This window comes from Planctomonas sp. JC2975, assembly GCF_012985205.1.
In the GTDB taxonomy this organism is placed as follows: Bacteria; Actinomycetota; Actinomycetes; order Actinomycetales; family Microbacteriaceae; genus Humibacter.
On record NZ_JABEKS010000001.1, the window covers coordinates 2,122,581 to 2,179,442 of the forward strand.

At 67.3% G+C, this 56,862-nt stretch carries 55 protein-coding genes and 1 pseudogene (1 of these 56 cut by a window edge); 21 read left to right on the top strand and 35 right to left on the bottom strand.

Features of this window, described 5'->3' with window-relative positions; genetic code table 11:
- Nucleotides 1–22 precede the first annotated feature (22 nt).
- From HII28_RS09530 to HII28_RS09570, 9 genes are all read right to left on the bottom strand, one after another.
- Entirely contained in the window at nt 23–3,109 is a 3,087-nt protein-coding gene (locus tag HII28_RS09530) for a type I restriction endonuclease (protein ID WP_170025187.1), read from the bottom strand.
- Entirely contained in the window at nt 3,109–4,326 is a 1,218-nt protein-coding gene (locus HII28_RS09535) for a restriction endonuclease subunit S (RefSeq protein WP_170025188.1), read from the bottom strand. The genes HII28_RS09530 and HII28_RS09535 overlap by 1 nt, the downstream gene beginning before the upstream one ends.
- A complete protein-coding gene (locus tag HII28_RS09540; protein WP_170025189.1) occupies nt 4,323–6,125 on the bottom strand; it encodes a class I SAM-dependent DNA methyltransferase in 1,803 nt (600 codons plus the stop codon). The genes HII28_RS09535 and HII28_RS09540 overlap by 4 nt, the downstream gene beginning before the upstream one ends.
- 83 nt (nt 6,126–6,208) lie before the next feature.
- A complete protein-coding gene (locus HII28_RS09545) occupies nt 6,209–8,257 on the bottom strand; it encodes an N-6 DNA methylase (RefSeq protein WP_170025190.1) in 2,049 nt (682 codons plus the stop codon).
- Entirely contained in the window at nt 8,254–8,601 is a 348-nt protein-coding gene (locus HII28_RS09550) for an NYN domain-containing protein (RefSeq protein WP_170025191.1), read from the bottom strand. Before HII28_RS09550 ends, HII28_RS09545 begins: the two co-directional genes overlap by 4 nt.
- A gap of 394 nt (nt 8,602–8,995) precedes the next feature.
- Nucleotides 8,996–9,238 (bottom strand): hypothetical protein, encoded by a 243-nt coding sequence (locus HII28_RS09555; RefSeq protein WP_170025192.1) that lies wholly within the window; start codon nt 9,236–9,238, stop codon nt 8,996–8,998.
- A gap of 170 nt (nt 9,239–9,408) precedes the next feature.
- On the bottom strand, nt 9,409–10,803 hold the full coding sequence (locus HII28_RS09560) for an XRE family transcriptional regulator (RefSeq protein WP_170025193.1): 1,395 nt from the start codon (nt 10,801–10,803) through the stop codon (nt 9,409–9,411).
- Complete coding sequence (locus HII28_RS09565) at nt 10,803–11,558, bottom strand: hypothetical protein (RefSeq protein ID WP_170025194.1); 756 nt, start codon at nt 11,556–11,558, stop codon at nt 10,803–10,805. The genes HII28_RS09560 and HII28_RS09565 overlap by 1 nt, the downstream gene beginning before the upstream one ends.
- 218 nt (nt 11,559–11,776) lie before the next feature.
- A complete protein-coding gene (locus HII28_RS09570; protein WP_170025195.1) occupies nt 11,777–12,001 on the bottom strand; it encodes a hypothetical protein in 225 nt (74 codons plus the stop codon).
- Between the two features lie 115 nt (nt 12,002–12,116).
- Between HII28_RS09570 and HII28_RS09575 the strand changes: the two are divergent.
- From HII28_RS09575 to HII28_RS09585, 3 genes and pseudogenes are all read left to right on the top strand, one after another.
- Nucleotides 12,117–12,674 (top strand): annotated as a pseudogene (locus HII28_RS09575) (integrase core domain-containing protein); the annotation flags it as partial.
- A gap of 688 nt (nt 12,675–13,362) precedes the next feature.
- Nucleotides 13,363–13,887, top strand: a complete 525-nt coding sequence (locus tag HII28_RS09580) for a nitroreductase family deazaflavin-dependent oxidoreductase (RefSeq protein ID WP_170025196.1) — start codon at nt 13,363–13,365, stop codon at nt 13,885–13,887.
- Between the two features lie 125 nt (nt 13,888–14,012).
- Nucleotides 14,013–14,894, top strand: a complete 882-nt coding sequence (locus HII28_RS09585) for a 2-dehydropantoate 2-reductase (protein WP_205864614.1) — start codon at nt 14,013–14,015, stop codon at nt 14,892–14,894.
- 57 nt (nt 14,895–14,951) lie between these two features.
- On the opposite strand, the gene HII28_RS09590 is transcribed toward HII28_RS09585, so the two are convergent.
- Nucleotides 14,952–15,344, bottom strand: coding sequence for a PPOX class F420-dependent oxidoreductase (locus HII28_RS09590; RefSeq protein ID WP_170025197.1), 393 nt, complete (start codon nt 15,342–15,344; stop codon nt 14,952–14,954).
- A gap of 178 nt (nt 15,345–15,522) precedes the next feature.
- Between HII28_RS09590 and HII28_RS09595 the strand changes: the two genes are divergently transcribed.
- The 4 genes from HII28_RS09595 to HII28_RS09610 all read left to right on the top strand — a co-directional run bounded on the left by HII28_RS09595 (nt 15,523) and on the right by HII28_RS09610 (nt 20,600).
- Nucleotides 15,523–16,101, top strand: a complete 579-nt coding sequence (locus HII28_RS09595; RefSeq protein ID WP_170025198.1) for a PadR family transcriptional regulator — start codon at nt 15,523–15,525, stop codon at nt 16,099–16,101.
- A gap of 4 nt (nt 16,102–16,105) precedes the next feature.
- Entirely contained in the window at nt 16,106–17,878 is a 1,773-nt protein-coding gene (locus tag HII28_RS09600) for an AarF/UbiB family protein (RefSeq protein WP_170025199.1), read from the top strand.
- Between the two features lie 134 nt (nt 17,879–18,012).
- Entirely contained in the window at nt 18,013–18,813 is an 801-nt protein-coding gene (locus HII28_RS09605) for an alpha/beta fold hydrolase (protein WP_170025200.1), read from the top strand.
- Nucleotides 18,814–19,151: 338 nt separating this feature from the next.
- Complete coding sequence (locus tag HII28_RS09610) at nt 19,152–20,600, top strand: MFS transporter (protein ID WP_170025201.1); 1,449 nt, start codon at nt 19,152–19,154, stop codon at nt 20,598–20,600.
- 25 nt (nt 20,601–20,625) lie between these two features.
- Here HII28_RS09610 and HII28_RS09615 read toward each other — a convergent pair whose 3' ends face one another.
- The 7 genes from HII28_RS09615 to HII28_RS09645 form a co-directional block, all read right to left on the bottom strand.
- Complete coding sequence (locus tag HII28_RS09615; protein WP_170025202.1) at nt 20,626–20,886, bottom strand: Rho termination factor; 261 nt, start codon at nt 20,884–20,886, stop codon at nt 20,626–20,628.
- A gap of 157 nt (nt 20,887–21,043) precedes the next feature.
- On the bottom strand, nt 21,044–22,168 hold the full coding sequence (locus tag HII28_RS09620; protein ID WP_170025203.1) for an enolase C-terminal domain-like protein: 1,125 nt from the start codon (nt 22,166–22,168) through the stop codon (nt 21,044–21,046).
- A gap of 64 nt (nt 22,169–22,232) precedes the next feature.
- A complete protein-coding gene (locus HII28_RS09625; protein ID WP_170025204.1) occupies nt 22,233–24,086 on the bottom strand; it encodes a thiamine pyrophosphate-requiring protein in 1,854 nt (617 codons plus the stop codon).
- Nucleotides 24,087–24,128: 42 nt separating this feature from the next.
- Nucleotides 24,129–25,748 (bottom strand): GMC family oxidoreductase, encoded by a 1,620-nt coding sequence (locus HII28_RS09630; protein ID WP_170025205.1) that lies wholly within the window; start codon nt 25,746–25,748, stop codon nt 24,129–24,131.
- Entirely contained in the window at nt 25,745–26,476 is a 732-nt protein-coding gene (locus HII28_RS09635) for a gluconate 2-dehydrogenase subunit 3 family protein (protein WP_170025206.1), read from the bottom strand. Before HII28_RS09635 ends, HII28_RS09630 begins: the two co-directional genes overlap by 4 nt.
- Before the next feature lie 77 nt (nt 26,477–26,553).
- A complete protein-coding gene (locus HII28_RS09640; RefSeq protein WP_240977302.1) occupies nt 26,554–27,105 on the bottom strand; it encodes a hypothetical protein in 552 nt (183 codons plus the stop codon).
- Nucleotides 27,106–27,187: 82 nt separating this feature from the next.
- Nucleotides 27,188–27,370, bottom strand: coding sequence for a hypothetical protein (locus tag HII28_RS09645; protein WP_170025207.1), 183 nt, complete (start codon nt 27,368–27,370; stop codon nt 27,188–27,190).
- Nucleotides 27,371–27,681: 311 nt separating this feature from the next.
- Between HII28_RS09645 and HII28_RS20500 the strand changes: the two genes are divergently transcribed.
- On the top strand, nt 27,682–27,813 hold the full coding sequence (locus tag HII28_RS20500; protein WP_277348481.1) for a hypothetical protein: 132 nt from the start codon (nt 27,682–27,684) through the stop codon (nt 27,811–27,813).
- A gap of 265 nt (nt 27,814–28,078) precedes the next feature.
- Here HII28_RS20500 and HII28_RS09650 read toward each other — a convergent pair whose 3' ends face one another.
- From HII28_RS09650 to HII28_RS09665, 4 genes are all read right to left on the bottom strand, one after another.
- On the bottom strand, nt 28,079–28,453 hold the full coding sequence (locus HII28_RS09650; protein ID WP_240977303.1) for a hypothetical protein: 375 nt from the start codon (nt 28,451–28,453) through the stop codon (nt 28,079–28,081).
- Nucleotides 28,454–28,497: 44 nt separating this feature from the next.
- Entirely contained in the window at nt 28,498–28,863 is a 366-nt protein-coding gene (locus tag HII28_RS09655) for an ATP-dependent DNA ligase (RefSeq protein ID WP_170025208.1), read from the bottom strand.
- 194 nt (nt 28,864–29,057) lie between these two features.
- Nucleotides 29,058–29,894, bottom strand: coding sequence for an SDR family oxidoreductase (locus HII28_RS09660; protein WP_170025209.1), 837 nt, complete (start codon nt 29,892–29,894; stop codon nt 29,058–29,060).
- 153 nt (nt 29,895–30,047) lie between these two features.
- Nucleotides 30,048–30,626, bottom strand: coding sequence for a hypothetical protein (locus tag HII28_RS09665; protein ID WP_170025210.1), 579 nt, complete (start codon nt 30,624–30,626; stop codon nt 30,048–30,050).
- Between the two features lie 140 nt (nt 30,627–30,766).
- On the opposite strand from HII28_RS09665, the gene HII28_RS09670 reads away from it, so the two are divergent.
- The gene (locus HII28_RS09670) at nt 30,767–30,997 is read left to right on the top strand and encodes a hypothetical protein (protein WP_170025211.1); all 231 of its coding nucleotides are present in this window, start codon (nt 30,767–30,769) and stop codon (nt 30,995–30,997) included.
- A gap of 43 nt (nt 30,998–31,040) precedes the next feature.
- Here the strand turns inward: HII28_RS09670 and HII28_RS09675 are convergent, their stop codons facing one another.
- The 5 genes from HII28_RS09675 to HII28_RS09695 form a co-directional block, all read right to left on the bottom strand.
- Nucleotides 31,041–31,808 carry an SCO1664 family protein gene (locus tag HII28_RS09675; protein ID WP_170025212.1) on the bottom strand — a complete coding sequence of 256 codons (768 nt, stop codon included), beginning with the start codon at nt 31,806–31,808 and terminating at the stop codon, nt 31,041–31,043.
- A gap of 67 nt (nt 31,809–31,875) precedes the next feature.
- Nucleotides 31,876–32,427 (bottom strand): DUF3090 domain-containing protein, encoded by a 552-nt coding sequence (locus HII28_RS09680; protein WP_170025213.1) that lies wholly within the window; start codon nt 32,425–32,427, stop codon nt 31,876–31,878.
- A 44-nt stretch (nt 32,428–32,471) separates the two neighbouring features.
- Nucleotides 32,472–33,155 carry an MSMEG_4193 family putative phosphomutase gene (locus tag HII28_RS09685; RefSeq protein WP_170025214.1) on the bottom strand — a complete coding sequence of 228 codons (684 nt, stop codon included), beginning with the start codon at nt 33,153–33,155 and terminating at the stop codon, nt 32,472–32,474.
- 93 nt (nt 33,156–33,248) lie between these two features.
- Nucleotides 33,249–33,701, bottom strand: a complete 453-nt coding sequence (locus HII28_RS09690) for a universal stress protein (RefSeq protein ID WP_170025215.1) — start codon at nt 33,699–33,701, stop codon at nt 33,249–33,251.
- 72 nt (nt 33,702–33,773) lie between these two features.
- Entirely contained in the window at nt 33,774–34,445 is a 672-nt protein-coding gene (locus HII28_RS09695; RefSeq protein WP_170025216.1) for a VOC family protein, read from the bottom strand.
- A 172-nt stretch (nt 34,446–34,617) separates the two neighbouring features.
- Here HII28_RS09695 and HII28_RS09700 point away from each other — a divergent pair, with 172 nt between their 5' ends.
- The 4 genes from HII28_RS09700 (at nt 34,618) to HII28_RS09715 (ending at nt 37,928) form a co-directional block, all read left to right on the top strand.
- Entirely contained in the window at nt 34,618–35,241 is a 624-nt protein-coding gene (locus HII28_RS09700; RefSeq protein WP_170025217.1) for an HhH-GPD-type base excision DNA repair protein, read from the top strand.
- On the top strand, nt 35,238–35,510 hold the full coding sequence (locus tag HII28_RS09705; RefSeq protein ID WP_170025218.1) for a LapA family protein: 273 nt from the start codon (nt 35,238–35,240) through the stop codon (nt 35,508–35,510). Before HII28_RS09700 ends, HII28_RS09705 begins: the two co-directional genes overlap by 4 nt.
- Before the next feature lie 92 nt (nt 35,511–35,602).
- Nucleotides 35,603–36,652 carry an L-glyceraldehyde 3-phosphate reductase gene (gene mgrA / locus HII28_RS09710; RefSeq protein ID WP_170025219.1) on the top strand — a complete coding sequence of 350 codons (1,050 nt, stop codon included), beginning with the start codon at nt 35,603–35,605 and terminating at the stop codon, nt 36,650–36,652.
- Nucleotides 36,653–36,908: 256 nt separating this feature from the next.
- Nucleotides 36,909–37,928, top strand: coding sequence for a malate dehydrogenase (locus HII28_RS09715; RefSeq protein WP_170025220.1), 1,020 nt, complete (start codon nt 36,909–36,911; stop codon nt 37,926–37,928).
- Between the two features lie 40 nt (nt 37,929–37,968).
- Here HII28_RS09715 and HII28_RS09720 read toward each other — a convergent pair whose 3' ends face one another.
- Nucleotides 37,969–39,060 carry an SDR family NAD(P)-dependent oxidoreductase gene (locus HII28_RS09720; protein ID WP_240977305.1) on the bottom strand — a complete coding sequence of 364 codons (1,092 nt, stop codon included), beginning with the start codon at nt 39,058–39,060 and terminating at the stop codon, nt 37,969–37,971.
- Nucleotides 39,061–39,244: 184 nt separating this feature from the next.
- Here HII28_RS09720 and HII28_RS09725 point away from each other — a divergent pair, with 184 nt between their 5' ends.
- Nucleotides 39,245–40,096 carry a helix-turn-helix transcriptional regulator gene (locus tag HII28_RS09725; protein WP_170025221.1) on the top strand — a complete coding sequence of 284 codons (852 nt, stop codon included), beginning with the start codon at nt 39,245–39,247 and terminating at the stop codon, nt 40,094–40,096.
- A gap of 22 nt (nt 40,097–40,118) precedes the next feature.
- Here HII28_RS09725 and HII28_RS09730 read toward each other — a convergent pair whose 3' ends face one another.
- Together HII28_RS09730 and HII28_RS09735 are read right to left on the bottom strand one after the other, a co-directional pair.
- The gene (locus HII28_RS09730; protein WP_170025222.1) at nt 40,119–41,687 is read right to left on the bottom strand and encodes a transporter; all 1,569 of its coding nucleotides are present in this window, start codon (nt 41,685–41,687) and stop codon (nt 40,119–40,121) included.
- Nucleotides 41,669–42,607, bottom strand: coding sequence for an ATP-binding cassette domain-containing protein (locus HII28_RS09735; protein ID WP_240977307.1), 939 nt, complete (start codon nt 42,605–42,607; stop codon nt 41,669–41,671). Before HII28_RS09735 ends, HII28_RS09730 begins: the two co-directional genes overlap by 19 nt.
- A 343-nt stretch (nt 42,608–42,950) precedes the next feature.
- Between HII28_RS09735 and HII28_RS09740 the strand changes: the two genes are divergently transcribed.
- Nucleotides 42,951–44,258 (top strand): ion channel protein, encoded by a 1,308-nt coding sequence (locus HII28_RS09740; RefSeq protein ID WP_170025223.1) that lies wholly within the window; start codon nt 42,951–42,953, stop codon nt 44,256–44,258.
- 14 nt (nt 44,259–44,272) lie between these two features.
- On the opposite strand, the gene HII28_RS09745 is transcribed toward HII28_RS09740, so the two are convergent.
- Both HII28_RS09745 and HII28_RS09750 read right to left on the bottom strand, forming a co-directional pair.
- Nucleotides 44,273–46,387: an acyl-CoA dehydrogenase gene (locus HII28_RS09745; protein WP_170025224.1), complete on the bottom strand. Its 2,115-nt coding sequence runs from the start codon at nt 46,385–46,387 to the stop codon at nt 44,273–44,275.
- 428 nt (nt 46,388–46,815) lie between these two features.
- Nucleotides 46,816–47,796, bottom strand: coding sequence for a DUF4436 family protein (locus HII28_RS09750; protein WP_170025225.1), 981 nt, complete (start codon nt 47,794–47,796; stop codon nt 46,816–46,818).
- Nucleotides 47,797–47,895: 99 nt separating this feature from the next.
- Here HII28_RS09750 and HII28_RS09755 point away from each other — a divergent pair, with 99 nt between their 5' ends.
- The 3 genes from HII28_RS09755 to HII28_RS09765 all read left to right on the top strand — a co-directional run bounded on the left by HII28_RS09755 (nt 47,896) and on the right by HII28_RS09765 (nt 50,012).
- Complete coding sequence (locus HII28_RS09755; protein WP_170025226.1) at nt 47,896–48,462, top strand: DUF1697 domain-containing protein; 567 nt, start codon at nt 47,896–47,898, stop codon at nt 48,460–48,462.
- A gap of 41 nt (nt 48,463–48,503) precedes the next feature.
- Nucleotides 48,504–49,070 carry a YdeI/OmpD-associated family protein gene (locus HII28_RS09760; protein WP_170026054.1) on the top strand — a complete coding sequence of 189 codons (567 nt, stop codon included), beginning with the start codon at nt 48,504–48,506 and terminating at the stop codon, nt 49,068–49,070.
- A gap of 117 nt (nt 49,071–49,187) precedes the next feature.
- Nucleotides 49,188–50,012, top strand: coding sequence for an MBL fold metallo-hydrolase (locus HII28_RS09765; RefSeq protein WP_170025227.1), 825 nt, complete (start codon nt 49,188–49,190; stop codon nt 50,010–50,012).
- Between the two features lie 33 nt (nt 50,013–50,045).
- Here the strand turns inward: HII28_RS09765 and HII28_RS09770 are convergent, their stop codons facing one another.
- The 3 genes from HII28_RS09770 to HII28_RS09780 all read right to left on the bottom strand — a co-directional run bounded on the left by HII28_RS09770 (nt 50,046) and on the right by HII28_RS09780 (nt 52,414).
- The gene (locus HII28_RS09770) at nt 50,046–50,879 is read right to left on the bottom strand and encodes a class I SAM-dependent methyltransferase (protein ID WP_170025228.1); all 834 of its coding nucleotides are present in this window, start codon (nt 50,877–50,879) and stop codon (nt 50,046–50,048) included.
- A gap of 2 nt (nt 50,880–50,881) precedes the next feature.
- On the bottom strand, nt 50,882–51,703 hold the full coding sequence (locus HII28_RS09775) for a helix-turn-helix domain-containing protein (protein ID WP_170025229.1): 822 nt from the start codon (nt 51,701–51,703) through the stop codon (nt 50,882–50,884).
- 147 nt (nt 51,704–51,850) lie between these two features.
- Complete coding sequence (locus HII28_RS09780; RefSeq protein ID WP_170025230.1) at nt 51,851–52,414, bottom strand: dihydrofolate reductase family protein; 564 nt, start codon at nt 52,412–52,414, stop codon at nt 51,851–51,853.
- 321 nt (nt 52,415–52,735) lie between these two features.
- On the opposite strand from HII28_RS09780, the gene HII28_RS09785 reads away from it, so the two are divergent.
- On the top strand, nt 52,736–53,305 hold the full coding sequence (locus HII28_RS09785) for a shikimate kinase (RefSeq protein ID WP_170025231.1): 570 nt from the start codon (nt 52,736–52,738) through the stop codon (nt 53,303–53,305).
- A gap of 227 nt (nt 53,306–53,532) precedes the next feature.
- Here the strand turns inward: HII28_RS09785 and recQ are convergent, their stop codons facing one another.
- Entirely contained in the window at nt 53,533–55,371 is a 1,839-nt protein-coding gene (gene recQ / locus HII28_RS09790; RefSeq protein ID WP_240977791.1) for a DNA helicase RecQ, read from the bottom strand.
- Nucleotides 55,372–55,830: 459 nt separating this feature from the next.
- Between recQ and HII28_RS09795 the strand changes: the two genes are divergently transcribed.
- Nucleotides 55,831–56,439, top strand: coding sequence for a hypothetical protein (locus HII28_RS09795; RefSeq protein WP_170025232.1), 609 nt, complete (start codon nt 55,831–55,833; stop codon nt 56,437–56,439).
- 159 nt (nt 56,440–56,598) lie between these two features.
- Nucleotides 56,599–56,862, top strand: the beginning of a protein-coding gene (locus HII28_RS09800; protein WP_170025233.1) for a YcnI family protein. It continues 507 nt past the right edge of the window; only the first 264 of its 771 coding nucleotides appear in the window; the start codon lies at nt 56,599–56,601; the stop codon falls past the right edge of the window.

Consider the following 56,862-nt stretch of genomic DNA (forward strand, 5'->3'; position numbering starts at 1 on the left):
ACTTTGCCCTCGAGGAGGAGCATCAGCTCACGTCGTCGAGTTCGTCGCGGATGGCAGTGTAGAGGCTTTTGGCGAAGAGCTTGGAAAAGGCGGCTTTGGTCTGTTCGTTCTTGAAGACCTGAGTGAGGAACGTCTCGTTGTCGCCGTGCTTCTCGATCGCTTTGTCCGAGGCGCGGTTGCCGTAGGCGAGCGAGAAGTTCTCCAGCGTGTTGTTCAGCGCCATCTCGCGCACGGAGTCGTCGCGCTTCTCCGAGTCCACGAGGCCGCGGATCAGGTCGCTGTCGGTCCAGTCAGTGCCGAAGGCGTCGTTGAATTCTTTGAGGATGACTTCCCAGGTCGCCAACACGGGCGGGACCTGGGGGCCGGTTCCGTCGCTGACAGCAGCGGCGAGCACCACGTCGCCGTCCGAGTCGCCGAGCGACAGATCATGCTCACCCGATTGCGTGATCCGCAGGTGAGTCATCGCGACGTCGCCGAGGTCGATTCCGGGACTGGGGGCGTCCTCCAGCAGTGCCTTGAGTTCGCGTAGCAGGAACTTCCCGAACAGGTACAGCTTCTCGAGCTCGGCATCCGGGTAGGCGATGATCTGGCCGAGGAAGGCGTACTGCCGCTCGAAGGAGTCCAGCAGTTTCACGAACTCCCGCGCCCGGTCGGAGTCGGCGGCCAGCAGTGACGCGAACCGCCCGCGGGCCAGCCCGAGCAGCACGTACAACTTCGCGTGCGCTCGCGCCTCGATCTCTGCCGCCGTGTTCTTGATCGATAGGAACGCGATCGCGTACGCATCGATCTCATCGTCGCGCAGGATTTGGTACCCAAGAAGCCGCGTCTGCAGCTGATACAGCGTGTTCGGCTCGGCCGGCTCGCCGACGGTCGTGGCGAAGAACGGTTTGAACGCGTCCCGGATGTCGTCGGCCTGGTTCGCGAAGTCGAGGACGAACACGTCGTCCTGCGACTTCAGCGGGTGCGTGCGGTTCAGCCGCGACAGGGTCTGCACGGCGGCGACCCCGGTGAGCTTCTTGTCGACATACATCGCCGACAGCAGCGGCTGGTCGAAGCCCGTCTGGTATTTGTCCGCGACCACGAGGATCGAGTACACCGGCTGCCCCGCCGCCGACCGGTCGTCCGCTCGCGTGTATGCGAACTTGGCCGGCAGCTGGGATTCGGGGAATCCGTTCACGCTCGACTCTGTGAAGGCGACGTTGTCGACGTTCAGCGAACCGGAGAACGCCACGAGCGCGCGCACCTGCCCTTCCATCCCCTGCTCGCGGATGGAGGCGTCGATCGCCTGGTACAGCCGCAGCGCGTGCAGCCGGGAACGGGTCACGACAATCGCCTTTGCGCGCCCGCCGATGCGGTGCGCGACGTGCGCAGTGAAGTGATTCACGATCACCTCGGCCCGCTGCGCGAGGTTCGTCGGGTGCAACGAGGCGTACCGGGCCAGGGCGCCAGCAGCTTTCTTCTTGTCCACGTCATCCGTGGCATCTGCGGCACCCCTAACCAGCTTGTAATAGGTGCCGTACGTCACGTAGTTCGCCAGCACGTCGAGGATGAAACCCTCCTGGATCGCCTGCCGCATCGAGTACACGTGGAACGGGTAATTCTTCGGGTCGCCGTTGGCATCCACACCCGGCGTACCGAACAGTTCGAGGGTCTTGCTCTTCGGAGTGGCCGTGAACGCGAAGAACGACAAGTTCCCGTGCCGGCCCCGGGCTGCGGCCGCGAAGTACGCATCGTCTGCCGCATCCGCCTTGACCTCTGCGGCGCGATCGGATGCCTCGGCCGCCGCCAACGCGTCCGGCAGACTCCCGCCGACGGTCAGCACCTTCTTCAGCTGCGCCTGCCCCTCGCCGGACGCCGAGGAGTGAGCCTCGTCGATGATCACCGCATACCTGCGGCCCGCAAGCGGGCCGAGCTTGTTCACGACGTACGGGAACTTCTGCAGCGTGGTGATGATGACCTGCGCGGTCTGCCCCTCCAGCGCCGCAGCCAACTGGGCGGAGTCCTCTTCGATCTTCTGCACCACTCCGGGCACGTGCTCGAACTGGTAGATCGTCTGCTGCAACTGGGCGTCCAGCACGCGCCGGTCGGTGATCACTACGACCTTGTCGAACACCTTCGCCTCTGGCCCCAGCACGGCCGCGTCATCGGACAGACCGGACGGGGCGGTATGCAGTTTGGACAGCCGATGCGCCAGCCACGCGATCGTGTTCGACTTACCCGACCCGGCGGAGTGCTGCACGAGATAGTTCCGGCCCGCACCCCGCGCTGCGACGTCCGCGGCAATCGTCGTGACCGCATGGAACTGGTGGAAGCGCGGGAAGATCGTCGACTTGTCCTCGACGTGGACGAACCGTTGCAGGAGATCCAGCCACACCGGCTTCGCCCACACCTGCCGCCACAGGTAATCCGTGTCATACCCGGCAGGGTTCGTCGGGTTACCCTTCCCGCCGTCCACGCCAGGGCCATTCGTGCCCAGGTTGAACGGCAGGAACCTCGTGTCCGCCCCGGCGAGCCGGGTCGTCACGAACACCAGGTGCGGATCGACCGCGAAGTGCACCAGCGCGCGCTTCGCGAAGATCAGCGCCCTCGGGTCGCGGTCAGTGCGGTACTGCGCGATCGCGTGGTTCACGTTCTGGCCCGACAGTGGATTCTTCAGCTCCACCGTCGCGGTCGGGATGCCGTTCACGAACAGCACCACATCCAGCTCCTTGCCGCCGCCCGGCTCGTACGCGACCTGCCTGATTACCGACAAGACGTTGCCCGCGAACCGCTCCACCAGCACCGGGTTCACGGACGTCGGCGGCTCGAAGAACGCCAACCGCAACGCGACACCCGAATCCTTCACTCCATGGCGCAGCACATCGAGCGTGCCGCGGACATCGAGCTGGTTCGCGATCCGCGCGGCGACCTTCGCCTCCACCTGCGGGCCGTAGTGCTTCTCGAGCATCGCGAACTCGTCCGGCTGCGTCCCACGCAGAAACTCGAATAGCTTCGGCAGGTCCAGGCCCAGAGTTCGGTCGTAATCCGGCGGCGTGCCCTTCACCCACCCCGCCGCCAGCAGATCCGCCTCGATCGCCGCCTCGAAGGCGGCCTCATCATGTACCGCCATCACGCCACCCTCCGCGCGGTCGTCACGTCGAAGGCTCCTGAAACCGCCGCGTTAATCATGGCATTCCGATGCTCGTCGAGCAGTTCGAGCTGCCGGGAGATCGCGGCAGCCAGTCGATCGTCGGCAGTCTGCAGCGCCGAGACCTCGTCGATTGCGCGCTGTTGGGCAGAGGTTGGCATCGTCGGGACCGGCATTTCCCGAAGCATCGCCACATTGAAGTGGGCCTGTAAAGACCCGACGGAGAATTCCGCCACGAACTTCCGAGCCCGCTCAGAGTTGATGAGCAGTTCAAGGAACTTCGGGAGAAGGTCTGGCCCTGGTCGCACAATCAGGATGTCGATCGCGTTCGCACAGTTGAGTTCTGAAGGCACAACTGCAGCAGCGCCGGCCTGGCCTGTCCGCACCACCACGACATCGCCCGCGTGGAGCTCCGACTTGAGGTTCGCCTCGTGTCCCTCCCGCGAGATCGACACGAGATTATCCATCGCGATATGTCCTGGGGAAATATCAGTACCGCGGACTGCCGGAATGCCGCTTTCGTCGGTGTACCAGCGGGCCGGTTGAATCACGATTCCGACTTCAACGCGCACCCCGAACCGCTTCAAGGGCTTCCATTCGCAGTTGGCAACGCTCATGCCGAAGTGCTGGGCCAACTTCTCGTCAAGTAGCGTCAACTGCCTCGCGCGACGCAGTCGAACCGAATCAATCAGTTGAAGTTGGTCGTCGAGGTAGTCAGCGATTCGCCGCTGCTCGTCCAGCGAGGGCATTGGCACTGGCAGAGCCGCCACCTTTTCGGCGGTGAAGTGAGGAATGGTTGCGGTGGATACAAAGTTGGCAATCTGTCCGGATCGCAGTGCGGCCTGTAGGGCGTAGTTGATAAAGCCTCCGTCAGCAAGGCCGGTTTTCGGACGCAGTCGTACGATCGAGTTCTGAAAGCCCCATCCCGGACGGTCGCCCGCGAGGACCGCCGAACGGCCGTAGCCAGCTCCGCCCTCGACAACGACGATATCGCCGGCGCGAAGGTCATTTGCCTCTGCTTCGGTGGCTGAGAACCACATTCGCTTTTCTTCGGCCTCGATGAGAACGCCTCTTGGCTGGACGTGAGCCGCGCGCAGATATGGCAGCTGAATGTCTGAGATCGAGGTGGGTTCGGTCCGCAGCATCTTGCCGAGGGTGACACCGCAGACTCTGCGTAGCTGAACCTCGGGACAGCTCACTTGGTCACCTTCGAGAGAAGTACCTGGATTTCGGCCTCGATCTCACGAAGTTCCGCGTCGATTTCTTCGAGCGGCCGTGGCGGGACGTACTTGTAAAAGTACCGGGTGAAGGGGATCTCGTAGCCAACCTTGGTCTTCTTCTCGTCGATCCAAGCATCCGGAACATACGGCAGGACTTCGCGGGCGAAGTAGGCGTGAATGTCTTCCGCCAGGGGGACGTTCTCGTAGTCAGTGAGGGACTTGTCAGGGACGCGCTTGTGGCTTCGAGACGGGCGCTTCGCGTCCTCCTCAGCCACCGGGGCCCTCTTTACCGGCTGTTCGATCTGGATGCGGTGGTACCCGAAGTCGGTGGGGGCGAAGACGCGGATGCGGTCGTGGTGTTCGTGTGAGGCATCCGCTGCGATCTCGAACGCGTCGGCGTAGATGCGCGTGACCAGCGCGATCTGCTGGTCGCTGACGTATTTGCGCTTGTCGCCGAGGGACTTGCGCATCTTCTCGTACTGGTCGCGGGCGTCCAGCAGGATGACCTTGCCAGTGTGGGCGGGGTCTTTGCGGTTGGAGACGATCCAGAAGTAGGTGGAGATGCCGGTGTTGTAGAACAACTGGTCGGGCAGGGCGACGATGCCTTCCAGCCAGTCGTTCTCCAGGATCCATCGCCTGATCTCGGACTCGCCAGACCCTGCCGCTCCGGTGAACAAGGGCGAGCCGTTGAAGACGATCGCGATGCGCGACCCGCCCTGATCGACGGGCTTCATCTTCGAGATCATGTGCTGCAGGAACAGGAAGGATCCGTCGTTGATGCGCGGCAGGCCCGCGTCGAACCGGCCGCCGCCTTTGGCTGCTTCGTCTTTGACGATCCTTTCGACCTTCTTCCACTCGACGCCGAACGGCGGATTCGCGAGCAGGTAGTCGAAGTGCTGCCCTTTGAACCGGTCTTCGGAGAAGGAGTTGCCGAGCCGGATGTTCTCGGCCTCGTTGCCGGTTTCGGACTTGATGAGCAGGTCGGAGCGGCACATCGCGAACGTCTCGGCGTTGAGCTCTTGCCCGAAGGTGATGAACTGCGCGTCGGGGTTTAGCTGCCGCAGCCAGTCCTGCGCGACCGAGAGCATGCCGCCGGTGCCGCACGCCGGATCGAACACGGTCTTGGCGATGCCCTTCGCGGTGAGGATGTCGTCGTCTTCGCCAAGCAGCAGGTTCACCATCAGCCGGATCACCTCGCGCGGCGTGAAATGCTCGCCCGCGGTCTCATTCGACTGCTCGGAGAAGCGGCGAATCAGCTCCTCGAACAGGTACCCCATCTGCATCTGGCCGATGGATGCCGGCCCAAGTCTGGCTTCGGCGAACTTCGCGACCACTTGGTAGAGCACGCCCGCGTTCGCCAGGCGCGTGATCTGCGGGAGGAAGTCGTAGGCCTCGATGACCTCGCGGGCGCCTTGGGAGAAGTGGGTGACGTACTGGCGCAGGTTGTCGGCCAGGTTGTCGGGGTCATCCGTCAGCTCGGTGAACGTCAGCGGGTAAGTGTTCCAGAACGCGAGCCCGCCTGCGGCTTTGCGTAGGAACTGCTCGACAAGCGTTTCGGGCTGGCCCTGACGCTTTTCGGCTTCCGCGACGACCTGCTTCTTCGTGCGCTCGAGCACGGCGTCGAGGCGTCGGATGACCGTCAACGGCAGGATCACCCTGCCGTATTCGGATTGTTTGTAGTCGCCTCGCAGCAGATCGGCGATGGACCAGATGAAGTTGGCGAGTTCACCGACGCGCGGCGCCGGGGAGGTGGCATGGGTGGCCGAGAAGTTGGTCAAGCGAGTGAGCTTTCTGTGATCGGTAAGGGTCGAACGTAGCTGTGTCGGGTAACATTCGGCAGTCGCCCGCAGTGGGGGTATTGCTAGCGGAGTTGGTCTCCGACGTCTGATCCGCGGGAGATTGGAACGTTGAATCGAATGGCGTCGAGCGCGGCATCCTGCGCGCGGCGGGCTTGTTCGGCGAGCTGTACTGCCATCGTGCGCAGGCGTTCGGAAGCCAATTGCTGTGCAACCACCCTGTCCTGATCCGCGCGAGGGAGGAGAGGGATCTCCAGCTCGCGAATGGGCGCGCGCTGGATTGTCGTGCCTTGTTGCAGTCGAGCGTTCCACGGCCCGACGATCACGGCCGCGAGGTACTCCGGCGATATGACCGAGCGATCGCGGATGCGGAGCCGTTCGACGCCGGTCGAGGGAAGGTGCCCTCCCGTGGGGTCGACGAGGGCCCGCACCTCGTGCATCGTTGTCACGAGCACGTCACCGGCCTGGGTGAGGTCGGCGTGGCTGAAGGCGGGCACACCTGCAAGATCGGCGAGCGTCCGATTCCTGATGTCGGATGCCCTGACGACCCTGGGCTCTGCATCCTCTTCAAGGTCGCGAGACCGGTCGGGGCGGCCGAGCCTTACTTCAACGACCCCGGCCCTGACGAGTTCGCCCACGGTAATCAGCCGCGACTGCGGCAGATCGGCGACCAGGTCGTACGACAGCGAGGACCCCGCGATCTGGTCGACTGCGGTTCCCGCGCCCTCCACGGCATCGGACAGCCGCGAAAGGATGGCATCGGCATCAATCGGACCCACATCCACCCACCTGGCCGGGGTGAGCACGGATTCGGCGGCGAGAAGATCGGCAACCGGCACGACTGCATTCGGTGCGTCATTCACCACGGGATGATCATTGCCGCGCCCGACCCACTGCGAGAGCACGGTTTCAATTCCATCAACGTCGCCAGCGTCGATGAGCATGACGTCCGCCAGCTCGCCGCGGGAGCGCAACACCCACAGAGCCAATCCGATAGACGTGTGGGGAAGCATCTTTGGGGGAAGCGTCACGATCGCCTCAACACAGCCTGCCGAAAGCAGGTTCGCCCGGATCTTCCGCTCCGCCCCGCCGCGCGAGAGCGCACCAGGCGAAGTAAGTACGTACCCGTTTCCGCGCGGCGCGAGATGGGCGATCACGTGCTGGATCCAGGCGAGTTCAGAGGAACTGGCTGGCGGCAAGCCGAAGGCGTAGCGAGGATCAACAACTCCGGGCTTGGGGTCCCACCTCAGTCCGAGTGGTGGCTCTGCGAGGACGACGTCGGCCCGCAGTTCCGGATCAGGATCTTCCCTCAGGACATCTCGCGCCGGGTAGAACTGTATGGCCGCGTTGTGCAGAAGTGAGCGCTGGGCGGCAATGCCCAACGCCTCCTGGTTGATGTCCGAACCTATGAGTCTGCGTGCAACGTTTTGTTTGGCCACCTGAACCAGGAGGTTCGCGATCCCGCATGCGGGGTCATAGACAACACCGTCAGAGGTTCCAATCAGTGATGCGAGCAGCGAGGAAGTACGCGACCCGACGAACCCGTACTCTGCCCCGACCTTGACCTGTGACCGAGATGATCGCGCGAGCACATCGTCGACACCTTCAGCTAGCTCTTGATCGGCGATGGAGGAAAGGGCTTCGACAACGACGGAGACGCCTGGCTGAGACTGGAGAATCCTCTCGATGCGAGCGTCAGTGATCTGAGCACCCAAGCGAGGCTCAATTTCCCTTGCAGCGTGGCGGATCAACTCGCACTGACTTGCAGGTTGTGCCTCGGAAATCGCTGCGAAAGTCGACGGCATAGAGCTCTTGATAGTCGCGAGAAGCAATACGACCTGGGCGGCGTCATCCATCGATACCAGCCCGCGGAGTGCGTTGAGCGCCGACCAGATCCGAGCTCCGGCCGACTGGCCGACGTTGTCGTGGCCGCGCAGGCGGAGCCACGCGACAACCTGATCTCGGGAAAACAACGGCTTCGCGTCACTGCCGGCGATCGGCTCGGGAAACGTCACCGAGCGCTTGCGCCAGTTGCTGACGACGGACCTGCTGACGTGGGCCAGGTCGGCAATATCGCTCGGGGCAAGAAGCGCGTCCGGGATCGGCGTGGTCATGCCGCCTCCTTGTTGTAGTGATGGTTGTCGTCGTCGAGGTAAGTGACATCGTCTGCCGCGAGACGCAGGCGTGCGGAGAGGGAGGACGACCATGAGGCCACGGTGGCCTTGGTGCCCAGCCCGGAAAGTCGGGCGACCGCGTCAGCGAAGATGCCATCCCCAGATACGAGGACGACCTCATCGAAGCGGTCTTCGAGGTGCTCGGTGAGGAGAACGTCGAGGAGCTCCAGATCGGCACCGTTGTCTCCGGATCGGACACGCACGCGGGCGCTGGGCCACGCATCCTTGGAGTTGAAGAGGCCGATGTGGCTTGTGCCGATCACGACCTGCTCGGTGTCGGTCACGTGAAGTACCGTGGCCGCTCTCTGCAGCGACCATTCAGCCATTCCCGGAATAGACACTGCGCCACCGGAGACATTCTCGATGTCAACAACGATGATGCGACGCCCGTGCCGGATCGCCTGCTTTCGTGCAAGAGCCAACGAATCAGAAGTGAACAACGTGTCTCCTCGTTTGGTCTGTGAATACGGTTGTCAGTGCGACGAATTCACGATAAGTCCTCACCGTGCGCGTTGTCAAGTGTGAATTCAATTTTCATCGGCAGGCGCCACGATTCAGTTCACGCTGAACGACGAAGTCCACGCATGGTCGCCGCGAAGCTCACGCGTGCCGATATAGCGATCAGCCTGACGCGCCGCCGAGTCGATGCGGGCGAAGGCGTCTATCCAGCCGCCTTCCTCACACCGTCATGGAGCTGCCGGGCGTTGCTTTGGTGCCCTCGTGAAGTCGCGCGCAGCAACCGAGCGTGGAGGGAGAAAAGAAGATGTTGACGAGCTGGTTATCGGCCATCCAATGGATGTCGTTCCCGCTGGGCGCAGACGCGGTGATCTCCGCGACGAGCTCGTCGTACGTGAGTTCATGATCGAAGGACTCGAGGTGCTGCACGACTGCCTTCACGTCACGCTGAAGAGTCGTTTCCACGAAACGAAATCGTAGGCACGCCCACCGACACGCACATGTAGGAAACCTCCCTAGTGGAGCTCGCAGACGGCACAGCAGGGGTGGCCGACTTCCGTGCCGCTACAGTGACACGAGAAGCGGGTGTTCGATCTCACTTGACCTGAGATCGAACGCCCGCTCCCGTTTCGGTGCTACTTGCCGTTCTCCGTCACGCTCGTGTTGGGGTGACGGGCGGCGGCAGCGCCCGAGATGTACCGGCCGGAGATCGCCGAGCGGTGGTGCGTACCGCTCGACTTGTTCCCTCCGGACTCGGTGACGCTCGTCCTCGGGTGACGAGCGGCAGCGGCATTCGAGATGTAGCGGCCTGTGATTGCGGAACGGTGAGCCATCTCGGCTCCTTCCTCTTCGGAGTTCGCCTCGACGTCGTCGAAGGGCGCCGCCGTGGTCCGGCGGTCGTCTGAGGTCTTGACCAGCGAGAGCTTCGGCTGGGGGTCTTCGATGCTGGCGAGCTGCCGGATGCGCTTGGGCGTCATCTGTAGGCCGTTCGCGATGTCGACCAAACTCACCCCCACGCCATCGAGTAGGTCGATAGCGTTCTTGAGGAGTTCCGGTTGCTCGCCGTCGAACTCGCGGATTGAGAGCGGTCGACGCGGCAGGCTGTTGAGCGTGATGTAGGCCCGGCGCGCCGTCGACTCGGAAACCATGTCGAGCTCGCGGAGCCGATAGAGCAGCGAGTGCAACGAGACGCCCCACCACTGCCCCAGCTCCTCGAGGCGGTTGAAGTTCATCCGGGTCGGCAACTGGTCGCGGATGACGTCGCGCGGCGTGAGGAACTCGGCAGCGAACTCGTTGGCTTGGCGCTCCAGTTGGCTGTCGGTGCCTTGCCTGCCGTGGTGGAGCACGATGTGACCCAGCTCGTGGGCGGCCGAGAACCGGTGACGCATGACATCGTCTGCCTTGTCCGGTGTGAGCACGATCATGGGACGCGGCAGCGCGGTCGTAGAGAAGGCGTCGATGCGGCTCTTCTCGTCGAGAGAGGGGTCCTCCTTCATCGAGAAGAACACGGTGAGGATGCCGTGCTGCTCGAGTTGGTAAACGAGGTGTTTGATGGGCTCGAGGCCAAGATCCCAGTGTGTCCGCATGCTGCGTGCCGCTGTGATTGGGTCGGGCACGTCCAGCGAGTCGGGCATCGCCCAGGCTGGAAGATCGACTTCGGGGAACTCGACGCTCTCCTCGAGGTAGCAGCTGAGCTCCCACGCCTGTTCGACGTAGGCGGTGGCTTGCTGCTGCTGACCGACGGTGGTGGCGCGCAACCTACGGAACGAGGCCTCCGCAATCTCGACCTGGGCACGAGGACGTCCGTGCGCGAAGAATCCGGGCGGCACGTTGAGCGCATTGGCGAGCGCGGCGATGGTTTCCGCCCGCGGCTTGACCTCGCCGCGCTCGTACTGACCGATCGCGGCGGCAGACACCCCGACCAGCTGATGTAGCTCGGACTTGGTGAGCTTGCAGATGCGGCGGGCCTGGGTGAGGCGGGCTGGGTCGAATAGTCGGGCAACGTCCATGAGGGTTGGCTGCTCGGCCATCAGTTGCTGCCCCTCTCCCCTTCGGGCCGCGGTCGGAGTCGAGTGGAGGTGCGAGGGCGCTCACCGTCGGCGAAGCCGCCCGTCGCGCGCGGCTTCTGCTTCTTCTCTTGCGCCGAGGCGGCCTGCTTCTGGTAGATCAGCCGCTCCGGGTCGGTGAACTCGAGGTAGCGACCGTTGAGTCGGGCCGGCGCCCAGTAGATCGTGCCGACACTGAACGGCGTGCTGCTGTAGTACGGCACGATGAGGGTGACGCGGCTCGACGCATCACCGACGATCTCGAGGACGTCGGAGAGCCGGGCGAACTCCTCGCCGTCCTGGGTGTCCTCACGGGGGAGCTCGAACAGCCCACCCGGCTCGGTGTACTTGATGTTGCTCGTCTCGAGGAATACCTCACGGCGCTGCTCCGGCAGGTAGCTCAGGCGGTAGCGGCGATGGTTGCGAGGCATCTGCTTGCCGACACGCTGGAGGAAAAGCAGAGTGTCGCCGACGTAGGGCAAGATGCGGCGACTCCCCGACACACGCTGCTCCCGGTAGCGATCCATGCCCTTAATGAGCGCCTGCAGTTCCTTCTGCGCACCTCGAGCCATCCCGACGCCGTACACGTCCTGGTCGCCGTCCGGGTCCTGGTACTCGGTGTGCGCCCTTGCCGAGCGATCCTGGCTCTTGTGGATCGCCGACGAGATTGACGAGCGCAGCGTTGCGAGCTCATCGTCGGTGAACTCAGACCGCCAGTCCAGCGGTTCGGCGTCGTTCATGCTGTCTCCCATCGGGTTCTAGGCGAGAGAGTAGCACGCTCCTTTAGCCAATATCAGAAAACCGTCATATCCATCGGTGGCGTGTCGCGTCTATCCCGCAGATTGACGGAGGCGGAACTCCAATCAGCGTGCAGTTCGTCACCTCTCGGAGCTTCCGTCAGTGTCACAAGTAGAACAGACACCACCGACACCAGCAGCGAGCAGACACTGCTCGACCGTCAGGCGAGGTCTGGCCCTTGAGACGACCCGCCCGGCTCTGCGCCGGGATAGCCGTCGAGGTAGCGGCGGTACATCACGCGCCCGCCAAAGACATCGCGGATATGGGTGCCGATGACGTGCGCCAGCTCTGGTGCGGATGCGCCTTTGAATCCCCAACGATCCTTACCCTGATCCCAGGGTTGCTCGGACGGAAACCAGTCATCGATCCGGTATGCTCCGCGCACGACTCCGTCGGCGACGCCGAGGCAGTACTGAGCCCGGTCGCGTACCCATGGGGCGATTCGCCAGTGTCCGCGTGTCTGGTCGTAGACGTCTTGCTATGTCGAGTCGGGACGCCAGCCGGCCTGGAAGAAGCCGCGGGCGGCGTTCCGCCGGTTCGCCTATCCGGCGCCGAACGCGTGCTGGCAGTTGGACGCGACCGAGTATGTGCTCACCGGGTGCGTCAAATGCGTGATCTTCCAGCTCATCGACGACTACTCCCGGCTTGCCATCGCCTCCCATGCCTCCTGGGGTGAGACGTCCGAGGGCGCGATCGCCGTGGTCAGCAAAGGCATCGCAGCTCACGGTGTTCCGCAACTGCTGCTGTCGGATAACCGGTTGGCATTGAACCCGTCCCGGCGGGGGATTCTGGGGCAGCTGGTCGCCTATCTGCGTTCGCTCGGGGTCGAGCCGATTACCGGGAAGGCATATAGGCCGACCACGCAGGGCAAGAATGAGCGATTCCATCAGACGTTGTTCCGGTGGCTGGATAAGCAGCCGTTGGCGGAAACGCTCCAGCAGCTCCAGGGCCAGGTCGACACGTTCGATCTGATCTATAACACCGAACGCCCACACCAAGCCCTGCCGGGTTGGGTGACTCAGGCGTTGGCGTGGGCGGCAACACCGCTGGTCGAACCTCCCTGTCCGCCCACTCAACCTGCGGCGCCGATCGGGGAGAAAGAGGGTCCGTGGCAGACGCGGATCCGGACCAACGGCGCCGTCTATGCTCGCGGCACCAAGTTCCAAGTCAGCCGCACCCTCGCCGGCCAAATCGCCCACCGGGTCGAGGAAGACGATCGGCTGTTGATCTTCGACGCCAACGGCACCCTGTTGGCCGAATACGTTTGGTCCTAGCTAGGGACCAAATACGTCGGCAGCGGCAACCCTCGAGGGTCCCGTGGCCCACGCACAACCCGCTAACTGTTACCGATGTCCTGAGACATGAACTGTTACCGATGTCCTGAGGTAGAACTGTTACCGATGTCTTGAGATACATCACACTGGCGTGACTACGTTTTGACTACACTTTGACTACATCTGAGGCGAATTCAAGCGCATCGACGTCATCCAGCAGCATCCAAAAACCGCGGAATTACGCGGATTTTGGGGTGGATGGTTGAGTTCTCGGGACCCCTGACTGCGACTGAAAATCGAACGGTCACCGGATCGATGCCGGTCGGAGCCACCACTGAAGGCCCCGGAACACGCCGGGGGTTTTCTTGTTTCCGGGGTTTCTCGAACCAGGCACGGCCTCTCTGCTCGCGGCTCCGGACGTACCCTGGTGGGGAGCGTGCTCCTGGTCGTTTCAGCGAGAAGGTGATCGCCGATGGGTGATGCTCGATCGCAGGGTCCGAAGCCCGAGTTGCGCATTCGGTCTGCGCTCCGCATGTTCCGGATGGTCGATCCGCTTGCCAGGCGGATGATCCCCGTCGGGATGCCCACCGGCGCACCCAACGTGCTTCTGCTCGTTCGGGGTCGCCGGACGGGCATCGAGAGATCGGTGCCCGTCACGCTGCTCGACCTCGACGGCACTTGGTACGTGCAGGCCACCTACGGTGCGGACGGCTGGGGCAGGAATCTACGGGCGGCCGGCGAGGCGGTGATCGTTCAGCCTGGCGGTCGTCGCACCGCCGTCAGCGCTAAGGAGGTACCGATCGATGATGCTGCCGAACTGCTTCATCGGGTGCTCGAGCCGTACCGGTCGCCGCGCTTGCTGCGCAGACTGCTCGGGCCGAACATGAGGCCGCCGGTCGGTCTTCTACGCCGCTATCGCATCCGCATCGACGTGACACCCGAGGAGTACCGCACGGAGGCGGCACGTCATCCGCTCTTCGAGCTCCGACCCGGCTAGAGCAATCGGCCGGGCGTGACCACGGAAGGTCATGGCAGCGCTCGTGACACGTGCGACGCGGTGTCGTCGGGCTCGTCTCATGACGCTCTGTGGCCATCGCGGCGGTGATCCGGTCATGATGGGGTGTGATCTCGATCGTCGTGGTCGGCCCGGGCGCCGTCGGTGGCACGCTCGCTGCCCATCTCGCGCAGGTGCATGACTCGTTGACTGTGGCAGTGCGAACTCCGTTCGCGGTGCTCGAGGTGACCACCGCCTCGGGAGCTCTCAGCGCCTCACCGATGGTCCTCACGGATCCGGATGTCGCTGCGCACTCGGATTGGGTCCTCGTCGCCACGAAAACGTATGACGTGGAGGCCGCGCAGGTGTGGCTGAGACGACTGGTCGGCCCCAAGACCGTGGTGGCTATCCTGCAGAACGGGGTGGAACACGTCGAGCGGTTCGCTCCCTTCGTTCCCTCCCGACAGCTCCTCCCGGTGATCGTCAACGTGCCCGCAGATCGATCCGGTCCAGGACGCATCACTCAGCACGGGACCGCCGAGCTCACGGTCGAGGCGACCGACGATGGTCGACGCTTCGCGGACATCTTCACCGGCACCGATGTGCAGGTGAAGACGACGACCGATTTCGCGACCGCCGCGTGGGAGAAGCTCATGATCAACGCGGCCGGCGGGATCAACGCCGCCACTCTCGCGCCCGACCTTGACATGCGAAGCGCCAGCGGGAGCCGGCTGGTGCGTGAGGTGGTGAACGAGGTCGCCCTCGTCGGCAATGCGGAGGGCGCTCGACTCTCCGAGAGCCTCGTCGAGCACACCCTGGCGGCGTTGGCGGCGCCGACGGCCGGTCATCTCAACTCGATGCACGCCGACCGGCTGGCAGGCCGGCCCATGGAAGTCGATGCGCGCAACGGGGCGGTCGTCCGGATCGGACGTCGGCACGGCATCCCGACGCCGGCCAACGAATTCCTCGTCGAGCTCCTCGACCTGGTGGCGCCGCCGGCCATCAGGTGAAGTCCGCCGGTTGTCCGTGGAGTGGGGGCCGCACGGATCGACGCCGCAAGGAGGAGGTCAGCGACCGAACTCGCTCACGCTCGTCGCGTCGATGGTGAGGCGGACACGCACCTGGTCCCGCCCGCCGTACCAGGGGTAAGGGCGTCCCGTGTACTTCAGCGACAGCGCCTCGATGTGCTCGGCCGCCCCTTCGTAGCTCAGCACGGCGGTACCCCGGATCTGGAAGAAGTGGGCGGGGCTCTCCGGATCCGTCACGTTCACGGCCACGCGCGGATCGCGACGGATGTTGCGCACCTTGCGATGCGTGTCCACGCTGTTGATCACGACGTGCTCGCCATCGGTGTCCACCCAGACCTGGGTCAACTGCGGGGACCCGTCGGGCATCAGAGTGGCGATGTGACAGGAACTGGGCGCGCGCAGGAGCCGGAGAAGGGCGTCGGGGAGTATCACCACCCCACTTTAAGCGGAGTAAGGCGGCGCGGGATCAGTGGTCCCATGGAAGCGCGACATTGACGACCACCCGGATTCCCATGGAATTCCACCGGACAAATCCGCTCGAACGATATATCGTGACATGTCGTCGGGATGACACGACATGATCAGTGACTCGGTGACCAGGGAGGTCGTCATGAGCGGTTCATACAGTGGTTCGGCAAGCGGCGGGGGATTCGGATCCCGCGGCTTCGACGGTGGATTCGGGGGCGGGCAGCGGTTGTCCGACCTCGCGGACCAGTTGCACGCGATGTTCGAGCAGCGGGTGGGCCCTCGGGTGGCGCGCGGCGACGTGCGGCAGGCCATCATCACGCTCCTGGCGGAGAAGCCGATGCACGGCTACCAGATCATCGCCGAGATCGACACGCGCAGCAGTGGCGCGTGGAAGCCGAGCGCCGGATCCGTGTATCCGACCCTGCAGCTGCTCGCCGATGAAGGGCTGATCAGCGCCGAGGTCGCCGACGGACGAAAGACGTACTCGCTCACGGAGTCGGGCCGCGCTGAAGCGGATGCCTCGGCCGATCGTGCCGCGCCGTGGGAGGCATCCGGTCTTGGCGGCGCTCGCAACCTCGGCGCCCTGCCCAAGGCCGGCATGGCGCTCGCGCAGGCTGCCGCCCAGGTGCGCACAACGGGTACGCCCGAGCAGGTCGACCAGGCCGTGAAGGTACTCGACGAGGCGCGTCGCAAGCTCTACACGATCCTCGCCCAGGACTGAGCGGATGCCGCAGGCCCCCGTCTCCGGGGAACCCCAACCGAACGAGGCGGGAGACACGCGCGCCCGCTACCGTCGCATCCTGCGGTTCGCGCTGCGCTATCTGGCGCAGACGTGGTGGTACGAGATCGTGCTGCCGAGGATCGGCCTGGCGGGCCTCTCCGACCGTGGACGCCCGCAGCGGCTGACGCGCGTCGCCCAGCGCTTCCACGCGCTCGCCCTCGAACTCGGTGGGCTGATGATCAAGGTCGGGCAGTTCCTGTCCTCGCGACTGGATGTGCTGCCTCCTGAGATCACGCAGGAGCTCGCAGGACTTCAGGACGAGGTGCCGCCGGCGGCGTTCGAGTCGATCCGCCGGCTCGCCGAGGCCGACCTGGGGATGCCGCTGACAAGCGCCTTCGCATCGTTCGATGAATCGCCGGTCGCTGCGGCATCCCTCGGCCAGGCGCATCGCGCGCGCCTGGTGGCGCCGGATGCCGCGGACGCCGGATTCGAGCAGGTCGTGGTGAAGGTGCAGCGGCCCGGCATCCAGGAGATCGTCGACGTGGATCTCGCTGCGCTGAGACGCGTCGCGGGGTGGCTCACCCACCTCAAGATCGTGACCGACCATGTCGATCCCCATTCCCTGGTCACGGAGTTCGCGAGGACGAGCCTCGAGGAGATCGACTACCTCCACGAGGCGGCGGGGGCCGAGCGCTTCCGGGAGATGTTCACGGACGACCCGCGCGTCGGCGTGCCCGACGTCGTCTGGGAGCGCACGTCCCGCAGAGTGCTCACCCTCTCGGATGTGACGGCCATCAAGATCAACGACGTCGAGGGCTTGCGCGCGGCGGGCATCGATCCGTCCGAGGTCGCCTCGGTGTTCGCAGAGGTGATGTTCGAGCAGCTCTTCGGTCACGGGTACTTCCACGCGGACCCGCATCCGGGGAACATCTTCGTGACGCCGTGCGAGCCATCCGCGACCGGCAAGGCGGGCGGACCACGAGGAAGCGGAGGAATCGGCGGCAAGGGCGACGGCCCGGCCTGGCGACTCACATTCCTCGACTTCGGGATGATGGGCGAGGTCACGCCCGAGCTGCGCGACGGACTGCGCAGACTTCTCATCGCCGTCGCCGCCCGCGACGGACGGAGTCTGGTGGCGAGCATCCAGGAGGTCGGCATCCTGCTCCCCACGACCGACACGGCCGAACTCGAGCGCGCGATGTCGCAGCTGTTCGACCGCTTCGGCGGGATGGGATTCGCGCAGTTGCGCACGGTGGATCAGCGCGAGTTCCGCGACTTCGGGCGAGAGTTCGGCACGGTCGTACGGTCGCTGCCGCTCCAGCTTCCCGAGAACTTCTTGCTCGTCATCCGCTCGATGTCGCTGACGTCGGGTGTGTGCAGCTCGCTCGACCCCGACTTCAACGTGTGGGACGCGATCGAGCCGTACGCGTCACGGCTGCTGCGCGAGGAGAGCGGCAATGTGGTGCTCTCGGTAGCGAAGGAGGTGCTCTCGGTCGCCGGCATCGTGCTGCGCTTGCCAGGGCGTGCGGATGCGCTCATCTCTCGCATCAACGAAGGAACCATGACGGTGGCGACGCCGGCCATCGACCGTCGGCTCGGCCGCCTCGAACGGCTCGTGCGCAGGGCGGTCGGCGGTGTGCTGTTCGCGGGACTCCTCGTGGGCGGCGTGCTGCTGCTTCCGCAGGTCGCCGCGCTCGGCATCGTGCTGATGAGCGCGTCGGCGGTGCCGCTCGCGTATGCGGTGTTCGCGGGATCCGGAAACCAACGTTCGCGGTGAGACCCGGCCCATAGGTACGACGCCTTGGCGGCTATGGCATAGCCTCGGCCAAGACAACCCCTGTCGCAGTCAGCGTTGCGGCGCTGTGCTGAATCGGCTGGGCACTCCATCGTCGCCGGCGGGAGGAAACGGTCATGACGCAACGGCTGTTCACGCTTGCCGACGGACGCCGGATCGGGATCACGGTGCGGGGAGCCCAGGCGGCGATGCGGTGGGTGCTGATGTGCCATCCCACGCCGGGTGCGGGTGGGTTCGATCCGGATCCGCACCTCACCGAGCGCAGCGGACTGTCTGTCATCTCCCTCGATCGGCCCGGCTATGGGGCGTCCGATCCCTGGAGAGTCCCTCCGCAACCCTCGCCACTGCGCTGGGTCGAGGACGTGGACGCCTTCCTCGCGCAGTGCCGCAGCGATGCCGAGTCCCTCGGGCGCGTCGCCTACCGTGACCTCGCCGTGCTGGGCTGGCGCGAGGGATCCATCTTCGCCGCCGCATTCGCCGCCGCCTTTCGTGACGAGGTGGCCGCGGTGGCGCTCGTCGAGCCGATGACGCTGCGCGCGGCCTCCTACGGCACTGAGACATCGGCCGTGTGGGCCGGCGAGCGACTGGCGCCGGACGTGGGCGCTGCGGATTCGCGGGATCCCGGGCTCACGTCGCGGCTGGAGCGCATGCTGAGCACGGCCGCCGAGCAGGGCGATGCCGGTCTGGATGCCGACCGTGCCGCGTTCAAGCAGAAGGTGCTTCGCGAGAGCCTCGACTCCGTGACGGCCCCCACTCTCGTGCTCGCTCGGAACACGAAGCAGCAGAGGCGGTCGGCACATGCGTACGCTCGGCGGCTGCGCGACGTGCGGGTCGCCCTCTCAAACGCCGAGGTGCCTATCGCCGCGCACTGGGCCGGAATCATCACCCACCTCCAGGCCTTCGGAGCGCGCGGCTGAACGTGTGCGACGTCGCCTCCCGGGCGACGAAAAGCGCATCGGCGCGGAGGACAGGGAACGCCCAGCCGGATCCGTGTCGGTGAGCAGGCGCACGATCGCGAGCACCGGACCGTGCGGTCTGTCGCACACTTTCGGACGCCGTGTCAAGGGCCAGCGCGTGCACCCTGTCGGCCCCTAACGTGTTCTTCGGGGGGCGCCCTCGGTACTTCGGAAGCAGCATCGTTCTCGGGTGACGATGCGCTCGAGGGAGATCGAGAAGGTCGCCGCGCGGGGCATGGGTTTCGTAGACCCGGCCCCGCGCGTTCGGTCTGGCGGCCGACCGGGAACGAGGGGTCGTCATGCCGCACAACGAGTTGAAGACCATCCGCACAGCGATTCCCGCCAGGCTGGACCGGCTGCCATGGTCGCGTTGGCACTGGATGGTGGTCATCGGCCTGGGAACGGTGTGGATCCTCGACGGCCTCGAAGTGACGATCGTCGGCGCCATCGCCGGCCGCCTCACCGAGGAGTCGAGCGGACTCGGACTCAGCGCGGGTGAGGTCGGGCTGGCAGCAGCGATCTATGTGGCCGGCGCCTGCGTCGGCGCCCTCGTCTTCGGCTACCTGACCGACCGATTCGGCCGCAAGAAGCTGTTCATGATCACGCTCGGTCTCTACCTGCTCGCGACCGTGGCGACCGCTTTCTCGTTCTCGCCGATGTTCTTCTTCGTGTGCCGCTTCTTCACCGGCGCGGGGATCGGCGGGGAGTACTCCGCCATCAACTCGGCGATCGACGAACTGATCCCCGCCAAACGCCGTGGAGTGGTCGACCTCGCCATCAACGGGTCGTACTGGCTGGGCACGGCGTTCGGCGCCATGCTCACCGTCGTGCTGCTGAACACGAGCATCTTCCCGGCGAATGTCGGATGGCGCCTCGCCTTCGGCCTCGGCGCGGTGCTCGGGCTGGTCATCCTGCTGGTGCGCCACAACGTCCCCGAATCCCCGCGCTGGATGTTCATCCACGGCCGCGACGAGGCCGCAGAGAAGGAAGTCGCGGAGATCGAGCACACGGTGGAGGAGGACACCGGCGAACCTCTGGAGGACGTCGGCGACGATCGCGCGATCGAGATCAAGCAACGGAAGTCGACGGGATTCGGCGAGATCGTGCGCGTCGCGGTGACGAAGTATCCGAAGCGGTTCGTACTCGGACTGTCCCTCTTCATCGGACAGGCCTTCCTCTACAACGCCGTCTTCTTCACCTACGCGCTCGTGCTGACGACGCTTCTGCACGTTCCGGTCGACGTCGCTCCGTGGGCGCTCGTTCCCATCGCCGTGGGGAACTTCCTCGGTCCGCTGCTGCTCGGCAGGTTGTTCGACACCGTCGGACGCAGGGTGATGATCTCGGCCTCGTACATCACGAGCGGCGTGCTGCTGGTGGGCACGGGCATCCTCTTCGATCTGCGGCTCCTCGACGCGACCTGGCTCACGGTCTGCTGGGTGATCGTGTTCTTCTTCGCGTCGGCGGGCGCGAGCTCCGCCTACCTGACGGTGAGCGAGATCTTCCCGATGGAGACCAGGGCCATGGCGATCGCATTCTTCTATGCGGTCGGCACGGGCCTCGGCGGAATCGTCGGACCCTTGCTCTTCGGCCAGTTCGTCTCGATCGGCATCGGGGCCGTCGCTGTCGGATACTTCATCGGCGCCGCGCTCATGATCGCCGCGGGCCTCGTCGAGGTCTTCCTCGGCGTGGATGCGGAGAACGAGTCGCTGGAAGACATCGCGGAGCCGCTTTCCAAGGCGGATGCGTGACCGTCACACCGCGGACCGCTCGACCTCAGTGGTCGCGCAGCATGTGGATGACTTCGCCCTTCGTCTTGTGCGAGTACCCGTGGAGTCCGAGGTCCTTGGCCTTGTGACGCAGGTCTGTCACCGTCCACTCCTCGTACGGCTCCGACTTGCCGCCCTTGCGCCCCACACTGCTGCGACCGCGCTTCGCCGCCGCGTTCGAGATGCGCGCCGCCTTCTGCTTCGACGCGCCGTCCTCACGCAGCTCCTCGTACATCTTCGGGTCCTTGAGACTGGGTTGCCGTGGCATTGCGTCCTCCGTTCTCGTGCGGTGAGTCGGCCCACCGGTGCCTGCAAGTGATCGACGGTACGCGCCGACGGGTCCGACCCGAACGGGTTGACATCTCGCAGCTGGTTGCGCACGAGCGTCGGATCCGTGCGGTCTCTCCGGCCTTCGACCTCTGGGATCACGACTTCCATTCGGCGGTGCGGAACTCCCGTCCTCCGCCACTCAGTCGCAGACCGTGGCCCTCGGCGGACGGGTCGGGCACGAGGCATCCATCGACGAGCTCCGGAACACCGTCGAACAGAAGCGGCTCGATCAGCGCGTGGTCGTGGAAGTACTCGACGTGCACCGCAGGCTCCGCGGATGCCGCCAGCGAGGCATGCAGCGCCGGCGCGGTGTGCGCGCTGAGCGGGATGCCCCTGGCCACGCACTGCTGCGCGGCGCCGGCGAAGCCGATCACGCCGCCGCAGCGGGTGGCATCCGCCTGGAGCACGTCGACCGCGCCGGCTTCCAACAGCAGACGGAAGTCGGCGGGGACGTACGCGTATTCGCCCGCCGCGATGTGCATTCCGGCGGGGGCGCGATCGCGGATCAGGCGCAGCCCGTCCAGGTCGTCGCTCGAGACCGGCTCCTCGAACCAGGTGACGCGGGCCTCCCCGGAGAATCGTTCGGCGAGCGCCAGCGCCTGCTTGCGGTCGTAGGCGCCGTTCGCGTCGGCGAACAGTTCTACGGAGTCGCCGACGGCGGAGCGGGCAGCGCGTACTCGGTCGACGTCGGCGGCGGCATCCGTTCCGACCTTCATCTTCATCGCGCTGACGCCCTTCTCCGCCCATGCCGCGAACTGGCGCGCCAGTCGGTCGTCGGTGTAGCTCGTGAATCCGCCGCTTCCATACACCGGGATGCGATCACGCGCAGCGCCCAGCAGCCCGAGCAGCGACACCCCGAGAAGCCTGGCCTTCAGGTCGTGGAGGGCCACGTCCATTGCGGAGACAGCGCTCGCCGTAATGCCGCACCAGCCCGCATTGCGCAGAGACCGCGCCATCGCCCAGAAGATCTCGGTGGTGGCCAGCGAGTCGCACCCCAGCACGACGGGAGCGAGGATCTCGCGGACCACGTCGAGCGCCGCGGGAGACGTGTAGGCATAGCCGAGGCCTGTGGCGCCGGCCGCATCGACCTCGACCACGAGCACACCCGTCGAGTCCCACGTGGCGGTGCCGTCCGATTCGGCGACGGGCTCGCCTCCGAACGTCGTGGGAACGACATACGTGCAGGCGCGCACGCTCGACACCGTCGCCTCGGCGATCATGTCGGCTCGCACTCCCGTGCCATCGGCCGTTCTTCCTCGAGCGCCGCCTCGTGTGCCTCCGGGGTCACCGGCCGCCCCCGTCCTTCGCGTCTGCTCTGTGCAGGTGCAGCGCACCTTTGACGCGCTCCAGGCCCTCGGCGGCGAGCGCCGCAGTCGAGTCCCGGATGACGTCGAACTCGAACGGATCGCCCTTCAACAGGGCGAGCCCGGTGTTCTTGGCGTACTCCTTGGTGATGTGCGGCGGGAGCGGCGGGATGCTGCGACTCACGATCGCGTCGATGATGGTCACGCCGTCGAAGGCGAGAGCGGTCTCGATCGCCGACGCGGCATCCTCGTCCTTCTCCACTCTGATGCCCTGGAACCCGAGCAGCCGCGCGTAGCCGGCATAGTCGACGGACTCGATGTCTTGGGCGGTTCGCCACACCGGATTCGCATCCTCGGTGCGCATCTCCCACGACACCTGGCCCAGGTCGTCGTTGTGCATCACGAGCACGACGAAGGTCTTGTCGGCGAATCGGTCCAGGTGCTTCTTCACCGTGATCAGCTCGTTCATGCCCAGCATCTGGAAGGCTCCGTCGCCGATGGTGCACACGACCGGCCGCTCCGGGTACGCGAACTTCGCCGCCACGGCGTACGGCATCGCCGCGAGCATGGTGGCCAGACGTCCGGAGAGGTCGCCGCGCATGCCACGTCGGAACCGCATGTGGTGGGCGTACCAGTCGGCCGTAGTGCCGGCATCCGCCGTCACGATCACGCCGTCGGGCAGACGTCGGCCGAGTTCGTGGAAGAAGCGTCGAGGATTCGCGCCGTCGTCGTAGGCGACCATGGCCTGTGCCTCTTCCTCGTGCTCCCAGCCACGCATCTGCTCGGCGACATCGCGCTGCCACGACAGGTCGTCCGTTGTCGTGAGCAGCGGGATCAGCGCCTCCAGCGTGGCCTTCACATCGCCCCAGAGATTGACCTCGGTCGGATACCGCACGCCCAGCTGCTCGGGCTTCAGGTCCACCTGGATCGCCCGCGCCGAGCCCGTTGGCGGCAGGAACTCGCCGTACGGGTAGTTGGTGCCGAGCATGACGAGCGTGTCGCAGTCCTGCACCTGGTGCAGGCTCGGCAGCGTGCCGAGCAGTCCGAGCTGCTGCGTGTGATGAGGGACGTCGCCGGGGATCACATCCTTGCCGCGCAGCGCGGTGATGATGCCGGCGCCGGCGAGGTCCGCTGCCCGCAGCACCTCCTCCGTCGCCCCGCGCGCGCCGGCGCCGACGAGGAAGGTGACCTTCTCGCCGGCATTGATGATGTCGGCGGCCTTCTGCAACTGCTCCGCCGGCGGAGTGATCGCCGTTGATACCGGAACGCGGCTGGCGCGCGACACCCAGTGCGCGACCGGCGGAGTCACGGCCTTCATCGCCTGCACATCGTGCGGGACGATCACGACGGCCGGTTGGAGCCGGGCCTTCGCGGTGCGGAAGGCGGTGTCGACCACGACCTCGGCCTGCGCAGGGCTCACGATGGTGTGCACGTAACACGCGACATCCTGGAACACCCGTTCGAGGTTGCTCTCCTGCTGGGTAAACGTGCCGAGAGCGTCGAGACCCTGCTGGCCGACGATCGCGACCACCGGCTGGTTGTCCATCTGCGCGTCGTACAGGCCGTTCAGCAGGTGGAACCCTCCAGGGCTCGAGGTGGCGACGCACACGCCGACCTCGCCCGTCCACTTCGCGTGCGCCGTTGCCATCAGCGCACAGATCTCCTCATGTGTCGGACGGATGTACTCGATGCCGCCTTCGTCGTCCGCCTCGCGCTCCGCCTTGCCCAGCGCGCCGTCGAATGCGCCGATGCCGTCTCCCGGGAAACCGAAGACGCGATGAACGCCCCAGTCCTTCAGCCGTTGGATGATGACGTCGCTGACCGTCTCAGCCATGTCGTTCCTCCTTCATATGAACTCTCTGGCAACCGTCCGCCCCTAGCTCCGGCGCGCCATCCGGTCCGCCGCTCGCGCAGCGACGGCCATGATCGTGAGCGCCGGATTCGCGCTGCCCTGCGTGGGGAGCACGCTGCCGTCGGTGATGTACAGGTTCGGGATCGCGAACGTGCGGCAGTCGGCATCCACGACGCCGTGCCGCTCGTCCGCCGCCATCCGGGCGCCGCCGACGAGATGCGCGTAGCGGTTGATGGTGATCACCTCGTCGGCGTCCGCCGCCTTCAGGATGCGTTCCATGACGGCGGTCGCGGCGTCCATCACCTTGCGGTCGTTTTCGCACTGGCTGTAGGCGAAGTGGGCGATCGGCATACCGTGCCGGTCCGTCTCGTCGGCGAGGGTGACCCGGTTGTCCGCCTGCGGCAGGAACTCGCACAGCGCGCCGAGGACCGCCCAGTGCACGTAGTCGCTCATGTAGTTGCGGAACTCCGTGCCCCAGTAGCCCTGCGCCATCACGTGCTCCGCCCAGGTGATGGGCAGTGGCGAGACCGTCTGCACCGAGAAGCCGCGCTTGTAGGGCTTGCTCGGATCCGTCTCGTAGAACTCCTCGGTGCTCACCTCGGGAGGCGGCGCCTTGTACATGCGGATCTCCTCGTCGAACCGTCCGGCGGTCTGCGGCGCGCCCTGCACCATCACGTACCGGCCGACCTGGTCGTGGTCGTTGCACAGCCCGTCGGGGAACCGTGCCGACGCCGAATTGAGCAGGAGACGAGGTGTCTCGATGGCGTATCCGGCGACGATGACGACGGATGCCCGCTGGAACCGCTCGAGCCCGTCCCGCACGTACCGCACCCCCGTCGCCCGACCGGTGAGGTCGTCCACGCCGATAGCGGTCACCATGCAGTCTGGACGCACCTCCGCGCCATGTGCGATGGCATCCGGAATGTGCGTGATGAGCGGTGAGGCCTTCGCGTTCACCTTGCAGCCCTGCAGGCAGAAGCCGCGGTAGATGCAGTGCGCGCGGTGGCCGAACCGCCCGCTGGGGATGGCGACCGGCCCGACCTTCACCCGGATGCCGGCGCGCTCCGCCCCGCGCATGAACACCTCGCCATTGCCTCCCACCGGATGCGGCCGGTGCGGGTACCCGTGCGGATCTCCCCACGGCCAGTGCTCACCTGCCACTGGCAGTTCCTCTTCGAGCCGTTCGTAGTATCCGCGCAGCTGCTCGTAATGGATCGGCCAGTCGGCGCCCACGCCGTCCACCGTGAAGGTGTGGAAGTCGCTGGGGTGGAAGCGCGGCGTGTATCCGGCGTAGTGCACCATGGATCCGCCGACGCCCCGACCGGAGTTGTTCGAGCCGAGCGGCACCGGATCGGATCCGCCGATCTCCCGCGGTTCCGTCCAGTACAGCTGGTGCGAAGCGGCCTCGTCGCTGACCCAGTCCTCTTCCGGATCCCAGAACGGCCCGGCGTCGAGTGCGGCGACCCGCCAGCCGAAGCGCGCGAGTCGCTGGAGCATCGTCGAGCCGCCCGCGCCGCAGCCCACGATGACGGCGTCGAGCTCGTCGCCGTCGTCGAATCGCCGCATTCTCTGGCGCAGGGTGTCGTCGACTGCGCCTTCCGGCGTCAGCAGCCAGGCGGACTCGTTGCGCTCTTCGACGCTCATCGACCGCCTTCTCCGTTGCGCTCGTCCGTGTCGTCACCACCGGTCGAAGCACGACCCGCCCGACCCGTCGCGTCCTGCGAGCCACCGTCCCCCGTCCGGCCGACGTTCTCGGCTGCGCCGGTACCGCGCGCGCGGCGCTCGGGACCAGGACGACGCAGCGGATCGTCGTGCGGTCGCACGTCCTTCACTTCGAACGGCTCGCGCTTGTCGACGCCGAGGGCTTTGTAGCCGCGCGGATACGCGGGCCCGGGAAAGCCGATCTCGTTCCACACGGCGGGATGCGAGTAGAACGCCGTCGCCGCGTACCTCGTCCACAATCCCCACACCTGCGCGGGCGGCAGCCCATGCCAGCGGTCGTCTCCCCACGTGCGCACGGCCTCGAGGAGCTCGCACTGATCCTCGTCCGGGCACGCCGCGAAATCGTGCCCGAAGCGAGCGTGGGCATCCTCATTCAGGGCACCGAGGGTCGCGGGCCACGCCTCCCGGTCGGGCGGCATGGTGTCGAAGTGCCAGCCGTCGGTCTGGTTCTCGGCGAGCCGCGCATCCACCATCCGCGCCAGGTCGACCGTCTCGTCACCGGATTCCGAACCTTGGCCCATCAGCCGGTCGAGCAGGCATTTCGCGGTGGACTCCTGCACGCGATCGAAGAAGCGGATGGCCGGCTGCCCGTGCAGCCGATCGTGCAGCGCCGCCCTCGTTGCGCCGTCCCAGTGGGGTTCCTGCTCCATGACATCGAACCCGGGGAAACGTCCTCCCCCATCCTCTGCATGCAGCGGCAGAGGACGGGTGGTCGTGTGGCGCGGGGTCACTGCTCCCTCCGCAGCACTGCAGCGAGCAGTCCCATGCCACCAACGAGTGTGACCAGCAGCGGCGCCAACAGTGGCGGCCCCATCTCCATGTTGTAGCGGAAGTTGCGCCAGCCGCCAGGCTTCTGATGGATGCCCCTGGCATGCAGCCACACACCCTGAACCCCGTTGGCGAGAATGATCGCCGCCGCCAAGGGAAGCGCCGTCTTCGCCAGCCGATGGCTCGCGTAGCCCGCGACACCTGCAGCGACCCCGATCGGTCCCGTCACGATAGGCGCCCACATCCACGGGTCGCCGAAGCTCGCCTTGTCGTGCTCGAAGTAGATCTCCGCAGTCGTCACAGCCGCACCAACGGCCGTCAAGGCAGCCAGGGTGCGTTCGAAGCGGCCGTGCCGCACATCGCGCACGAACCGGTCGATGCCGAAGGCTGCGCCGGCGACCGGATGGCCCTTCGCACCGTGTCGCCGGGTGTCGAGCAATGCGCGGCGTGATGGCATCCGGCCGCCGAACCTGTGGATGCCGGCGAGCGGATGATTCGCCGAAGTGGTCATAGTCGCCAGCGTCGACGTCTCCCGAGACTCTGTCGAGCGGTTGCGTCACCGTCGGGAGCGTTGTAGGAGCGACGCCCGCAGATCAATCGGCGGGACCGCCGGAGGCGGTGTCCTCTTGGGTTTCGGGATCCTTGTCGGGCCTGGGCCGCGCGGCCTCGACCTCGTCGGCGTCGCGTCGAGCATCCGGCTCAGGAGCCGGCGGATCCGTCGCCTCCAAGGGCTCAGTACGGATGTCGGGATCCGGCTGTCCACCTGTGTGCGTCATGGTGCGGCTCCTTCCGATCGATCGTCGATCACCAGCTGACCTCGGATCGGCCGCCCAGAGCAGTGGTTGCGGACCTCGACGAGCGCGCGCATACTGCCGGGCCACCTCTGAGGAGCCGAGGCACCCCTGAGGATCGGCTCTCGGGCGGGCTCCGTCGGATCCGCCACGGGCAGCCGTTCGATCGGCGAGACGCGGCACGAGCCGGTTCGGCCAGATGTGAAGCACACTCAGGGCCGATCTGGCAAGGGGTTCCGCCGAAAGGCCCCGATGGGGAGAGTGACGGCATGGTTTCTCTAGCGATAGTCCTCCTCGTGGTCGGGCTGATCCTGCTGTTCCTCGGCATCTTCGTCAATGCCGCGCAATGGCTTCTCTGGATCGGCATCATCATTCTGATCGTCGCCGTGGTACTCGGCTTGGTTCGATTGCTGCGAAGAAGTGTCTGACCTGGGTGCGTACGCGGCGCATCGGCGAGAGCCGCTGATGCGCCGCGTACGCACGTTTGCCACGAACACACCTCCGCCCCCGGCCACTGGGGGTGTGTTGCCCGTGGTGTAGGTCGCACCGGCCTCGACAGAGGCCACGGCACCTGACGGATCGCAGTCCGCGCTCCCGACAGGTGCCTTTTTGCGGGTCGTAGAGGGTCTTACACACGAAAGCGGACGGATGTCGCGCTCACGCTAGGGCAGGTCCACTCAGACCGGGCAACTCTCAGCCCATGTCGTCCAGGGCCTTCTGGATGTGCTTCTGCGCCTCGGCATCGCTGACGCCGTTGGCACTCACCTTCTCGGCATCTTCTTCGCTCAGCACGACAAGGCCCCTTGGGCCGTGCGAGGAACGCGAAAGAGCCTCCAGCCATCGCCGATTGAGCTGCGGCGGATTCTCCTCCGTGAACACGAACTGCAGCGCGATGGCCGGACTCACCCAGAGACTGACTCGACCACCGCCGTCTTCGGGAGCCACACGCCAGCTGACGAGGAACCCTTCCTTGAGTCGGAGCTTCGCGGCGATCGCCACCTTGAGGTGAGCGAGCGTCCGATCTTCGAATTGATACTCAGTACCATCGTTGTAGAGCAGTGACCCCATGCGTCGACGATCACACCCTTCCGACCTGCGCGTGGAGCGCCACGCTATGCCGCCCCGTGGATTCGCTTCACCGGGCGGTCCGTGCGCCGTTGGCCGTCACGGCCCGCGTGCGCCGGGCGTCCCTCCTCGTCGAGCACGACGAGCCCGCGAGAACTCTCGGCGCCGAGCTCGAGCGACCGCAGCCATTCCTTGTTGATGGAGGGAACCCGGGATCCCCAGTACTTGAAGTAGACCGGCACTTCGGACGCCATCCACATCGACGCGCGCCCACTGCCGACCGAGAGGTCGTCCAGCCACGACAGCAGGAACGACTCCTGGCGCCGGAACTTGTTGATGATCACGATCTCGAGGTGGGTCAACAGTCGGTCGTCGAACTCGACATCTTGCGGTCCGTAAATCAGTACACCCATGGGAAAGATCACCTTCTCTTTCCTCCAGGCAAGCGCGGATCACGCCGAATAACAACCGCAAGGCCCCTATTCAGGGGCCCCCTTGACGTTTGCTCTCAGGTGTGCGTCATTGCGGGCGGGCGCCGCCGCAACGCTTGCGTCACCTCGAACGCCGGGTGCCGCGTCGTACGTCGCCGGCGCCGCACTACGCGTCCCTAGAGGACTGGGCGCCCTCCCGTGACGGCAACGCGAGCGCCGGAGACGTACGACGCCTCGTCGCTGGCGAGCAGCACGTACACGGGTGCGAGCTCCGCCGGCTGAGCTGCCCGGCGGAGAGGCGTGTTGCCACCGAAGGATTCGACGTGCTCCTCCGGCATCGTGGACGGGATCAGGGGTGTCCACACCGGTCCGGGAGCGACGCTGTTCGCTCGAATGCCGCGCTCGCCGAGGAGCTGCGCGAGCGACGCCGTCATGTTGGCGATCGCCGCCTTCGTCGCCGCATAGGGCATGAGCGACGGCGACGGCGCGTCGGAATTGATCGATGACGTTCCGATGATGGATGCTCCCGGCCGCATGTGCGGCAACGCCGCCTTCACGAGGTGGAAGTACGCGCTCAGATTGGTGGCGATGGTCTCATCCCACTCCTCGTCTGAGATGTCCTCCACCTTCGAGTGCGTGCGCTGCATCGCGGCATTGGATACCAGGATGTCGATGCGTCCGAACTTCTCGGCCGCCGTCTCGATCAGCCTCCTGCACTCGGCGGGATCGGAGAGGTCGCCCTTCTGGGCGACGCATTTGCGGCCCGATTCAGTGACCCACTGTTCGGTGTCCCTTGCGTCCTCCGTCTCGTCGAGGTAGCCGAACACGATGTCGGCGCCCTCCCGCGCAAACGCGATGGCGACGGCCTTGCCGATCCCGCTGTCGGCGCCGGTGATCACCGCCACCTTGCCCGAGAGCCGTGCACTGCCGAGATACGTCTCCTCCCCGTGATCTGCACGCGGGCGCAGGCGACCTTCCATACCTGGTGCGGTCTGCCGCTGTCTCGGCTGCATTGAATGCTCCCCCCATCGGATGCGAGCGTGCCCGACGGGCTCGCTGCGATCGGATCCATCAAGGCTGTTCGCGACGAGTCGCGCCGCCCAGGGGTTGACAGCCTCCGGGCGAGTGGACAGGACAGTCTGGGACCCGTCCGCCAGGCGCCCCGTTCATTCGTCTTCGTCGTGATCGGCGACGCCATCGCGAACACCGAGGGGCGGCACGCCAGGGGCAGCGGGCTTGTCGCGGTCGCTGAGGCGCTCCTCAACGCGATCCGGATCGTCGGCGTCGCCCTCGAGCCCATCGATGATGCCGTTCGTCTGGTCGAACGGATGCGCGACATCCGCCGCGAGCACGCTGAGGTCGGCCTCGGATCCCGCGCCTCGAGCAAATCGCTCGTCGCCGCCGCGGCCCCCGGCGTCCGCGCTTTCAGCGGATGCGACGGGCTGCGGTCCGTCCGGTGTGACGGGAGCACTCGGTGCCCCTGGCACCGGCGGCGTCTCGGGCGGCGTCGGTCCTGTGGGAATGGTCGGCTCGGCCGGAGTCGGGAACGTCGGCTCCTCGGGCGTCGGCACGGTCGGCTCGGCCGGCGACGGCGGATTCGGTTCCTGCGGATCCGGTGCCGGCACACCCGGCCCACCTGGTTGGAGCGGCTGATCGGGGCTGGGCACCTGCGGATCCGTCGGTCCGCCGACATGGCGTCCGCCTCCGCCGACCTGCGAACCCTGGAAATTCGTTTCATCAGACATGCCATCACGGTCGCGCGCCCACTCGGACGCCGCCAGGGGTTGACGCAGCCACGACGAACGGCGACGCAGAACGATCACGACGGCATATCGAGGGCCGGGAACGAACTGCTCGGCCTCATCGATGGATCCCGACGATCCGCGTGACCGCACCCCAGCGATCCTGGGGTGCGACGACGTACGATACGGCCATGCGCGCGTACTGGCGGCCCGTTCTGTGGGTTCTCGCTGCGCTCGGCGTGCTGCTCATCCTCGCCGTTCTGATCGCCAAGCTCATCGTGTTGCTGATTCCGATCGCTCTCATCGCGATCCTGCTGTTCGTAGTCGTCCCACTCGAGGTGCGCCGGCGTCGGGACGGTTCGAACCACACGTGACTCAGCCCTGATCCCTCGCCTGAGTCGGCCGTGCGCCATCGGTTCAGAACAACGGCCAAGGCGTAGCCGGCATCCAACCGCTCGGCGCGGGGAACCGCCGCTCGTCGAGCATTCTGTCGCACCGAGCGACGAGCGCATCCAGTTCGTCCTCGGCGAGAAGTCCGCGCAGACTCGCCCCCAGCTCCCGGTCCACGGATGCCCGCACCCGCCTTACCCCGTCGATCTCGCGTTCGCTGAGCGGCTCTCCGACCCAACCCCAGAGCACGGTGCGCAGCTTGTGCTCGACGTGGAACGTGAGGCCGTGATCGACGCCGTACCGGTGTCCGTCCGGCATCGCGAGGACGTGTCCTCCCTTGCGATCGGCGTTGTTGACGATCATGTCGAACACCGCCATGGCGCGAAGCGAGTCCGAATCCTCGTGCACGAGCGCGACCGGACGCTCATCCTCGTCTGCACCGCGGAGCACGAGACGCCAGCCTTCCACAGGCAGGTCGTCAGCGGCGACCACGTCAACGGCGTCCTGCTCCTCGTCCACGTGCTGCCAGAGCTGCACCATCCCGGGACCGTAGGGACCGTCGCGCAACCAGGTGCAGGGGACCACGTTCCACTCGAGGCACTCCGAGACGAGGTAGGCGGCGACTTCGCGCTGCGCCAGGTCGCCGTCCGGGAAATCCCAGAGCTCCTTCTCACCTGACGACGGCTTGTAGATGACCGGCACGTCGCCGATGGCGGCGAGGAACGTCTCGTTCGACGCCACAGGGATGCGCGCCACCACCTGCAGCTCGCCGTCGAGCGGGCCAGACGCCGTCATCCGCGTCGCCCGGCCATTCCACGGTCTCTGCCCGCGCAGCCGGGACCGCCCGGTGCAGCGTCGCCGGTCACGGGGTGTCGCCGAACACGGTCGAATCGGGACACGTGTGCCCGTGCGGATCCACCGGCAGCCCGCAACGCGGACAGGACGGGCGGCCTGCCGCAACGACTGCCCTGGTGCCGCGGGCGAAGGCGCGGGCGGCACCGACGGGCATCCGGATGACGACGGCCTCCTCCGGCACCTCCTCGTCGGAATCCGTCGGCTCGTCGAGCTCCGCTTCCGAGAGCAGTTGCAGCACGACCTGGGCTGTGGTCGGATCCCAGCCGAGGCCGATGGTTCCTGTGCGGAACTGCTCGTCGACCGGATCGAGCGGAGCGCGGTCGATCAGCTCGGCAGACGGATCCGCCGGGATTCCGAACGGGTTCCCGGCGCCCATCAGCTCGTCGAGGATCTGCTCGACATGCATGGCCAGCAGCGCCGACTGCTCCTTCTCGAGCAGCACGCTCACGACCCGGCGACCGTCCTTCACCTGCAGATAGAAGGAGCGGGAGCCCGGCTCGCCGATCGTTCCGATGAGAACACGGTCGGGCCAATCGAAGTCGTGGACGACGGTGGGCATGCGCACCAGCTTATGAGCGCTGCCCCGCCACCGGCAGGCCCCTCTCAGGGCGTGGAGCCACCGCCGACGGGTGCGTCAGCATCCGCGATGCCATCGTGCAGCCATGACAGGTCGCCGGCATCCGTGTTGGTGGCGATCACGCGGGAGCCGTCAGACCCGTAGTGCACGATCGAGACGGATGCCGGCCCGACGCTGATCCGCTGGATGAGGTCGAGGTGCATGCCGAAGGCATCCGCCAGAATCGCCTTGATGACGTCGCCGTGACTCACGGCGGCCCAGACCGCCTTCGCACCATACGTACCCGTCATCTCGGCATCGTGTGCGCGGACGGCCGCAACCGCGCGTGCCTGCATCCCGGCCATCGACTCCCCTTCGGGGAACACGACGGATGCCGGACTCGCCTGCACGCGCCGCCACAGTTCCTCGCGCGCGAGCTCGGCCAATGGCCTGCCTTGCCAGAGCCCGTAGTCGCATTCGATGAGCGCAGGATCCACGCAAACCGGGCGCGCGCCCTCCCGCCGCGAGACGATGGCAGCCGCCGTCTCGAGGCACCGGTCGAGCGGACTCGACACCACCTCGACCAGAGGGACGACCTCGAGACGCTCGGCCGTCCGAGACGCCTGAGCCCGCCCGACCTCGTCGAGTGCGATGCCGGGGGTGCGCCCGACGAGGACACCCTGCGCGTTCGCCGCGGTGCGTCCGTGTCGCACGAGGATCACCGTGGCCATGGGGTCGAGCCTAGGGTGCTGTGCACATCCGGACCACGCTTTCCGCCCACGCCACCGCGACCGACTCGCCGCGGTAGCGCTGCGGACCCGACGTCATCGAACGATGAGCACAGGGCAGTTGGCGTGCGCCGCGCACTCCGAGCTCACGGATCCCAGCAGCAGGCCGGCGAAACCGCCGCGTCCGCGGGATCCGAGCACGAGCATCTCGGCTCCTGTGCTGCGCTCGATGAGCACCTGCGCCGGGTGCCCGTACTGCACAACGGTCGACAGGAGTGCCGGACGATCGGATCCGTAGGCCTCCGTCAGCGCCTCGTCCAGCGCCTGCACGGCGATCTCCTCGAACGACGGCTCCATGGAAAGCGCGTACGGCGACATCGCGACCGGATAGGTCCAGGTGGACACCGCCTCGATCCGGGTTCCGAGAAGACGCGAAAGGCGGTCGGCCTGGCGCAGCGCGGCGATGGATTGTTCGGATCCGTCGACGCCCACGACGATCCGGGGCGTGTCGTCGGCGGTGGCGGCCGTGGTCTCGGTTGTCTCGCTCATCTCTCCAGCATGCGCCGAGCATCTGCGCCGCGCCACCACCGAGATGGGTGAGGCCGGGCACCGATCTCGCGCCTACTCCTCCTCGTCGTCCCAGTCCGTGTCGTCGACCCAGGGCGCGATGTCGATCTCGTTGCCCTCTGGGTCGGCGAGCGTCCACCAGTGCGGCGCGAAGGCGTCGGTCGCTATGCGTCCTCCCGCTGCGACGGCCGCGTCGATCCGCTGCTGGGCCAACGCACGCGGCAGCGCGAGATCCAGGTGGATGCGATTGCGTTGCGGTCGCGGCGCATCCATCTGCTGGAACCACACCGACGGTCCGATGCCGCGCGGATCGCGCAGCGAACCCTCTCCGCGGCGCTGGTAGCCGAGCGCCGCCTCCCAGAACGGCAACACGAGCGGGATGTCCACGGCATCGATCGCGAGCTGCACCGTGCCGATCAGTGTGGGGTCCGCCTCGATGCCGAGGCGGCTCGCCGCGTGTGAGATCTGCGCCGCAAGAGCCGCGTCGCGTTCGCTCAGGTCGGAGATCTCGTGGGTCATCAGGCGAACTGTGACACCCGGATATCGCAGGTCGACGTCGGGATGATGGTTCGCGGCATCCGCCAGCTCGGCGATCGCGCGCACGAACTCGACGCCCTTGTCGAAGGATCCGGTGGCGAAGTAGGCGGTCGCTCCGCCGTAGACGCGATGCCACGTGTCTCCCGGCACGAGCTCGTGGAATCGCTTGGTGGTGATGGCCTCGACCATGACGCCCTCCCTGACGACCGGATGCTAACGCCCCATGCAAACACCGGCCACCGACACCGTCAACGGTGCGGCAGTCTCGAGTGTCTCCGCTGCCGCCACACCGTGGCCCGTCCAACGAGGCGCCGGCCCACGAGGTGTCCTCGTACGACGTGCCGGTGGCAGGATGACACCCATGACCGGCACTCTGCACATCACCGGCGATGCCGCGGCCGACGAACTGCTGTCGACCGATCCGCTCGCCCTGCTCCTCGGCATGCTCCTCGACCAGCAGGTGGCCATGGAGATCGCGTTCAGCGGTCCGGCCAAGATCCGCGACCGCATGGGCGGCGAGAAGAGCCTGAGCGCTCAGTCGATCGCCGAAGCGGATCCGGACGCCTTCGCCACCCTCTGCGCGACGCCTCCCGCCGTGCACCGCTTCCCCGGCTCCATGGCCGCGCGCATCCAGACGGTCTGCCGCACCATCGTGGCCGACTGGGACGGGGACGCAGCCGCAATCTGGACTCGGCCGGCACCGTCGACGGCCTCCGCTCCTGACGGCAAGGAGGTGTTCGGCAGGCTGAAGGCGCTGCCCGGATTCGGCGACCAGAAGGCGCGCATCTTCGTCGCGCTCCTCGGCAAGCAGTACGGCTACGACGGCGCCGGATGGCGCGAAGCCGCCGGCGACTACGGCGAGGAAGGCTCGCATCGGTCGGTGGCCGACATCGTGGACGAGGCGTCGCTGGCTCAGGTGCGCGAGACCAAGAAGGCCGTGAAGGCAGCCGCGAAGACGGCCCGGCCGGCTGGAGGATCCCGATGAGCGAGCGATCGTACGACGGCGCGGGACGGAAGGACAACGCTCTCGTCGGGTTCATGAAGCGCCGATGGCTGGCGATCGTGCTCGTGGTGCTGCTGGCCATCGTCGCCATCCAGAACGGAGTCGCCGACGAGAAGTCGACCATCTTCCTGCTGTTCTGGCAGGTGGAGTGGCCAACCTGGGTGCTCGTGCTGGTCATCTTCCTCATCGGCGGCATCGCCGGCTGGGCGTTCGCGCGCAACCGCGCAGCGCGCAGGGCGCGGCGACGCTGAAGCCCCTCGCTCGCGGAGCCGGCTGTGCGCTGCGCTCGTCGGCGCGACGGGCGAGGCATCCGCTCGGCCGCCCTTGGTGACAGGCTGGTCGCATGGCCAGCACGAACTTCGTTCCCCGTGACGACCGTTACGACCGGATGCTGTACCGCCGCACCGGACACAGCGGTCTCGACCTTCCAGCGCTCTCCCTAGGGTTGTGGCACAACTTCGGCGACGACCGTCCGCTGGAGACCCAGCGCGCGATCGTGCGCCGCGCCTTCGACCTGGGGATCACGCACTTCGACCTCGCGAACAATTACGGTCCGCCGTACGGGTCGGCCGAGACCAACTTCGGCCGCATCTTCCGGGAGGATCTGCTGCCGTACCGCGACGAGCTGATCCTGTCGACGAAGGCCGGCTGGGACATGTGGCCCGGCCCGTACGGACAGGGCGGCGGAAGCCGCAAGTACATGCTCGCCAGCCTCGACCAGTCGCTGCAGCGGATGGGCGTCGACTTCGTCGACATCTTCTACTCGCACCGGCCGGACCCTTCAACACCGCTGGAGGAGACGATGGGCGCCCTCGACCACGCCGTGCGCAGCGGGAAGGCGCTGTACGTCGGCATCTCCTCGTACAGTGCGGATGACACGCGCCGGGCAGCGCAGATCCTCGCGGACGTCGGCACCCCGCTCCTCATCCACCAGCCGTCGTACAACATGCTCAACCGCTGGATCGAGACCGAGGGCCTTCTGGATGCCGCAGCCGAGGCGGGTGCCGGCGTGATCGGCTTCACCGCACTGGCCCAGGGCATGCTCACGGGCAAGTATCTGGACGGCATCCCTGCCGGATCGCGAGCCGCAGAGGGATCCTCGCTCTCCGAGGACCTGCTGACAGAAGCCGCGCTCGGTCACATCCGCTCCCTCGCCGGGATCGCGGAGTCCCGCGGTCAGACACTCGCGCAGCTCGCGCTGGCCTGGGCACTCCGCGACCCTCGTGTGACCTCGCTCGTGATCGGATCGAGCAGCGTGGACCAGCTGGAGCAGAACGTCGCGGCACTCGACGATCTCGAGTTCACGGATGACGAGCTCGAGGCCATCGACGAGCACGCCGTCGACACCGGGGTCGACCTCTGGGCGACGGCCAGGCGCGGCGAGCTCGGGTAGCCTCACGGCTCCGAGGATTCATCCAAACACCTCCCAGGTTTCGATCGGGATTGTTTCAGGGTTCATTCGAATATCCCTCATATCGTCGGAAGCGAGGTCGGGGATATCCCCCCAAAACTCCCGACCGCGGCACGCGACTTTGCCCGAAGGCGCGTGCAGGGTCCCCGGATGCGCCGTCTCGCGCAGCCGGGGATCCACAGTTTTGGCCGCCCGAGCTCGCGGCTGCGCCTCGCGGCCCGCGCCGTAGGCTGGCCGCATGGCCGCCTGGACCCGCGAACCCGTCACCGTGACAGTCACCGGAGCAGGAGGGCAGATCGGCTACGCGCTGCTGTTCCGCATCGCCTCCGGCCAGCTCCTCGGCCCGGATACGCCTGTGCGGCTGCAGCTGCTGGAGATCCCCCAGGGGTTGCGCTCCGCTGAGGGCACGGCGCTGGAGCTCATCGACGGCGCGTTCCCGCTGCTCACTTCCATCGACGTGACGGACTCGGCGTCCGACGCGTTCGACGGCACGAACGTGGCTCTGCTGGTGGGGGCTCGTCCGCGCACCGCAGGAATGGAGCGGGCCGACCTGCTCGAGGCGAACGCGGCCATCTTCGGGCCGCAGGGGCGAGCGATCAACGAGGGGGCGGCATCCGATGTGCGCGTGCTCGTGGTGGGAAATCCCGCGAACACGAACGCACTGATCGCCTCGTCGCACGCGGCGGACGTGCCGCGCGAGCGCTTCACGGCGATGACCAGACTCGACCACAACAGGGCCGTCGCCCAGCTCGCGCTGAAGCTCGAGGTGCCCGTGGCAGCAGTGCACGGCGTGATCATCTGGGGCAATCACTCTGCGACGCAGTATCCGGATGTCACGCACGCCACCGTCGACGGTCGCAGCGCCACCGACCTCGTCGACGAGGAGTGGCTGGAAGGCGTCTTCGTGCCGAAGGTTGCGCGCCGCGGCGCAGAGATCATCGAGGTGCGCGGGGCGTCGAGCGCAGCATCCGCCGCGAACGCCGCCATCGACCACGTCTACGACTGGGTGAACGGCACGGGCGACGGCTGGACCTCCGCCGGCGTCAGCTCGAGCGGGGAGAACGCGGAAGCCGCAGCAGGCTACGGCGTCCCCGAGGGATTGGTGTGCTCCCTGCCGGTCCGGTCGGTCGACGGCGAATGGCGAGTCGTTCCCGGTTTCGACGAGGGTCCGATCGCGCAGGCGCACATCGAGGCATCCGTCGCGGAACTCGTCGAGGAGCGCGAGGCCGTGCGGGCGCTCGGCCTGCTGCCCGGCTGACCGCGGTCGAACTCACCGCGGCTGGTAGAGCTGCCGTCGCTCACTCGGCGGTAGCCGCGGCGGCGAGCAACCGCTCCGAAAGGTCCCAGAGGCGGCCGGCGCGCGCGGGGTCGAGTGCCCTTGGCAGGTAGCTGCCAGAGGGGAGTTCGCCTGTGCTCCCTCCCTCGAAGGGTTCCGCGAACGTGCAGTCCTCGAGGTACCGGCCGCCGACGCCGTCGAGTTCCGGCGCCACAGCAGCCCAGACGAAGGTCGCGGCGCCCTCCGACGGCGTGGACATCATCGGGTTCGCCGGATCGTTCCACCCTCTGGCCTCGACCTGCTCGGCGGACATGTGTCGCTGCAGGCCGGTCAGCACCGCGCCAGGGCTCACCGCATTGCTGAGGATCCGCTCTGACTGGAACCGGGCGGAGAACCCTACGGAGAACAGCGCATTCGCCGACTTGGAGCGTCCGTACGCGAGCCACGGGTCGTACGACGTGTGCACGAAGTTCGGATCGTCGAAGTCGACATCGGATCGGCGATGCGCCCGCGACGACACGGACACCACACGTGCTCCGCCTGCGGACCGCAACGCCGGCAAAAGCCCCGTCGCGAACGCGAAGTGGCCGAGGTGGTTGACGCCGAACTGCGTCTCGAACCCGTTCTCGGTGCGGCCGAACGGCGTCGCCATGACCCCGGCATTGAGCACGAGGATGTGCAGCGGCAGACCGGTTGCCGCACGGCGGCCGATGAACGTCGACACCGACTCGAGAGATGCCAGGTCGAGCCGGCGATGCACGATCTGCTCGTTGCCCGTCTCCGCCCGCAACGCGGCTGCCGCCTTCTCGCCTGCATCGACGTCGCGCCCCGCGATCTCCACGCGCGCACCCGCCACGGCGAGCGCCCGCGCGGTCTCCAGCCCCAGGCCGGAAGATCCGCCGGTCACGATCGCCTCCTTGTCCGACAGGTCGATGCCGTCGACCACTTCGAGTGCCGTGCGCTTCCGCCCGTGGCCCCTCGGTCGAGCCATACGGCGAACGCCTTCGTCGACAGCGGCATCACGACGCGCACCGGCAGCGGATGCTCGTGGCCGGCCATCCTGACCGGGCCCTCCAGCCGGGTCGGCGGGAAGATCATGCAGTGTCGTGGTCATCGTCGTGCTCCTTGGTCGTCGGCCGCCAGTACCCCACCCGTTTGCGAACGGCGTGCAGCGATCCGTCGCGGTCTGCGACGAGTCTCCGCCTGCAGGACGACGACGAGAAGGCCGCGCCGTTCCTGGTAGTGACACGGCTAGGATCGCCGGATGCCCCGGCATCCGGCGATGGCAAGCTGGGTGCGTGACCGCAGACCCGGCATCCGCACGGAACGTCCTCGGCGAGTTCCTCAGAGCTCGGCGGGCGCGGCTGCAGCCCACCGACCTCGGGCTTCCGCAGGGCACGGGCAACCGCCGTACCCCCGGTCTCCGTCGCGAGGAGCTCGCTGCGCTCTCCGGGGTGAGCGTCGACTACTACACCCGGCTCGAGCAAGGCAAGGAGCATCACCCGAGCGGACCGGTCCTGACCGCCCTCGCCCGCGCTCTCCGGCTCGACGAGGACGCTCGCGATCACCTCTTTGATCTCGCAGACCAGCTTGCGGGCCGCGCTCCTCGACGTCGGGTCGACAACACCGTGCGACCCGGGATCCGGCAGATACTGGACACATTGCGGCCGTGCCCTGCCTACGTGCGCAACCGCACCAACGACATCCTCGCCGCGAATCCCGAGGGGCTGGCGTTGCTGGCCGGCATCGCAGAATGGCCGCCGGAACGACGCAACACGACTCGGTACCTGTTCCTCCATCCGACCGCCCGCACTCTGTATCCGGACTGGACGCACGCGGCACGGATGTCAGTGGCACAACTGCGCGCGGCATCCCGGGGCGACAACGACGACGCTGCACTCACGGCTCTTCTCGAGGAGCTCACGGCCGCGAGCCCCGAGTTCGCCGAACTCTGGGAGCACCACGATGTGCGACACCGGCGCACGGAGCGCAAGACGCTGAACCATCCGGTGGTCGGCACGCTGACGCTGATGTACGAGAGCCTCGACGTCGGCCCGGACGGCACGAGGCTCGGCGTGTATCAGGCCGTCCCCGGAACGCCGGACCACGAGGCGATGACATTGCTGTCGCTCGCGGCCAGCGCCGCCTGAAGGCGGGTGGATGCGTCTGCGCTCAGCCGTCCTTCTGGAGCTGCATGAGCAACTGCGGCGCGCGGCGGTCGAGGACGTTGCCACCGACGCGCACGCCGATCGCGAGAGCGATCGGGCCGAGCACGACACCCACAACGAGGCCGATCCATCCCCAGATTGCTTCACCGGTGAACACGCTCACCAAGAAGAGCACGATCTCGGGAGAGGTCAGCACGGCGAGGATGCCCCAGCTGAGGAACGTCGATCCCAACAACGCCGTGTTGGCGCCGGGTCGCGTCTTGAACGGGTTGTCGCCCGGCGCAGGCGCGGGGAAGACGAGGACCGCGGACGTCACCGAGCACACCCCGAGACCTCCGAGCAGCAGCCCGACCACGAGTCCGAGCAGGCCGGGCACGGTCCACCACTGCTCGACGACGGCCGACGTCACGAGAGTGACGGCCACCGCGGCGGGCAGCCCGAAGGTCAGGACGGCGGATGCCCGCCCCCACCGATCGGCGCGCCCCGGCACCGCCTTGCTCACGTGCAGCACGAACGCCGTGGAGTCGTAGGAGACGTCGGCGATGAGGGTGACGCCGAGCAGGAACGCGACGAGCGGACCGGACCAGAGCAGCAGCTGCGGAAAGTGGGACAGCGACGAGTAGAACCAGAACAGGATCGGCATCACCGGAATGAGCACCAGTTGCCGCAGGTACCGCGGGTCACGGAACCAGTAGATGAGGCAGCGCGCGGCGATGGCGCCGGCCTGGGTGCCGGGCAGCCTGGCGAACAGGCCCAGCTTGCCCTCAGCTCGCACCTTGGAGGTCGCGTGCACCGGGGTGACGAGAGCGCGTGCCAGACCCCAGCGCCACACCAGGAACACGACGGCGATCGTCGCGATCCCGATCAGCGCACGCAGCAGAGCACCGACCGGATCGCCCATAGCGACCTGAGCCGGGATGGCCCAGATGGCGCCGAGCGGCGTCCACGACATGGCGTCGGCGAGCGCGGGCAGGGCATCCTGCGAGTGCCTCAGCGATGAGGCGGTCCCGGCGATGATCGGTCCGAGCAGCACGAGCGGGATGAAGATGAGGATGCCGGCGGCCTCACGGAACCGACGCCCTGAGGCGAGGCCGGCCGCCGCGGTGGTGACGGCACGGGACAGCATGACGCAGAGCAGCGCACCGGCGATGCCGCAGAGCAGCGCGAGAACGGCGATGCCCGGCATCCGCAGCCATGAGCCGAACGTGAACACGGACGCCACCATGGTGATCGCACCCGGGATCGCCACGACTCCGGAGACGAGCAGGCCGACGAGCAGCGTGTTCAACGGGATGGGATACACGGCGAGGTGCGGGGCGTCCAGCGTCTGCTCAACGGAGAACAGCAGCGGAAGGATCGCCCAGCCCAGCGTCAGCGCCGACCCGGCGAGGATCACGATCGTGCGGGTCAGCTCGGTCGGCGCGAAGTTCAGCGCGAAGAGCCCGACGACGATCATGCCGAGCACGAACAGGCCGTAGAGGCCACCGATGATGACGGCGATCAGCTGCCCGACACTGCGCTTGAGGCTGTTGCGCAGAACGAGCAGTCGGAGCCTTACGAGTGCTGCAACCACTCCGGCCCCTCCTGCACGCGACGTCCGCCGACCAGTGCGACGAAGCGATCTTCCAGGTCGGCGCCCGCTCGCACCTCGTCGACGGTTCCGGATGCCACGACCCGCCCGTTCGTGATGACCGCGACGCGATCGCACATGCGCTGCACCAGGTCCATGACGTGCGACGACACGATGACCGTTCCGCCGCCGCGCACGAATCCGCCGAGGATGTCGCGGATGTTCGCGGCCGACACCGGATCGACGGACTCGAACGGCTCGTCCAGTACGAGCAGCTTCGGTGCGTGCACCATGGCGCACGCGAGCGCGATCTTCTTCGTCATGCCTGCCGAGTAGTCGACGACGAGCGTGCCGCCCGCCGACTGCAGGTCGAGCAGCTGCAGCAGGTCGCGGGTGCGGGAGACCGCGGTAGCGCGATCCATCCCGCTGAGCAGCCCTGCGTAGACCACCAGCTGCTCGCCGGTGAGGCGGTCGAACAGGCGGTTGCCGTCGGAGAGCACGCCGATCTGCGCCTTGGCCGTCAGCGGATGCTGCCACACGTCGATGCCGTGCACCGTCACGACCCCGGCATCAGGCTTGAGCAGCCCGGTGGCCATGCTCAACGTGGTCGTCTTGCCTGCGCCGTTGGGTCCGACGAGTCCGTAGAAGCTGCCGACCGGGACGTCGAGGCTGATGCCGTCCACCGCGTGCTTCTGCCCGAACGACTTGTGCAAAAGACGGATGGAGAGCGCAGCTGCCGGATCCGGATCCGGCGACACGGGAGCCAGCGATGCTCGAGGTGACGCGGATCCGTCGGCCTGGGCCGCTCCGCCGAGCGGCTGGGGCGCTGGCCACGTGGGATCGGGCGCGGATGCCTGGCCTGCGGAAGTCGGCTGCTGCGCACCGCCCTCGGGGAGAGGGGGTGGGGTCACGGCGTCGGTCATGGCATCCTTCCGGCGGCTGGCACGAGGACGGTGAGGACATGCGCGGCGCATGGCGTCCTCATAGCAAGGGGGATGACTCCACCATATTGGCCGCAGCCGCCGGCGTCGTCGTCCGATCGGACGAGATTCCACGGCGAAGGATGCGCGAGCGCTGCGCGAACCGATCAGCCGAACCGCACGTCCGCCGTGCCGCTCAGCCGCCGCTCACCCGAGTCACGTGATTTCGGTGACCGCCCCGATTGCCCGTCCCGCAGGCACGCATAGCGTGTGCTGAAGGATTCCCGGGCGGTGACGTTGCGGCAGCGACCCCGTCGCGACAGTCCCGGCGATCGGAGGAGGAATCGTGGCAGACGCGAGCGCAGGACGGGCCGGGGCCGCGGAGGAAGCCGGGCCGAGCATCCGGACGCTGCTCCTCCTCGCGATCCCCGCCCTGCTGATCGGCATCGCCTCGGCCGTCGTGCTCTGGCTTCTCGACCTGGTCTCCGGATGGCTCGAATCCGCCATCTGGGACGGCCTGCCGCATGCGATCGGCATCACCTCTGACAACCCGTGGTGGATCCTCGTCGTGCTCACGTTCACCGGATTCGCCGTCGGACTCGTCGTCTGGCTGGTTCCCGGCCACGGCGGACCCGACTCCGCCACCACGGGCCTCTCTTCGCCGCCACCGCCCATCGGAACCCTTCCGAGCATCGGCATCGTGGTGCTCATCAGCCTCGCGGGCGGCGTGAGCCTCGGCCCGGAGAACCCGATCATCGCCATCAACGGGGCGCTCGCCGTCGCCGCATTCGCGCGGTTCGCCACGAAGATCCCCCCGCTGCTCATCATCACGCTGGCCACCTCCGGCACGATCGGCGCCTTGTTCGGCACTCCCGTCGCCGCGGCGCTCGTGCTCACCGGCACCGTGGCAGCGGTCAGGAACGGAGGCTCGCTCTGGGACAAGCTCTTCCTACCGGTGGCGGCAGCGGCGGCCGGAGCGGAGACCATGCACCTGCTCGGGGGGCAGACCATCGCCTTCCACCTGCCGCCGTACGGGACGCCGAATCCCATCGACTTCCTCACCGGACTCCTCGTCGCCGCGTTCTCAGCCGGCATCGGGATCCTGGCGGCGTTCCTGTTCCCGTATCTCCACGCGGGCTTCCACGCGCTGCGGCATCCTGTGCTGCTCACCACGGCCGGCGGACTCCTGCTCGGCCTTCTGGGAATCGTCGGCGGCCCGATCACTCTCTTCAAGGGTCTCGAACAGACCGGCGAGCTGCTGGCGCATCCCGGCGACTACTCGGCGGGCATGCTCGCCGTGTTCGTGATCGTGAAGGTCGTCGCGCTGCTCGTTGCAGCGAGCTCCGGATTCCGCGGCGGCCGCGTCTTCCCCGCCGTGTTCATCGGTGTCGCCATCGGCCTGTTAGGCCACGCGGTCATCCCAGGGATTCCCCTCGGACTCGCGGTCGCCTGCGGTGCCCTCGGGATCGTGCTGGTGGAGACCCGCGACGGCTGGATCGCACTCTTCCTCGGCGTTGCGCTCACCGGCGACCTCACGCTGCTGTCCACGCTCTGCGTGATCGTTCTCCCGGTGTGGCTGCTCGTCACGAAGGCACCGCACTTCGAGATCGAACCGAAGCACGGCCTCGCGCGCCCGCCGACGGCTCTCGCCTGAGGGACGCTACCCGGCTACTTGGACTTCTTCTGCAGAGTCTTCTCGTCGATCGGCGCCGTGCCGGACGCCCGCTGCTCGCGGTAGTACTCGCGCGCCTCGGCCTGCCGCTCTGCCTCAGCGCCGCTCGCGATCTTCGCGCGCAGGTGCTCCTGCTCGAAGCCGAACGCGTCGACGAGGCTCTGCGCCTGCGGGCGCAGACGAGCCACCAGCCGGTCGATGTAAGCGCTGACGGCCTGGGCACGCTGCGGCGAGAGGCGGCCGTGGATGATGTGCCACGCCACGTGCTTCTCGATGAGGCCGAGCCCGAACAGGTCGCGCAGCCAGGTGAGCACCTGCTTGGTGCCGGCATCCTGCACGGTCTCCAGCGCTTCGGTGAAGGCCTCCCACTGCAGGAGCTCGCCGTGCGCGCGAGCCGCCTCGATCAGCTCGTTCTGCTGCGAGTTGAAGAGGTCGGCTGCCTTCTGCTTGGAGAGCTTGTTGGCGTTGCGGAGCCGGGTCGCCACCTCAGCGATCATCGTTTCGACACGATCCGTGAGCAGCTCGCGCTGGGTTTGCGGGTCTCGCAGCTGTCCGACCGAGCGGGCCGTGGATCCGAAGTCCGCCACCGTCTGGGCGAGGCTCCGAAGACCAGTGCCGTGATAGGCGCGGTCGGCCGCCTGCGCGACGACGTATCGGGCGAGGGCACCGGCATCCGCCTTGGCGAACTTCTTCGAGTAGTCGGTGAGCAGGCGCTTGGCGACGAGCTGCAGCAGCACGTTGTTGTCGCCCTCGAACGTGACGTAGACATCGAGGTCGGCCCTCAGGCTCGTGATGCGGTTCTCCACGAGGAATCCGGCGCCGCCGCACGCCTCACGGGTCTCCTGCAGTGTGTCGAGCGCGTGCCAGGTCGACAGCGGCTTGAGCGCAGCGGCGAGGGTCTCGAGATCCTGCCGGTCTTCGTCGGTGTCCGCCTTGCCGCTGAACACCTCGTCGAACTTCACGAGCAGCTTGTCGTGCGCGAACACCTGCGCGTACGTGGTGGCGAGCCGCGGGATGAGACGGCGCTGGTGACGCTGGTAGTCGAGCAGCACCTCTTCGTCGGTGTCGGATCCCGCCGTGAACTGGCGGCGCTGGTTGCCGTACGTGATCGCGATCGTCAGGCCCATCGCGGATCCGAGAGTGGCCGCGCCGTCGAGCGACACGCGGCCCTGCACGAGCGTGCCGAGCATGGTGAAGAAGCGGCGGCCGGGGCTCGCGATGGAACTCGAGTACGTGCCGTCCTCCGCGACGTCGCCGTACCGGTTCAGCAGGTTCTCGCGCGGGATGCGCACGTCGGTGAAGTGCAGGCGTCCGTTGTCGATGCCGTTGAGGCCGCCCTTGAGGCCGTCGTCCTCGCCGCCGATGCCGGGCAGGAACTCGCCGGTGGCCGTATCGCGGATCGGCACGTAGAAGCAGTGCACGCCGTGGTTCACGCCGTTCGTGATGAGCTGCGCGAAGAGCGTGCAGGCGATCCCGTCCTTGGCGGCATTGCCGAGGTAGTCCTTCCACGCGCCGCGGAACGGCGTGTCGATGACGAACTCCTGCGTTTCGGGGTCGTAGGTGGCGGTGGTGGCGATGGCCGCGACATCCGATCCGTGTCCGGTCTCGGTCATGGCGAACGCGCCGGGAACCTCGAGGCTCATGATGCCGGGAAGGTACTTCTGGTGGTGGCGCTCGGTGCCGAGGTGCAGAACGGCGGCGCCGAAGAGGCCCCACTGCACGCCGCTCTTGATCTGCAGCGACGGATCCGCGGTCACGAGCTCCTCGAATCCGGCGATGTTGCCGCCGTGATCGTCGCGGCCCCCGACGGACTTCGGGAAGGCGCGGTGCACCTGGCCGTTGTCCACCAGCAGCTTCAACTGCCCGAACACGCGCGCGCGGTGGTCGTCGAGGCTCAGTCCCTCGATGCGCTGCAGCGCAGGGTTCTTCGCGAACTCGCGAGCAGCAACGCGGATGTCGGCCCACGTTCCCATCAGCTTGCGGCCGAGCGCGGCGACATCCACGGCTGCGGGCGGGGCGTCGACGTCGATCGGTCCCGTCTGAGCGGTGTATTGGGTGCGGTCGGGGCGCGTCACGTGATCGCTGGCGGGCTTCGAAGCGGTGTCGACCATCGCAATGCCTTCTTCCGTTGAGGTCTGAAGTGGAAGCGTTCGGGCCGTGGGGCTGGGAGCCCGCTCGCGGCATCCGGCACCCTGGGTACGGGCGTCGACTTTCACGGTAAGTCGGCATGCTGGGAGCGGCCAGTCCGCCGTGCGGATGCGACAAACCCCGCTGATCGCTCCGTCGGATGCCTGTGGGATTGCGCAAGCGCGCGCTGGAGCTAAAAGCGGAGGCCATTTCTGGCCTCCGCCGCGACGCCAGCGCCGGCCGCCGTCTCGGCGGTCGGTTGCCTTGAGACCAGAACTGCCTCCCCCGCGACGCTCCCTCTCGCTCGGCGGGTCGGCGGAACCACGCCGCCCGGAACCGGCTCGTGGGGCCCAGCGCCGATCGCCGTCTCGGCGGTCGGTTGCCCTGAGACCCCCTAGCCTCCGCCGCACCCTCACCGGCCCGGAGGCACACGATCCGGGTCCGGATGTCCCCACCGGATCCACGCGGCCACGTACACGACGAGCCCCGCGATCAGCCCGACCACGACCCACAGCACGACGGTGAAGTCGATCCACGAGCCGATCGGCGGCGATCCTGGCAGGAACGTGCGCAACGGGATGGTCGCGAACAGCATCGCCCCCATCCAGCTCATGAACGACGGCTCGAGCTTGCGGCGACCGCGGTAGGCGGTGATCGCGACGAAGAGCACCAGGCACGGCATCACGACGAGCAGCGCGAGAAGCACGAAGGCGAATGCGACTGTGCTGCCCGAGCGCGCTGCTCGCAGGTCGATCGACGGCGCCGTCGAGACTGCCTCCGACAGGGTCGCCGGGAGCACGGTCGGCGCCGCGCCGACCTGCTTCGCATCCACGTTCCATCCCGGGACGTCACCCCTCATCCAGACCTTCGTGGGGATCGGTCTCGCGACGCCACCACTCGTGACGGACGCCAGCACCACCAGATGCTGAGCGCGATAGACATCGAACGGCCAGTTCGCGATCTCGCCTTCGGTGACGAGCGTCGCCGATTTCCTGGATGCGTTCGTCTGCGCTTTGAAGACGAGCGTCTGGCTGCCGTCGATCGGCGTGACGACGACGGTGATGTCCTGCGCAAGCGCGAGGCCGTCACCGGTGTAGAGCGTCTCGGACGGGTCGATCCGCACGCTGAGATCGATCCGCTGATGCGCGGCATCCACGCCCTCGACCGTGAGCACGACGGTGACGCCGCCCTTGTCCGGCTCCGGTTCCTTCGGCCCGAGCGATGAGACGGGACCGCTCAGCGCGTAGAGGGTCACGACCACCGCGTAGACCACGACGAACACGGCAGCGACGGCCACGATGCGCACGACCGTGCGGCGCCGCGGAGGCACGCTCGCGCCGGCCGTCACTGCGCGTCCTTCGGCCGAGCCGTCCCCCGGCACCTCGTCCCCCACGCGTCGAGCCTACGGCGCACACGGACCGGTCGGCAGGAAGCCTCGCTCCTGTCGCCGCGGTCCCGGCGCGGAGTCGGGGGTCGCTGCCATGCTGGATCCATGACGCGCTTCATCGCCCTGCTCCGCGGCGTCAACGTGGGTGGACGCACGATCAAGTCCGCCGAGCTGGCCGACGTGTTCCGCGGGCTCGGGTACGACCGGGTGAAGACCGTGCTCGCCAGCGGCAACGTGGTGTTCACGGCGGAGGGCACGGCATCCGCTGCTCGCATCGAGATCGAGAAGGCACTCGCCGCACGGTTCGCCTATGACGCCAAGGTGCACGTTCTCGACACGGATGCCCTCACCTCGGTCATCGACGCCTACCCCTTTTCCGAGCGCGAGGGCTGGCACCGCTATGTGGTGTTCCTGATCGGCGCAGAGGCCTCTGCCGGCTCGGGCGGACGTTCGAAGGAACCCTCGACGGAGGCGGATGCTGTGGCCGAGAGCGTGCTCGAGCTCGAGCTCGATCCGAAGCGCGAGGAGGTCGCCGACGGCGGACCTGTCGTCTTCTGGACGGTGGAGCGCGGGCACACGCTCGACAGCGTCGTCGGGAAGCGTCTCGGCCGGGGCAAGGACAAGGATCTGACGACGACCCGCAACCTCAACACCCTGCGAAAGCTGTTGTGACCGCTGCGACACCGACCGAGGGAAACGGGTCGGGACGACCGATCCTCCGGCTCGGGAGCGCCGCGGAGTGGCGTGCCTGGCTCGCGGAGAACCACACGACGAATGACGGCGTGCAGCTCGCGCTGGCCAAGGGATCCGCCCCAGGCGTGAAGTACGCGGCAGCACTCGACGAGGCACTGTGCTTCGGCTGGATCGACGGCCGCAAGAACGGCCTCAGCGAGACCGAGTTCCTGCAGACGTTCACGCCGCGCGGCAAGCGGAGCATGTGGTCCAAGCGCAATCGCGAGCACATCGATCGGCTCGAGGCCGAGGGCCGGATGACGGATGCCGGACGCGTCGAGGTCGAGCGCGCCAAGGCCGACGGCCGATGGGATGCCGCGTACGCCGGTTCGAGCACCATCGAGGTTCCGGACGACCTGGCCGCCGCGCTGGCAGCGAGTCCCGCCGCGACCCAGATGTTCGCGGCGCTGACCAGCCAGAACCGTTTCGCGATCCTGTTCCGCATCGGCAATGTGAAGCGGGCGGACACACGGGCACGCAAGATCGCCGAGTACGTCGCGATGCTCGAACGGGGCGAGACGATTTACAAGCAATTGAGGCGAGAGTGAAGAGAGCTCGCTCGCTTCACCGAGCCGATTGCGCTTGTTGAGCAGCGAAGCTGCGATCACCCGCAGTCGAGGCGAGAGTGAACGGTCTGCGTCGCACGCTGCAACTACGGTCGTTCCATGACCTTGTGGATCTGCGCGACCTGCGGCGTCGAACACGCCGACACTCCCCAGCCCCTCGCTGAGTGCATCATCTGCAGCGACCATCGGCAATGGGTGCCTCGCGACGGCCAGCACTGGACGACCGCGTCCGAGTTTCGTGACGGCGGCATCCGCGTTCGGCTGTCCGAGGTGGAGCCCAACCTGATCGGCATCACGAGCGAGCCGAACGTGGGCATCGGCCAGCAGACGATGCTCGTGGTCACGCCAGCAGGGAATCTGCTCTTCGATCCGATCGGCTACGTCGACGAGGATGCCGCGGCGCGCGTGCTCGAGTACGGTCCGGTGATCGCGGTGGCCGCCAGCCACCCGCACATGTACGGCGCCCAGGTGTCGTGGTCCCATGCGCTCGGCAATGCTCCCGTCTACGTGAACGAGGCGGATGCCGAGTGGGTGCGCCGCGAGGATCCCGTCATCCGACTGTTCAGCGGAACTCTCGAACTGGCCCCGGGTCTCGCGCTGCACACGCTGGGTGGTCACTTCCCTGGTAGCACGGCCGCGCTCTGGGATGCCGGTGCCGACGGCAAGGGAATTCTGCTGGCGGGCGACGCGATCTTCCCGAATCCGAACGGGACCTCGGTGTCGTTCATGCGCAGCTACCCGAACCTGTTGCCGCTGTCCGCCGCGGTCGTGGACCGTGTCGCCACGAAGGCTCTCGGGCTGCGGTTCGATCGCCTCTTCAACAACTTCGGCCGTGGAGTCCCGGAGGATGCGCACGCCGTGGTGCGGACATCCGCGGATCTCTACATCGAGTGGGTGCGCGGAGATCACGACGACCTGACGTGATCCGGAGGGCTGCGAGGCCGGTGCGTAGCGTCGTCAGTACACGAACCGGAGCACGCCCAGATCGCTGCGATCGGAGAGCGACGGCAGCCAGTCCATCGTCCTGATCGTCGCTCGGAGCGCCGGCGAGAAATGGATGACGTAGGGCGAGCGGGTCAGCATGATGCGCTGCGCGAGCTTCAGCCGCGGATGCCAGCGCTCGGGTTCGCGCGGGTCGTCGAACGCCGTTCCCTGTGTCACGTCGATTCCGAGGTCGCGGATGGCGCGCACACGTGGCATCAGGGTGCGCGCGAGTGTCGTGTATCCGTTCATCAAAAGTTCCCCTGCCGGGGCACGGTCGACAATGCCGCGCACGACGTCGGCGGATTCCTCCGGCGTCAGGAACGGGAAGAAGCCGTCGGCCACGATCGCGACGGGACGGTTCCGAGGCACAGCCCGCATCCAGTCATCCTTCGTGACGTCGGCCGGAAGCTCGAGCCGGTGCGCCGCAACTACCCGTCGCGCAGGCAGTTGTCGGCGGAGATACTGGATTCCCGGCAGGTCCAGATCGATCCAGGTCGCAGTATCCGGCGGATCGACGCGTTCGGCCCGATCATCGAGCCCGCTGCCCAGCTCGATCACCACGGCATCCGGGTTGAGCCGCAGGAAGTCGCGGCAGAGATCGTCGAGCAGGCGACCGCGGGTGGCCACCGTGTAGGCCTCCTTGCGCGGCATCCCGAGGCCGTTCCAGTCCGCGGCGAGCGCATCGCGCACCAGCACCGACCATTCATCGGCGAGGATCGGGTCCCGCCCCTCGGCGTCCCTCGCCCGCGAGATGACCGTGAGCAGTGCCGACCGTTCGACCGGGGAGAGGTGCGGCAGCTCGATCATGATCAGGATGCCGTCTCGACGACCAGGGCGGCGGTCACGACGGCGACACCGAAGTCCTCGTCGAGGTGCACCAGCGTCGAGGCGAGCTCGAAGGTGAGCGTCAACTGGGTCGCAGCGCTCACACCGTTGCGAAGCCAGCCACGGCGATCGCCCTCGCGGAACCAGGACGTGATCACCTGAGCGGCATCGGTTGCCGGATCGCGCGCGGCATCGGTTCGCACCGAGTCGGCGAGGTTCTCGGTGTCGGGCTCGGCGCCGGCCCGCTCAGTGCTAGTCCGCTCGGTGTCGGCCCGCACGAGGCCGGCCCGCACAGTTTCTCGCACGCGGCCGGGCTGCGCGGTGTCCGCCTGGACCGCGTCAGGACGCTGCACCGCAGCGCGCCGAGCTGCATCCGCCCGCGCTGGGTCGGCCTGCTCCGGCGCAGACATGGTCGTTCGGTAGACCTGCCAATCGGACGCGCGCTCCCATCGGAGGATCCGCTCGGCCGTCGGATGCGTCTTCAGGAACCGCAGGTTGGCCCTGGCGAGATCCGAGACCAGACTGCGGAACTGCGCCGGATCCGCAGGTGGGCCCGACCGACGTGCGACGAGGTCGCGACGCACGGCGTCGGCGTCAGCGGCCACCGCGGCGAGGACAGCGCGATACAGGCCGGCCTTGTCGCCGAAGCGCTGGAACATGATGGCCCGGTTGGTGGCGGACGCCTCGGCGATGCGATCCACGCGCGCCCCATCGAATCCACGGGCTGCGAACTCCTCACCCGCTGCCGCGATCAGACGTGCGGTGCTTGCTGCCGCATCACGTGTCCTACGCGTCGCTGCCACCATGCGATGCTCCTCCGACTAATAAGTAACTAGTCAGTTATTAAGCGTCTCGCAGAGGGCAACGTCAAGACCGGACGCGAGATCCCCGCCGATCGGCGCCCGATCGGCGCCCGATCGGCGGCCGGCCAGCGCCCGATCAGCGCCGCGGCATCAGCGCACGACGCGATACTCCAGGATCGTCGAGCCGGTGTCGATCGGGATGCAGCCGGCGCGCTCCAGCGGCATCCGTGCGTACTCCCCGTCGAAGAGCCGGATCCCGGCTCCGAGGAGCACCGGAGTGACCATGATCCGCAGACGATCGACCAGACCCAGCCGCAGGAAGGACTGTGCGACGCCGGCACCGCCGATGACGACGATGGGACCGTCCGCCTGCTCTTTGGCCGCGGCGATCTCGGCAGGAAGATCGCGGACGACCCGGCCGTTCCACCCTGCTTCGGTGAGCGTGCTCGACACGACGAGTTTCGGCATGGCGTGCAACAGGCGGGCGAACTCGCGCTGCGCCTCCGGCGCACTCTCGTCTGCCTCGATGTCCTGCCAGAAGGCCGCATTGAACTCGAAGTTGGTGCGGCCGTAGACGAAGAGCGCCGCGCGACCGTTGACGTCGGACCAGTCCGATTGCATCTGCGCCGACCACTCAGGGCCGACGAACTCCCCTCCGGGACCGGCGATGTAACCGTCGAGGCTCATGAACATGGTGAGAACGACATCGCTCATGGTGCATCCTTCCTGTTCTGCGCCGACGCGACACCGACTCGCCCCGGCGGCATGTAGCGAGTTGCAGGGCCACCCTAAGCCGGTGCGCCACAGGCGCTCGAGCAGAGCACGCGCACTCGACGGACAGGCGGCGATGACGGCTTGCGGAGGCGTCGGATGCACGACACCTCGATGCGTCGCCGCCGGAGTGCCGAGGCACGGAGTTTCACGAAGCCACCGGGTGCCGAGGAAACGAGTGCCGCGATGCCGTTGAGCGGCACGGTCAAGCTGAGCAACGCGCCGCGAGCCGCCCAGGCGGCGTACGCACTCTAAGGTCGGCGCATGGACTTGGTGTTCCTCCACGGCCCTGCCGCCGCCGGAAAGCTGACCGTCGCCCGTGCACTCGGAGAGCGCACCGGCTTCGCCGTCTTCCACAATCATCTGATCGTGGATGCCGTCACGAGCGTGTTCCCGTTCGGGTCCGCACGGTTCGTGAAGCTCCGCGAACAATTCTGGCTGTCCACATTCAGCGAGGCTGCGGCGTCAGACACGTCGTTGATCTTCACGTTCACGCCCGAGCACACAGTGCTGCGTGGATTCCCCGAGCGTGCGCGCCACGTGACCGAGGAGTCGGGCGGACGCGTGAGGTTCGTCGGGCTCACCGTCGGGGAGGCCGAGCAGGAGCGGCGGCTCGGCAACGCCAGCCGTCGCGAATTCGGCAAGCTCACCGATGTCGACACCCTTCGACGATTGCGCCGGGCCGAACGCGGCGCGGGCGATCCCGCCGAACAACCGCCGACGGATCTGGTCATCGATACCGAGCGGTCCGATCCCGAGGCGTCCGCCCTGCTGATCGTCGACGCCTTCGGGCTCGAGCCGGTCACGCCGCACGAGCGGTATCCGGAGGTCTGAACGGCTGCTCGCGCCGCGGTGCGACCGGAACCGCCGAGGCGGTCCGTTCACGACGAACGCCGCAACCGCATGGTGTCGCAGGACGACACCGCCGCGCACGCCCGGCAAGGCGTTCGCTGTCGAGACTCGGCCCGCCGAGGCGGCAGCGACCACGCGGCTCAGCCCTCCGACACGACAACGACCACGGAGGTCGGAGGTTGGCCGTCCGACACAGCGATGAGGCCGGGTCAGCCGTCCGACGCGGCAACCACCGCCAGCACGCCCTCCCCGTAGGTCTCCAGCTTCTTCGCGCCGACGCCGGAGATCTGCGCGAGCTCGTCGAGGCTGCCCGGACGGCTCGCGGCGACTCCGCGGAGCGTCGCGTCCCCGAACACGATGTAGGCCGGCACGCCTTGCTCGCGCGCTTGTTCGGCGCGCCAGGCACGCAGGGCTTGGAAGAGCGGATGCGCCGCATCTGGCAGGGCATCGATGCTCGCCTTGGCTGCACGGGAGCGCGTGGGTCGCTCGGCCTGCTGCCGCAGCAGTACTGTGCGTGATCCGTTCAGCACCTCGGCACTGGCCGGCGTGATGGCCAGAGTGCCGTATCCGTCGTTGTTGACAGCGAGCAGGCCAAGCGCCAGCAACTGACGGACGACGCCCCGCCACTGCTGTTCGCCGAGGTCGTCCCCGATGGCCCAGGTGCTGAGCGCGTCGTGTCCGTACTGGTCGACGCGCGGCGTGCGCTTGCCGCGCAGGATGTCGATGAGGTGCCCGGCGCCGAAGCGCTGGTTGCGCTCGCGCTTGAGTCGCACCACGGTCGACAGCAACTTCTGCGCGGCTATGGTGCCGTCCCAGGTCTGCGGCGGATTGAGGCACGTGTCGCAGTTGCCGCATGGCTCGGACGCCTGGCCGAAGTACTGCAAGAGGTTCTGGCGTCGGCATCCGACGGTCTCGCACAGAGCAAGCATGGCATCCAGGTGTGCGGACTGGCGCCGGCGGTGCGCGAGATCCCCGGACGACTGCTCGATCATGCGCTGCTGCTGCACGACGTCCTGCAGGCCGTACGCGAGCCAGGCCACGGCGGGCTCGCCGTCACGGCCGGCACGACCGGTCTCCTGGTAGTAGCCCTCGACCGACTTGGGCAAGTCGATGTGGGCGACGAAGCGCACGTCCGGCTTGTCGATGCCCATGCCGAACGCGATGGTGGCGACGATGACGACGCCGTCGTCGCGCAGGAAGCGCGACTGCGTGCGGGCGCGAGTGCCGGCATCCAGTCCCGCGTGGTACGGCATCGCGTCGATGCCGTTCTGCCGCAGGTGCTCGGCCGTCTGCTCGACAGTCTTGCGGCTGAGCCCGTAGACGATGCCCGATGCCGGACCGTCCCCGGATGACGCATCCCCGCCGAACTCGCCCTTGATGAACGACACCAGCTGTCTGCGCGGGTCGTTCTTCTCGACGATGCGGTACTGGATGTTCGGGCGGTCGAAGCTCGCGACGAAGTGCTCGGCGTTCTGCAGCCTCAGCCGCTCGGTGATCTCCTTGTGAGTGGCCTCCGTCGCGGTGGCCGTGAGCGCGATGCGCGGAACGTCCGGCCAGCGCTGCGCCAGCTCCGACAACCCGAGGTAGTCGGGCCGGAAGTCGTGACCCCACTGCGATACGCAGTGGGCCTCGTCGATCGCGAACAGCGCGATCTTTCCACGCGACAGCAGCTGTTTCGTCTGCTCGGACGACAGCCGCTCAGGGGCCACGTAGAGCAGGTCGAGCTCGCCGCGCAGGTAGGCGCGTTCGACGGCCGAACGCTGGGCGGCATCCTGCGTGGAGTTGAGGTACGCGGCTCGCACACCGACGGCGCCCAGCGCGTCGACCTGGTCGTGCATGAGCGCGATGAGCGGAGAGATGACGATGCCCGTGCCCTCACAAACGATCGACGGCACCTGGTAGCAGAGGCTCTTGCCGCCACCGGTTGGCATGAGCACCACTGCGTCGCCGCCGCCGATGAGCCGGCCGATGGCGGCGGCCTGATCGCCGCGGAATCCGTCGTAGCCCCACACCGTGCGCAGCACGTCGAGCGGGTCCGCGCCCACCATGCGACGTACGGATGCCCGCTCCAGCTCGGCCTCGAACGCATCGTCCAGTACGGTCGCAGCACCACCGCCCGCACCGCCAGCGCCTGCGCCGACGCGAGTGCGCACCCCGGGCTGCGCCGGAGGCACCACCTCCGGCCCGTACTCGTCGTCGGGCGGTACCAGCTCGTTCGGATCCCAGTCCCAGTCCATGGGAGCAGGGTCGCCCGACGCGGCGGGATCGAAGGGCTCGGGCATGCTCACCCCACAAGGCTAACGACGACATCCGACGGGTGAACGACCGATCGGGCGAACGGGTCGGATCCCTCCGAGCGACCGCTGGGGAGGACGAGACGTCGGGCCTCGGTCGCAAGGGCCATTGCGCGTCCGGCCATCGAGCCGGAGACGGGCCGAGAGACCCTCCGGGAAGGCGACACGGAACCGTGACTACGCTGGAGACATCCACTCGCATCGGGGAACGTCATGACGCCACGCGGAATCCGCGCGGTCCGCGGAACCGCGGCCGCGTCTTTCGCCGTCTTCGTGGCCGCCTTGTTCCACGATGCCGCGGGCGGCGGGCTGCCGTCCGCTCTCGCCGTCGTGCTCTCGCTCGCGTTCGCCGTGCCGCTTTGCGTGGCCCTCGCGGGCAAGCGGATCTCGCTGTGGCGGCAGACGGCTTCCGTCGGAGTGAGCCAGCTGCTGCTGCACCTCTTGTTCGGGCTCGGCTCGGGCGCCAGCGGGACGATGCTCGTCGCCCCGACGGGACATGTGCACGCCGGTGCCCACGTCGCGATCGTCTCCGGCCAGCTGATGCCCGAACAGGTCATGCACAACGACGACGCCATGATGCTCGTCGCGCACGCCGCAGCAGCGATCGCCACGATCGTGGCGCTACGTCACGGTGAGAAGACGTTGTTCGCGCTCGCGAACTTCACCGTTCTGCTCGTCACCGCGGTGAACCGGATCGCGACCGTCGCCGTTGAAACGCCGACCCGGATGCTTGTTCGCGCCGCTCCTGCACCCGTCGCCGTATCGGTTCCGGCGCTCGGAGTGCTGCGGCACAGAGGGCCGCCCGCCGCGCTCGCGGCGTAAGCGCACTCGGACGATCCCGGATCACCGCCCGTCGTCACTCGAATCTCGAGGACGATGGCGGTCGTGGCTGCGGTCGGCGTCGACGCGCGTTCGCCGCTCCGACGTCAGCATCCAGCGCATCGTGCATCGTATGCACGAGCAGGCATATTGAAAGAATCCATGATCAGACGAAGTTTCGCGATGGCAGCAGCTGTCGCAGCCGCCGCGGTCGCCCTCGCGGTCGCCACCCCCCTCGCAGCCGAGGCGCACGTGCGGATCGACCCGGACCAGGCATCGGCCGGCACGTACGCGGTGATCACGTTCCGCGTGCCGAACGAGTCCGCGACGGCCGGCACGGTCGGACTCGAGGTCGACTTCCCGACCGACACCCCGTTCACCTCGGTCTCGTACAAGCCGGTGCCCGGATGGTCGGCCGTCGTCACG

Coding starts and splice junctions, on each gene's coding strand:
- recQ (WP_240977791.1), bottom strand. CDS start 55,371: ATGGTGGGCGCGGACCCGCTCGACGTGCTGCGCACGGTGTGGGGCTAC.
- HII28_RS09715 (WP_170025220.1), top strand. CDS start 36,909: ATGGCCGCCTGGACCCGCGAACCCGTCACCGTGACAGTCACCGGAGCA.
- HII28_RS09530 (WP_170025187.1), bottom strand. CDS start 3,109: ATGGCGGTACATGATGAGGCCGCCTTCGAGGCGGCGATCGAGGCGGAT.
- HII28_RS09655 (WP_170025208.1), bottom strand. CDS start 28,863: ATGGGTGTACTGATTTACGGACCGCAAGATGTCGAGTTCGACGACCGA.
- HII28_RS09635 (WP_170025206.1), bottom strand. CDS start 26,476: ATGGAGCAGGAACCCCACTGGGACGGCGCAACGAGGGCGGCGCTGCAC.
- HII28_RS09565 (WP_170025194.1), bottom strand. CDS start 11,558: ATGAACGACGCCGAACCGCTGGACTGGCGGTCTGAGTTCACCGACGAT.
- HII28_RS09755 (WP_170025226.1), top strand. CDS start 47,896: ATGACGCGCTTCATCGCCCTGCTCCGCGGCGTCAACGTGGGTGGACGC.
- HII28_RS09625 (WP_170025204.1), bottom strand. CDS start 24,086: ATGGCTGAGACGGTCAGCGACGTCATCATCCAACGGCTGAAGGACTGG.
- HII28_RS09705 (WP_170025218.1), top strand. CDS start 35,238: ATGAGCGAGCGATCGTACGACGGCGCGGGACGGAAGGACAACGCTCTC.
- HII28_RS09580 (WP_170025196.1), top strand. CDS start 13,363: ATGGGTGATGCTCGATCGCAGGGTCCGAAGCCCGAGTTGCGCATTCGG.
- HII28_RS09630 (WP_170025205.1), bottom strand. CDS start 25,748: ATGAGCGTCGAAGAGCGCAACGAGTCCGCCTGGCTGCTGACGCCGGAA.
- HII28_RS09685 (WP_170025214.1), bottom strand. CDS start 33,155: ATGGCCACGGTGATCCTCGTGCGACACGGACGCACCGCGGCGAACGCG.
- HII28_RS09545 (WP_170025190.1), bottom strand. CDS start 8,257: ATGACCACGCCGATCCCGGACGCGCTTCTTGCCCCGAGCGATATTGCC.
- mgrA (WP_170025219.1), top strand. CDS start 35,603: ATGGCCAGCACGAACTTCGTTCCCCGTGACGACCGTTACGACCGGATG.
- HII28_RS09795 (WP_170025232.1), top strand. CDS start 55,831: ATGACGCCACGCGGAATCCGCGCGGTCCGCGGAACCGCGGCCGCGTCT.
- HII28_RS09695 (WP_170025216.1), bottom strand. CDS start 34,445: ATGGTCGAGGCCATCACCACCAAGCGATTCCACGAGCTCGTGCCGGGA.
- HII28_RS09660 (WP_170025209.1), bottom strand. CDS start 29,894: ATGCAGCCGAGACAGCGGCAGACCGCACCAGGTATGGAAGGTCGCCTG.
- HII28_RS09665 (WP_170025210.1), bottom strand. CDS start 30,626: ATGTCTGATGAAACGAATTTCCAGGGTTCGCAGGTCGGCGGAGGCGGA.
- HII28_RS09560 (WP_170025193.1), bottom strand. CDS start 10,803: ATGGCCGAGCAGCCAACCCTCATGGACGTTGCCCGACTATTCGACCCA.
- HII28_RS09765 (WP_170025227.1), top strand. CDS start 49,188: ATGACCTTGTGGATCTGCGCGACCTGCGGCGTCGAACACGCCGACACT.
- HII28_RS09680 (WP_170025213.1), bottom strand. CDS start 32,427: ATGCCCACCGTCGTCCACGACTTCGATTGGCCCGACCGTGTTCTCATC.
- HII28_RS09775 (WP_170025229.1), bottom strand. CDS start 51,703: ATGGTGGCAGCGACGCGTAGGACACGTGATGCGGCAGCAAGCACCGCA.
- HII28_RS09650 (WP_240977303.1), bottom strand. CDS start 28,453: ATGGGGTCACTGCTCTACAACGATGGTACTGAGTATCAATTCGAAGAT.
- HII28_RS09785 (WP_170025231.1), top strand. CDS start 52,736: ATGGACTTGGTGTTCCTCCACGGCCCTGCCGCCGCCGGAAAGCTGACC.
- HII28_RS09745 (WP_170025224.1), bottom strand. CDS start 46,387: ATGGTCGACACCGCTTCGAAGCCCGCCAGCGATCACGTGACGCGCCCC.
- HII28_RS09645 (WP_170025207.1), bottom strand. CDS start 27,370: ATGACGCACACAGGTGGACAGCCGGATCCCGACATCCGTACTGAGCCC.
- HII28_RS09620 (WP_170025203.1), bottom strand. CDS start 22,168: ATGATCGCCGAGGCGACGGTGTCGAGCGTGCGCGCCTGCACGTATGTC.
- HII28_RS09780 (WP_170025230.1), bottom strand. CDS start 52,414: ATGAGCGATGTCGTTCTCACCATGTTCATGAGCCTCGACGGTTACATC.
- HII28_RS09640 (WP_240977302.1), bottom strand. CDS start 27,105: ATGACCACTTCGGCGAATCATCCGCTCGCCGGCATCCACAGGTTCGGC.
- HII28_RS09690 (WP_170025215.1), bottom strand. CDS start 33,701: ATGAGCGAGACAACCGAGACCACGGCCGCCACCGCCGACGACACGCCC.
- HII28_RS09610 (WP_170025201.1), top strand. CDS start 19,152: ATGCCGCACAACGAGTTGAAGACCATCCGCACAGCGATTCCCGCCAGG.
- HII28_RS09600 (WP_170025199.1), top strand. CDS start 16,106: ATGCCGCAGGCCCCCGTCTCCGGGGAACCCCAACCGAACGAGGCGGGA.
- HII28_RS09595 (WP_170025198.1), top strand. CDS start 15,523: ATGAGCGGTTCATACAGTGGTTCGGCAAGCGGCGGGGGATTCGGATCC.
- HII28_RS09720 (WP_240977305.1), bottom strand. CDS start 39,060: ATGACCACGACACTGCATGATCTTCCCGCCGACCCGGCTGGAGGGCCC.
- HII28_RS09700 (WP_170025217.1), top strand. CDS start 34,618: ATGACCGGCACTCTGCACATCACCGGCGATGCCGCGGCCGACGAACTG.
- HII28_RS09675 (WP_170025212.1), bottom strand. CDS start 31,808: ATGACGGCGTCTGGCCCGCTCGACGGCGAGCTGCAGGTGGTGGCGCGC.
- HII28_RS09735 (WP_240977307.1), bottom strand. CDS start 42,607: ATGACCGACGCCGTGACCCCACCCCCTCTCCCCGAGGGCGGTGCGCAG.
- HII28_RS09605 (WP_170025200.1), top strand. CDS start 18,013: ATGACGCAACGGCTGTTCACGCTTGCCGACGGACGCCGGATCGGGATC.
- HII28_RS09770 (WP_170025228.1), bottom strand. CDS start 50,879: ATGATCGAGCTGCCGCACCTCTCCCCGGTCGAACGGTCGGCACTGCTC.
- HII28_RS09615 (WP_170025202.1), bottom strand. CDS start 20,886: ATGCCACGGCAACCCAGTCTCAAGGACCCGAAGATGTACGAGGAGCTG.